Origin of the sequence: Thermomonospora catenispora, assembly GCF_006363815.1 — a bacterium.
Lineage (GTDB): Bacteria > Actinomycetota > Actinomycetes > Streptosporangiales > Streptosporangiaceae > Thermomonospora > Thermomonospora catenispora.
Map to the genome: position 1 here is coordinate 1 of NZ_RRYT01000012.1, position 55962 is coordinate 55962.

A 55962-nucleotide genomic window follows, 5' to 3' on the forward strand; every position below is an offset into this window, starting at 1 on the left:
GCCTCCTCGTCGAACGCGATCATCTTTGCAGCCATAGGCTCCAGTCCTCCCGGAACGAGGTGGCTATCACGGATCGAGCCGACGCCCGCGACGGACGACCTACCCGACGACAACCCTTCCGCCGCCGGAGTGAGGCCTCATCGCCCCGACCCCAGAGTGTGGGATTGTCACTCTCCACAGGAGAGTGCCAACCGTTTTTTAGCACTCTACCCTGTCGAGTGCAAGCGCCCCACCCGTTGCTCGCCAAGGGCTTCCCCCACCTGCCAATACACGCTCTCACCTGCGAGAACGCCATCATCGGCGCGGTTTGCGGACACCGCCGCGCGGCGCTGTCCGCTGCCGTCGGTCACCGGCCGTGACCACGGAGGGGAAGGACCGACGAGGGCCCGTGGAGCGGTGTGCCGAACCGTCGTGGGCGCACGCTCATGCATCCGCGCCCACGCCGTCCACGCCGTCCCGTGGCCGGCCAGCGCCGGCCGGCCCCCTCCGTCGCCCCGCCGCGGAGCCCGCACCCGCCGGCGGCCTCTGCGGTCCCGGCCCGGCGGCTCGCAGTCCCGGGCGTCAGCGCCGCATCCGGCCGGCCTTGCCGACCCTCTTCCGTCCAGTGGGCCGGGCGGCGGCGGTGATCTGGTCCGTCAGGCGGCCTCTCCGGCCGGCGAACGCCCGCGGCCGCGGTCGGCGGACGGGCATGACCGCCGATGCGAGACCGGCCGGGTGAAACGGCATGTCTTCATCGATCCGGACGGCATGGCCGGGGCCGAGGGGTGGCTGTACGTGGTGGTGGAGGCTCCGACCGGGGTCGTCTATCACCAGCAGTACGGCGGTAGCGCATGTCGGCAGGGCAGGGTCGAGGGGGTTTTTCGTCCCGGTGTTCGGCGGAGGCGTTCTCGGCTGGTTGCGGGAGGTGTTCACAGGCCGGCACAAGGGCGCCGGCGCCCGCGGCCACAGGTGGTCCGACGCCGAGTCGGAAGAGCTGCGGGAGGCGCTCGCCGACGTCACGTACCGGCACCGTGACGGCTTCGACGAGACCCGCATCCGTTGCGGCTGGACGAGACCCGGGTGCGGGACATCGACGAGGCGTGGACACCGGTGAGCACTCCGGACGGGCCCGGCGTGCTGTGGTGGCCAACTCGGACTGAAACGCCACCGGGCGCCCCTGCGGGCAGGGGCGCCCGGTGCGCTGCGAAGGCCCGGGGGCGGTCCCCCGGACGGGCCGGTCAGCCGCCCGCGACGGCCGGGATGATGGAGATCTGGGTGCCGGCGGGCGTGGGGGTGTCCAGGCCGTCGGCGAACCGGACGTCCTCCTCGCCGACGTAGACGTTGACGAAGCGGCGGATCTTGCCCGAGTCGTCGAGGATGCGGGCGGCGATGCCGTTGTAGTTGGCGTCGAGGTCGGTGATGACCTCGCGGAGGGTGGCGCCCTCGGCCTTGACCTCCGACTCGCCGCCGGTGTATGTGCGCAGGATCGTCGGGATCCGTACCGAAACCGTGCTCAATGTGCTCCCCACCTTCAGTGTCGGGTCGGACTCAGGCCAGGCCGGAGGCGCGGAAGTCCTCCAGCGTGGGGTCGATCTCGGCGGAGGGGGTGGCGACCGGGGCGACCGCGTCGAGGGTCTTCAGGCCGTCACCGGAGTTGATGATGACGGTCTCCGCCTCCGGGTCCAGTGCGCCGGAGGAGACCAGCTTGCGCAGGCAGCCCACGGTGACGCCGCCGGCGGTCTCGGCGAAGATCCCCTCGGTGCCGGCGAGCAGCCGGATGCCCTCGACCACCTCGGCGTCGGTGACGTCCTCCACCGCGCCGCCGGTGCGGCGGACCACGTCGAGCACGTACGGCCCGTCGGCGGGGTTGCCGATCGCCAGGGACTTGGCGATGGTGTCGGGCTTGACCGGGCGGACCACGTCGTGTCCGTTCTTGAAGGCGGCGGCGACCGGGGAGCAGCCGGTGGCCTGGGCGCCGAACACCTTGTAAGGCTTGTCCTCGACCAGCCCGAGCTTGATCAGCTCCTGGAAGGCCTTGTCGATCTTGGTGAGCTGGGAGCCGGAGGCCACCGGGACGACGATCTGGTCGGGCAGCCGCCAGCCGAGCTGCTCGGCGATCTCGTATCCGAGGGTCTTGGAGCCCTCGGCGTAGTAGGGCCGGACGTTGACGTTCACGAACGCCCAGTCCTCCTGCTCGCCGGCGATCTCCGAGGCGAGCCGGTTGACGTCGTCGTAGTTGCCGCGGACGGTGACGAACGTGCCGCCGTACACCGCGGTGGTGATGATCTTCTGCTGCTCCAGGTCGGCGGGCACGAACACCGCGCTGCGGATCCCGGCGCGGGCCGCGGCGGCGGCCACCGCGTTGGCCAGGTTCCCGGTGGACGGGCAGGCCAGCACCTTGAAGCCCAGTTCGCGGGCGGCGGCCAGGGCGACCGCCACCACCCGGTCCTTGAAGGAGTGGGTGGGATTGCCGCTGTCGTCCTTGACCCACAGCCGCTGCATGCCCAGCGCTTCGGCGAGGTGGTCGGCGCGGACCAGCCGGGTGAAGCCGGGTTCGGTGTTGGGGGTGTCCTGGACGTTCGACGGGACGGGCAGCAACCCGCGGTAACGCCAGATGTTGCGCGGCCCGGCCTCGATCGAGGCGCGGGTCACCCCCGTGAAGTCGTAGGCGATTTCGAGGGGGCCGAAGCACTGCTCACAGGCGTACCGGGGGCCCAATTCATAAGATTCGCCGCATTCGCGACAGGACAGGGACGTGGCAGGTCCAAGATCGGCAGCATCAAGTGCCATGCAGCGAGGCCTTTCTCCTCATCTGTCCCGCGCCACCCTGGTCACGGGCCGGAGTTGGCACCCTGTCCCAGCCGGCCTCGCGGGTTGCGAGCGTCAGCACCGGGACGGGTTGCCGGGGTTTCACAGGGCCGGTCCCTCCACCCCTCTGGATGAGCGTTATGAAGTTGTGCATGCCGCCCGCCGGACGGGCGCACGCCGTACCGGCCAGGGTATCAACGCGTTATCGGATCACCCCAAGCAGCGGACTTGTGGGGGACTTTACCCGATTTGACCGCATCGCAGATGTGCCGTCTCGCGTTCTGAGACGCGGTAAGCATGATCAAACCCGCCGGGCATCGATCCGGGGGCGGACGGACGCGCCCGCGGCCGGCGACGCCGCCTCCGGCCGCCGGTCGTCTCCGCCCGATCCCGCCCCGGCGCCGTCCGGTCCCGGCGCCGTCCCGCCGTGGCCGACATCGGTCCCGGCCGGGGGTTGACACCGCGGCGCACCGGCGCTCCGCGGCGCCGCCGCCACCGGCGCGCACCCCGTCTGTGCACGGCCGATGCGCCTCTCCCCCTCCCTCGCCCGCGGCCCGGCGGTAAGGCGGGACCCGTCGCACCGCCCGGTGACCGCCCCGTGTCACACTGCCGAGCATGAGTGACTCCGCGCATGGGGCCGCCGACCGTCAGGTGCTCGTCGCCTCGAACCGAGGCCCGGTGTCGTTCGCACAAGCCGAGGACGGCACGCTGACGATGCGCCGCGGAGGCGGCGGGCTGGTCTCCGGCCTCGCCGGAGTCGCCGCGGGGAACGGCGCGGGCAGGCCGATCTGGGTGTGCGCGGCGCTGTCGGACACCGACCGCCTGGCCGCGCGGCAGGCCCCCGACGGGCGGCTGGACAAGGCCGGATACGACACCGGAGGGGCCCGCGTGCGGATGCTGGACATCCCGGCCTCGACGTTCCGGCGGGCCTACAACGGGGTGGCCAACTCCACGCTGTGGTTCGTGCACCATCTGCTGTACGACACCCCGAACGCGCCGCACTTCGACGCCCGGTCGCGCCGGGACTGGCAGTCGTACGAGGCCTACAACGCCGCGTTCGCCGATGCGCTGGCCAGGGACGCCGAGCCGGGGGCGCGGGCGGCGATCCAGGACTACCACCTGTCGCTGGCGCCGCGGATGCTGCGCGAGCGCCGCCCCGACATCACGATCGCGCATTTCTCGCACACCCCCTGGGCCCCGCCGGAGTACTACCGGCTGCTGCCCGACGACCTGGGCGTGCAGGTGCTGGAGGGCATCCTGGGCGCCGACCACGCCGGGTTCCTGACCCGGCGCTGGGCGGAGGCGTTCCTGGACTGCTGCGAGGCGCTGTTGCAGGCCAAGGTGGACCGGGCCGCCGGCACCGTCCGCCACAAGGGCCGCACCACCCGGATCGGCGTGCACGGGCTCGGCGTGGACGCCGAGGAGCTGACCGCCCGCGCCGCGCAGCCCGACGTGGCCGAACGCGCCCGGGCGCTGCGCGAGCAGGTGGGCGACCGGCAGCTCATCGTGCGGATCGACCGCACCGAGCCGTCCAAGAACATCGTGCGGGGCCTGGCCGCCTACCGGGAGATGCTGGCCAACCATCCCGAATGGCACGGCCGGGTGGTGCATCTGGCGTTCGCCTACCCCTCCCGGCAGGACCTGCCCGAGTACCGGGCCTACACCCGGGCGGTGGAGGAGACGGCGGCGCAGATCCGCCGGGAGTTCGGCACGCCCGACTGGAACCCGCTGATCCTGCAGGTCAAGGACGACTATGCGCGCACCCTGGCCGCCTACGGGATGGCCGACGTGCTGCTGGTCAACCCGATCCGCGACGGGATGAACCTGGTCGCCAAGGAGGGCCCGGTGCTGTCGCGGCGGGGATGCGCGCTGGTGCTGTCCCGGGAGGCCGGCGCCGCCGCCGACCTGGGCGAGCACGCGCTACTGGTCAACCCCTACGACGTGTCGCAGACCGCGGAGACGCTGCACCGGGCGCTGCTGATGCCGCCCGACGAGCGGGCCGAGCGCTGCCGCCGGCTGGCCGCCGCGGCGACGGCGCTGCCGCCGCGGCAGTGGTTCGCCGACCAGCTCGCCGCCCTGGAGCGCGCGGAGTGAGGCCGGGCGGCCCGCGGCCTCGGTCTGAGGCCGTCCTCAGGCCGAGGCCGCGACGTCGTACTCGGGCTGGCCGAGCAGGCAGGCCACCGGGCCGGGCTCGCGGTACCGGATGATCCGGTCGCGGATGAGGCGTTTGCAGCGGATGTTCCGGCGGCGCAGGGCGACCCGGGCGTAGCGGGCCAGGTGCCCCGGCGACGGGCGGCCGCCCTCGCCGCTCAGCTCATAGCCGTAGGCCCGCAGCCGCGACCCCAGCACCGTCTCGGCGAGCGCGATCTCCCACGGCTCCAGCCGGTGCTCCCAGGACCGCACCCTCTCGGTGGTGACGGCGTCCTGGGTGCGCTCGTGCCACGTCTTCTTGGGCGGAACGGTCAGTCGGGCGATCTCCTGCGGCTCGGTCATCTGCGGGTCGAACTCCTCGCCGAGGAACCGGCACAACTCGGCCAGCTCGGCGGCGGGGTCGGCGACGAGCCGTTCGTACTGCAGCTCGTAGTAGGAGTCGGGGCCGAGCGTGCGGGCGTGTTTGCGGCCGTAGTCGATCGCCTCGCGCCATGCGCTGATCGCGTGGTAGACGCTGCCCGTGTACCACGGCATCTCCTTCAGGGAGGCCACGCAGTCCCGGCCGTCGCGGATCAGGTGCACGAACTGGGCGTCCGGCCACAGCCGGCGCAGCACGTCGACGTGCTTGAAGTAGCTCGGCCGCTTGTCGCCCCAGCGGGGCTTGCCGTACTTGCGGGCGTAGGCGCGGAACACGATGCCCAGCGCCGAGCCCATGGTCGGCGGGCCGGCCACGATCTCCTCCACGACCTCGCGGGGGTCCAGCCCCAGGTCGCCGAACTTGGTCTCCTTGCGGCCCGTGATCCATTCCGCCAGCGCCCGGCGGTTGGCCGGGTCCCGCAGATCCCCGAACGAGCGCCGGGAGTTGTAGGCCTGGAGCAGGAACCGCGTCTCGGTGGGAATGGCGATCCGCTGATGGGAGTGCAGCATCAGCTGCAACAGCGTCGTGCCCGAGCGGGGGCAGCCGATGATGAAGATGGGCCGGTCGGGTTGAGATGCCATGGGGCTCATGCTGGAGGACGGCCCGGAAGCGGCGCCGCCGTCCCACCGGCCCGATGGCCCGGGCATTAACGACTCTTGACGAACCGCGGGTCGGCCCTTGCCGGCTCCATGACCCGCGCGGGCCGGACGCCGGCCGGATGCGCCGGCCGGTCAGCCGTAGGACTCCCCCAGCGTCTGGCGGACCTGCTTGCGGGCCTCGTGGATGCGGGACTTGACGGTGCCCAGCGGCAGCCCCAGATGCTCGGCGATCTCGGAGTACTCCAGCTGGGAGATGTCCCGCAGCACCAGCGCCTGGATCAGGTCGGGCTTGCGGGCCTCCAGGTCCTCCATGGCGTCCAGGATGTCCACCCGGGATCCGGCGATCACGCTGGTGCGGCGCGGGTCGGGCCGCTGCTGCGGCAGCTCCCCGGCCTGCTCCAGGCTGCGGCGCTTGAGCGAGCGGTAGGTGGAACGGGCCGAGTTGGCCACCACCACGTGCAGCCAGGTGCTGAACCGCGAACGCCCCTCGAACCGGTGGATGTTGCGCGCCACCTGCAGCAGCGCGTCCTGGCAGGCCTCCTCGGCGTCCTGGCGGCACGGCAGGAAGCGGGCGGTGTGCCGCAGCACGTCCGGTTCGATGCGGCGCAGCAGCTCGTTGAGCGCCTCCTGATCGCCCTGGGCCGCCTTGACGGCCAGTTCCTCGGTCCGTTCGTCAAACGCCATGGCCGCCTTCGCCTCCATACCGGTCGGGGCGTCCGACCCCCGGTGTCGTCCGGCTCGCCATCACGCCCTCCGGTCGGGTTTCCCCGCAGCCCCTATTTCTTGGGCATGATACGTGGGTGTCCATACCGTCTTCAGTCGGCCGTTACCGAATCGAACGCGTCCTGGGCTCCGGGGCGTTCGCCTCGGTGTGGCTGGGGTACGACGATGCGTTGGATGCCCCAGTCGCGATCAAGGTGCTGTCCGGAAGCCTGCTGGATGACCTCGACGTTCGCAACCGGTTCCTGGAAGAGGCACGGATCTTGCGGCGGGCGGACTCCGAGCGGCTGGTGCGGGTGCACGACATCGGGGAGCTGCCGGACGGACGGCCTTATTTCGTCATGTCGTACGCCGACCGGGGCACGCTGGCCGACCGGATGCGCGAGCGGCCGCTGGAGGTGCCGACCGCGTTGGCGCTGGCCGAGGAGATCGCCCGGGGCGTGCAGGTCATCAACCAGCTCGGGGTGATCCACCGCGACCTCAAGCCCTCCAACGTGCTGTTCCAGTCCGCTCCCGACGGCGGAGAACGGCTGCTGATCGCGGATCTGGGGCTGGCCAAGGCCATCGCGCACGCCTCCGGGGCGTTCACCCTGCCGGTGGGGACGCCCGGATACATGTCGCCGGAGCAGGCGCGGTTCGGCGGCGGTCTGGACGTGCGGGCGGACGTGTACGGGCTGGGCGCGCTGACCTATCACATGGTGACGGGCAAGGCGCCGGGTCCGCCTCCGGTGAAGAAGAAGCCCAGCGAACTGCGCGCGGAACTCACCCCGGAGTTCGATCAGGTGATCCTGCGCGCCATGGAAGTCGATCGGGAACGTCGGTATCCGACGGCGGAGGCGTTCGCGGAGGCGCTGGCGTCGCTGCGGGCCGCCGTCGCCTCCGGCTCCCCGGAGCCGGGTGCGGGATCCGGTCCGGAGCCCGGCGCGGGGCACGATGCGGGATCCGGCGCCCCGAGCGCGCCGGCGCGACACGGCGGACCGCCGGCGAACGCCCCGTCCACCGGCGGTCCCGAGCCCGGCGGGCCGGTCGAACCCGCGCCGCCCACCACGCCGGACGTCCACCCCGCCAGGCGGCGGGCCGATCAGGCGCAGGCCCCGCAGGGAGCGCAGGCCCCGCAGGGCGCACAAGGTCCGCTGCCCCCGCAGGAGGTGTCGCCGGGGCCGCGGGAGGAGCCGCGCGGAGAGCCCGACGAGCTGCGCACCACGCAGATGCCGCTGCCCACGGGGCAGGGGCCGCCTCCCGCGGCGAGCGAGGAGATGGGCGGCCGGATGAGCGAGCAGACGGTGATCGACCCCCCGACGGCGCCCCCGCACGCGGCGGGGCCGAAGGAGCCGGACGGAGAGCGCACGATCGCGTTCGCCCCGAACCGGCTCGCCGCTCCCGGGCAGCAGCCCCCCGGCCCGCAGGGCGCCCCCCAGGGCCCGGCGGGCCCCGGAACGCCCTTCCCCGGGCCTCCGCCCGGCGCCCCCCACGTCCCCGGCGCCCCCGGCGGTCCGGGATCGCAGCCGCCGAGCGGGCCGGGCGCCAAGCGCGGGCGCTGGGTCGCTCCGGCGATCGGCGCCGGGCTCCTGGTGGTCGCGCTGATCGTCGGACTGGCGCTGGGGAGGCTCGGCGGCGGCGGCAAGCCGGACAAGACCGCCACACCCACCCTGCCGGCCGACTTCACCGCGGTCAGCGACCCCTCCGGCAAGATCACGGTGTCGGTGCCCAAGGCGTGGGCGAGGCTGCCGGAGCCGACGACCTGGCAGCCCTCCACGGTCGGGCTGGCCGATGCGCAGGCCCGGCCGGTGCTGCGGGCGACACCGGGCACGTTCCAGCAGTTCCTGGACATCACCGGCACGACCCCGGGCGTGTTCATCGGGGTGACCACCGACATCGCCCCGGGCAAGCTGCCGCCGCCCACGGCCTCCCGGCACGACCAGTGCACCAAGGGGCAGCCGGAGAACTACACCACCCCGGACAAGAGCCTGTCGGGCACCATCACCCGCTACACCGCCTGCCGCACCGGCACCCCGTCGATCACCGAGGTGGGGCTGGTCGACCGGAACCGCGGGTTCGGGGTGTGGATCCGGGTGAAGGAGGTCGACGACCGCAAGGTCACCGACGACATCCTGCGCACCCTCAAGATCACCGGTCCGTGATCAGCGGGGGAACGGCACCTCGGTGACGGGGGCGGCGGTCAGGTAGCCCCGTCTCCACACATACAGCCGCAGGTCGCCGGGCCGCGGGTCCTGCTCCACCGGCACGTCCACCGTCACCCGGACCGTGTACCAGGAGCGGGGGGCCATGGACCGGTCGTCCGCGCCGCCCGGCGAGCCCCCGGCGAGCCGGGCCGTCACCTGCGGCCGGGACGGGGGCGCGCACATGTCCTCGGGCACCCCCTCGTGCCACATGCACCGGCCGCGGTCCCCCTCCGGCAGCAGATCGCGCTTGATGAACACGTCGGCGATGTGGAGGTCCAGCGGCGCCGGCCGATCGGTCGGGTTGCCGAGCGCGTACTCGGCGTAGAGGGGGGCGTCGTCGGCCGGGGAGGCCGCATGCACGGTGGTGCCGGTGCCCCAGCCGATCGCCGACAGCCGATAGCGGCGGCCCTCCGGGGCGGTGACCGTGACCGTCGGGCCGGCCCGCATCCCCCGTTCCGCGGGGCCGCCCGCCGTCAGGTCGGCCGGGTGCACGGAGTCGGCCTTCTGCCAGGCGACCACCAGCGCGGCGGTCGCGACGGCCCCGGCCGCCAGCCCGGCGAGCAGGCTGTGGCCGCGGGCCGCGCGGCGCCGACGGGCGGCGTCGCGGGTCCGGCGGCGGGCGGCGTCGCGGCCGCGGAGGCGAACCTCGACCCCGCCGGAGCGCCGTCGGCCCGTCCCCGCGGGGCTCTCCGGCGGGCGGGTCGCGTACCGGGGTTCGACGACCGGCAGCGGGTCGGGGACGGTCCGGCGGGGGGAGGGCGCGGGCGGCGGTGCGGCGTCCCGCCTCAGCCACCGCGCCACGTCGGCGGCGGACGGCCGCAGCCGGGGGTCCTTGACCAGGCAGCGCAGCACGATCTCCGGCAGCCGCCCGGGCATCGGCCCCGGATCGGGCCGGTGCCGCAGGATCCGGGTGAGGGTGGCCGGGTCCTCGTCCGGGCCGAACGGGGGCCGCCCGCAGAAGGCGTAGATCATCACGGCCGCCCAGGCGAACACGTCCGCCGCGCCGGTCGGCTCTCCGCCGTAGAGGTGTTCGGGGGCCTTGTAGGCGGGGCGTCGGTCGCCCGGCTCGGGCCCGGCCAGCGCGGTCACGGCGGCGTCGGTGATGCAGGGGCCGTGCGGGCCGAGCAGGATCGTCTCCGGCCGCAGGCCGCCGTGGACCAGGCCGGCCCGGTGCACGGCGGCCAGCCCTTCGATCACACCGACCGCCAGGCGGTGCAGCGTCTGAGGTGTGCAGGGGCCGTGCCGGCGCACGGCCTCCGCCAGCGACGGGGCCCGCAGGTGCTCGCTCACCAGGTATGCGCCGCCGGCCTCGACGCCGCCTCCCAGCACCCGCGGCACGGCGGGCGAGTCGATCGCGCGGGCCTTGGCGAGCACCTCGTCGACGGGCGCGCGCGTCCCGGAGACGATCCGGTGGATCACCACCGTCCGGCCGGAGGGGTCCCGGCCCAGGTAGACGATCCGGCGTTCCCCGGTCGCCAGGCGACCGATCAGACGGCACTCCCCCAGCGTCCGGGGGTCTTCCGCCCGCAGCGGCGCAGCCTCAGCCGGCATCGTTCGCTCCTGCTCCGGTCCGCTCGACGTCACGCCTCGCTCGTCACGTCTTGCCTCATTAGTAACATCGCGGGCCCGTCATACGTCCAGCCCGAAAACCGGCGCGTCGGCGACACCCATATCGCCCCCCCCACACCGTCCGATGGTCGTCCCGTCCGCCGCCCCGATCCGGCGGAGGCCCGGCGGCGGGCCCGCGCGGCCCTCGGGCGGGCGCGCCCGGGGCGCCGGATCGGCGGATCCCGACCGGGGCCGGCCGTGGAGCGGGGACGGGGCGGGGAGGGATCAGGAGAGGGAGTCCGCCAGCTCCTCCAGGAGGGCGACCACCCCGGCGGGGCCGTCGACCACCACGTCGGCCCGCTCGGCCAGGGCGGGGACCTCGTCGGAGCCGCTGCAGATCTTCACCGTGGGGGTCCCCTCGGCGCGCAGGGCGTCGAGGGCGGCGTAGGCGGCCAGATCGCCCAGATCGTCCCCCGCGTACAGCACCGCCGAAGGGGTGCGTCCGGCCAGGAAGTCGCGCAGGGCCACGCCCTTGTCGACCCCGGGCGGGCGGAGCTCCAGAACGTAGCGGCCCGGTTCGACGTGCAGGCCGGTGCGTTCGGCGAGCGCCTCGACCAGGCTGCGCAGCCGATCCAGGGCGACCTGGGGCTCGGCGCAGCGGCGGGTGTGGACGGCCAGGGCGTGGTGCTTGTCCTCGATGTGCACGCCTTCGGGCGCACCCGCCGCCTGGAGCAGGGCGGGGAGCTTGGCGCGCGCCTCCGCCACTCCGGGGGGCGGGTCGGGGACGGTCAGCTTCCCGTCCGCCCAGCGCTCCAGGCCGTACTGGCCCAGCACCTCCAGGCCTGGCACGTCCGCGAACCCGCCGTACTCGACGGCGGTGGCGGCGGGCCGGCCGGTGACGATCACGACCGCGTCGACCAGCGGGGCGAGCCGGGCCAGCGCGGGCGCCGCGCCGGGATGGGCGCGGGCCTGGGCCGGGTCCTCGACGATGGGCGCGAGCGTCCCGTCGAAGTCCAGCGCGACGACGGCGTCGCCGGGGGCCTCGCGGAACGCGGCCAGGGCCTCGTTGCCCGCGGCGGTCCGGGAGTTCACCGATGGTGCGGTCATGCCCCCAGTGTCGGACACCTCAGGGGCGGATGCCGAACCGACGCGCGGCGCGCTGGCGCTGCCGCTGGGCCCGCATCCGGCGCAGCCGCTTGACCAGCATCGGATCGTGGCGCAGCGCCTCGGGCCGGTCGATCAGGTCGGTGAGCAGCTGGTAGTACCGCGTCGCCGAGATGCCGAACTCCTCGCGGATGGCCCGTTCCTTGGCGCCGGCGTGCTTCCACCACTGGCGTTCGAAGGCCAGGATGCGCCGGTCGCGTTCCGACAGCGACTCGTCGGGGAAGGGGTCGCCGCCCGCGGGGCCGGGCCCGTGGGGGTCGTCGGGGTCGTCGGGTCGCAGGGCTGAACCGTCGTCCATGGCGCCCTCCCGAGGGGACGCGTCCGCGCTCGGCCCGCGCGGATCGTTCCCCTCTGTGATCTTTGATGCCGGTCGTCCGGGTTTCGGCGGTGCCATGCTAACGGGCCCGGCCGACATCTTCCCGCCGTTCCGCCGCATCACCGAGCACCGTACGCTGTCGGCACGTGGCGGCTTATCAGTGTCTGACGTTCCTCACCGACTACGGGCTGGAGGACGGGTTCGTCGCGGCGTGTCACGGCGTGGCGGCCCGGATCAGCCCGAACACGCGCATCATCGACATCACCCACCTGGTGCCGCCGGGCGACGTGCGGCGGGGCGCGGCGATGCTGGCCCAGACGGTCCCCTACCTCCCGCCCGGGGTGCACGTGGCGGTGGTGGACCCGGGGGTCGGCACCCGGCGGCGCGGCGTCGCCGTGGCGGCCGGGGAGCGGGTGTTCGTGGGCCCCGACAACGGGCTGCTGTCCTGGGCGGTGCGCGAGGCCGCCGAGGACGGCCGGGTGCGCGCCTATGAGCTGACCAACGAGGAGCTGTGGCTGCGGCCGGTGTCGGCCACCTTCCACGGGCGCGACATCTTCACCCCCGTGGCGGCGCACCTGCTGAACGGGATGGACATCGCGCAGACGGGCTCCCCGCTGCGGCCGGAGGACCTGGTGTCCCTGCCGACGCCGATGCGGCGGATCCGGGGCGATGCGATCGAGGGAGAGGTGCTGACGGTGGACCGGTTCGGCAACGTCCAGCTGTCGATCCCGGCCGCCGATCTGGAGGGGCTGGGGATGCGCCCGGGCGAGCCGGTGCGGCTGTCGCTGGGCAAGCGGACGATGTCGGTGCGGCTGGAGCGCACCTTCGGGGAGGTCCCGCCGGGCGAGCTGGTCGCCTACGCCGACTCGGCCGGATATGTGGCCCTGGCGGTCAACTCCGGGAACGCGGCGCAGCGGCTGAACCTGCCGCCGGGCGCCCATGTGCGGCTCGCCCCCGCCCGCTGAGGGCGGCCGGGCCGGTGACCGCGGCCGGCCGGCCCGGCCCGCGCAGGTCGGCGCGTCCGCGGACCGTACGGATCACGCGGGACGCGCGGATCACAGGTCCGCGCGCAGGGCCGACATGCGCCGGTGGTACTCGTCCTCGTCGATCTCGCCGCGGGCGAACCGCTCCGCCAGGATCGTGCGCGCGCCCGCCTGCGGATCCCGCCCGCCGACGTCCGGACGCGCCGCGGCCCGCCGCCACAGCAGATAACCCACCGCGGCCGGCACGGCCAGCCACAGCAGCCCGAACACGAGCGGGAAGACCGGCCAGAACGCCGGCGGATCCCCCTGCCCCCACGGCCCGTGGGCCAGCATCGTCATCACCATGGTCATCGACCTCCTCGCCGTGCGATGCGCATACGGCGATGCTCGGCGAAAGGCACCGGCCGCGGCATCGTCCGGGCGGAGGCTTCGCGACTACGCCCGGTGCGGTAGCGGGCCGGCCGGGACTACCACCACGGCCGTTGCTCCTCGCCCTCGTTCCGCCCGCCGTGCCAGTCGGGGTCCTGAGCGGTCCCCGGGTCGATCGCCGGGAACGCCCGGGTGGCCAGGTCGTCCTCCTCGTCGCGCAGGGCCGGGGCGGCCCCCTCCTCTTCGGAGCGGGTGACGGGCCAGGCCAGGTCCTGGTCGCTCACCGCGCGGAACGGGGCGGTGGGCGAGGAGGCGTCCACGGGCGGCCCGGTCTCCGGCCTCGGGACGGCGGGCTGCTCGAACCCGGGCTCGGGGAACGGCGGCTCGGGGGCGCGCTCCTCGGGGGGCACGGCGGTCTCGCGGCCGAGGTCCAGCGGGGCGTCGTCGTCGTGGGGCACCGCCCGTTCCCGGCCGAACGGGTTGCCGAACAGCGGGTCGTCGCCGAAGCCGGACGCGGGATCGTCGGTCTGCGGGCGGGCGTGGGCGCCGACGGGGGCCCCGCTCCGCGGCTCCCCCGTCGGGTCGTAGGGGCGCAGGTTCTCCGGCTCCAGCCGAGGGTGCCCGTTGCCGTTGCCGTTGGGCGTCGCCGGGGGCGCCTCCTTCGCCGGCGGCAGATGCAGATCGGACTGCGGCATCCACGCGCCGGACTCGGAGATCGGCAGGGCGGGGACGGGCGGCGGCTCGGCGGACCCGGAGTGGCCGGTCTCGGAGCGGTCGGTCCCGTGACGGCCCGGCTCGGAGCGCTCCGGCCGCTCGTGGCGACCCGACGACCCGTGGTGCTCCGGCTCGCGGCCGTCGGTCCAGTGGTGGTCGGAGCCGTGGTGATCAGACCCGTAGCGGTCGGACCCGTAGTGGTCGGACTCGTAGCGGTCGAATTCGTGGTGGTCGGACTCGGAGCGGTCGAACCCGTGGTGATCGAACCCGTGGTGGTCGGATCCGTGGTCGTCGGCCCCGTAGCGATCCGGCTCGGCGTGGTCGGGCTCGGCATGGTCGGGCTCGGGACGCTCCGGCCAGTCCAGCGGGGCGACCTTGCGGTCGTAGGGCTCGGCGGAGCGGACGTGGGCCGCGGCGGCCACCGGCTCGGGCGGCGCGGCGACGAAGTCGTCCTCCTCGTCCCGGGAGCGGCGGCGCTGCCGCCAGCCGAGCGCCAGCCCGGTGACCACCATCGCGCTGCCGCCGGCGACCACCGCCCACAGCAGGGTGTCGGACTCTTCGGCGGGCGGCTCGTCCGTGGCGACCGGGGTCGGGGTGGGCTCGGCGGCGGGCGAGCCGTAGGCGGCCTTGTTGATCCGGGCGGCGGCCTGCATGGCGCGCACCGCGTCCAGGGACTGGGAGCACACCTGGGCGCCCGTCCCGGTCTGGCCGTTCTGGTCGGTCTGGTCGGACTGGTCCGGCTGCTGCCCGTTCTGGCCGCTGCGCTGGACGGTGCCGCGGGTCAGCGCCTGACGCACCTGGTCGGGGGTGAGCCTGGGGTACCGGGAGCGGATCAGCGCGGCGACCCCGGCGACGATGGCCGAGGACGGGCTGGTGCCGGTGCCGAGCACATAGGCGTCCCCGGGGGCGGGGCTGATGATGTCGACGCCGGGCGCGCACACCGACACGTACGAGTTGCGGTTGGTGTCCTTCCAGGGAAGCATCCGCTTGTCGACCGCGCCGACGGCGATGACCCCGGGATAGGCGGCGGGGAAGTTCTTGCGGTTGGGGCCGGAGCCGTCGTTGCCCGCCGAGGCGACCAGCACCACGCCCTTGGAGAGGGCGTACTGGATGGCCTCCTCCTCGACGGCGTTGCCGTTGTAGAAGGCGCGCCCGCCGCCCAGCGACATGTTGATGATGTCGGCGCCGTTGTCGACCGCGTACCGGATGCCCTTGGCGACGGCGTCCCGGCTCTGCCCCGCCAGGTTCCCGGTCTGCCGCAGCGGGTCGTCGTTCTCCCAGGTCACCCGGATGGACAGGATCTTGGCGCGGGGGGCGATGCCCATCACCCCCGCGGACTGTCCGGGGCCGCTGCCGTGCCCGGCGATGATCCCGGCCATCGCGGTGCCGTGCCCGCCCCAGTACCTGCCGCCGGGTCGACGGTTGCCGCCGGTGTAGTCGGGGCCGTCGATCACCTGGCCGGTCAGGTCCCGGTGGGTGCCGTCGACACCGGTGTCCAGCACCGCCACGGTGATGTCCTTGCCCTTGCTCCACCGCCAGGCCCGCGGCACCCGCATCGCGTCCAGGTACCACTGGCGGGAGCGCACCGTGTCGGTGGGGGCGGCGGCGTGCAGGGCGCCGGCCGCGGGAGGCCACGACCCGCTGCGTTCCCCGGACGGTCCGCCGTGGCGCAGCACGACCACGGGGACGATCGCGGCCGCCGCCAGCGTGGCGAACGTCAGCCCGGCGGTGATGCGGACCGCCAGCCGGGAGGCGCCGGAAGGGCCGGGGTCGTCGATGGGGTCTGGTCGGCGTCGGCCGGCGGGGGACACGGCACCAACCTCCTCGCGGCATCGGCCGTCGGATGCGGGGACGGCTTCGTTCGGGCGTGGTCCGCACCGGGCCGAGGACGGGCCCGGCGGGACCGTCCGGTCCGAGGCGTCCTCCCTGTACGCGGCCAACATTGTGCCACGCCCGCCCTCCCCGACTCGGGCGGTCGGCGCATCAAGGCCCGCCAAGGGACACTGAGGCATCCCTTTCCCTTGCCGGCGACCCTGGGTCACGGCCGGTGACGCACCGTCGACGGCGGGCCGGCGGGCGGGTCAGTAGCAGGGCCCGTAAGGCCGGTCGCAGTAGACGATCAGCCCGTCCAGGCGCTCTTGGACCTCCTCCACGAACGCCTCCGGCCCGGTGACCAGCCAGGTCTTCCCGTACAGCACGGCGAACGGGCTGGTGTCGCCGGTCGACGCCTGCGCCGCCCCGGTCTTCCAGCTCGGCAGCAGCGACTCGACGGTCGTGCCGAGCCGGGGGTCGACCACCTCGGCCGCCACGTACCGGTCGCTGAACCGGCACTCCACCCGGCTGCGATCCCCCCGGCATCCGGTGGCCCCGCTGTCCACCAGGATCGCGGCGATCCGCCGGGCCTCCCCGGTCGCCCCCGGCACCACGGAGCCGGCGCGATCAGCGGCCCCGGAATCCCCGTCGAACAACGCGAAGACCGCACCGGCGACGGCGAGCGTTCCGCCGACCGCCCCGGTCAGGGCCAGCAACGACTTGGCTTTCACCCGCCCAGGATGCCCTACTCGCCGGTAACAAAAGTCCGGCGGTCACGTGAGAGTCGCCACGTAAGCGGCCACTGCCGCATAACTCCGCAGCGGCCGTCCCGCGGCGGGGGTATGGTGGCTTCGACACCAGCCAGCCCCTGTAGCTCAGCTGGCCAGAGCAGCCGCCTTGTAAGCGGCAGGTCGCCGGTTCGAACCCGGCCGGGGGCTCTCATCTCTTTCTCCGCGAGAACGCCGGAACGAACGCGCCCGGCGCCGCCGCGCGCCGACCGGCCGCACCGCTGATCACCCGCGATCCAGCCGCCTCCCGCAGGCCTGGGCGTGCGCACCGGCCGACTAATCGTTTCCGCGGCGGGGCGGTGGTGCGCCAGAGTCGGCGCGGTGAACGCATCACGACGTGACCTGCTGCGTTGGCAGTTCGAGCTGACCTGGGCGCTGTTGGACTACCACCTGGAACGACTGACCCTCGAGGACTTCCTGTGGGAGCCGGCCTCCCACTGCTGGACGGTGCGGCAGAACGCCGACGGAACATGGACGGCGGACTGGGCCGACGGCGAGCCCGCCCCCGTCCCGGTCCCCACGATCGGCTGGCTGAGCCGGCACATCGGCTGGTGGTGGAGCGTGACCCTCGACCACCTTCAAGGACGCACGCCCCGCGAGCGGACCGACGTCGTCCGGCCGGGCGAGGGCGAGGCGGCCGTCGACTGGCTGCGCGGCCTGCGCGAGGAGTGGCCGACGGTCCTGGAGCGGCTCACCGACGCCGACCTGGACGCCCCCGCCCCCTTCCCTGGCGGGACGATCCCGAGCACACCGTCGCCCACACGATCGGATGGGTGAACGCCGAACTGATGAAGAACGCCGCCGAGATCGGCCAGCTCCGGCTGGTGCGCGCCGCCTCCGGGCGGTGAACCGCTCCCGGCACGGGCGTTGATCGGCCGCCGGCGGCCGTACGGTCCGGCCGATCCTCGTCGCTCCCTTTTCGCCGGCGGCCGGCCCGCCGGCCGAGTGATGATCGCAAGGTGCCTCATCCCGACGATCCCCGACTCCGGGCGCTGCGGGCGGTCACCGTGCCCCAGCCGTGGGCGGGCCATATCGTCGAGGGCCGCACCACCGTTCTGGGGCGCCACCACCCGACCCGCCATCGCGGCACCCTGCTCATCCACGCCGGACGAGGCCCGGAGCTCACCGGCGTCCCGCTGCCGCGACCCGCCATACGGCGCTTCGGCGGGTTCGTCGCCGTCGCCGAGCTGATCGGCTGCCACCCCGCCGACGGGCCGTGCGCTCCCGTCCCTCCCGCCAGCCGCTGGCACTGGGAACTCGCCCGGATCCGGCCCCTGTCCAGGTCCGTCTCCGCCCGCGGCCGCCCCGGCCTGTGGCGTCCCACCAATGAACAGATCCGGCTCATCGAGCGGCAGGAGCCCCTGTGGTGGCCCTGCCTCTGAGCGCCTCCGGACCGGGCCGCATCGGCCGGGTCGATGGAGAGCATGGAGGCCGCCGGTGCGGCGGCGGAGGCGGCGGAACCGTCACGAGCGCGCCCCCCTGCGCGTCGCCCGCAGGACAGTCCGGAAAGGCCCGCCGACGGGCCGGCGATGCATCGAAAGGGACCCCATGACCGACCCCATGCCCGACATCGTCGAACGCAGGCAATTGATCGAGGTGTTCGGCGCCGGACATCTGCTCACCGTCCCGCCCGATCGGCTCCCCGCGTCGCTCACGCACGAGCCCACCCGCCGGTTCCTCACCGAGGCGGGGTTCCCCGACGAAGAGGCCCACGGATTCCTGTGGGTGGACGAGCACCTCACCACCGGAATGCGGCCTTTTCCGGAGGCCGACTTCTTCGACGACGTGGAGTGTCCGCCCGAATGCCGGGACCACCTGCTGCTGGGGGAGCAGGAGGCGGCGGTGGTGGGCGCGGTCGGCATCGACGGGACGTCCGGCACGGTGCACCTGGTCTCCGAACTGGACGTGACCGCCCCCGTGGTGCTGAACTCCAGCATCGCGCACCTGGCCTATTTCCTTTACATCTTCGCCCGCTACCAGCCCGTGTACAGCGCGGACAATTATCCGGAGAACGCACCGGAGGAGTACTGGGGCCGTCTTCTGGTCGATGTGGCGGACTTCATGCGCAAGAAGCTCATGAAGGCCGATCCCGTCGCCTTCGAGCACCCGGAGAACATCTGGGATTCCTGCCTGGAGGAGGTCGCCACCGGAGCCTGGTCCTGAACGCGGCGCACGGCCCTCTCCGCCCTCGCACCATCGCCGTGCGCGGCCACCCGGCCCGCATCCGCCGGGAGCCGCCCGCCGCATCGCTCGCCGGCCGTCGCCGCGCCGGAGCCGCCCTGCGGGCGCTGCTGGAGCTGGGCGCCAAGGACGTGGCGGTGCTGCGGGACGGCCGTGAGGAGCGCATCCCCGTCGAGCGGCTCACCGTCGGCGACCGGTGCGGTCCTGCTCACCCGGACGGGCGCCCCGGGCGGCACCGCGACTCCGCCGAGGAGCGACGCGCGACAGCGCCCGGGGCGATGGGGCGCGGCGGCTCCCGAGCGCCGGAGCGGACCGGAGCCGGCGCCGGCCGCTGCGCGATGCGGCGGGCCGAGCGGCCCGGATCGACGTGACGACCGCGACACCCGTCCGGCCGAGAGGACGGCGGGCAAGGCGCATGCGGTCGACCGGCACGCAGAAAACGCTGCTGACCTGCATATATGGCGGAGCGACGGGCTCAGCGCGCAGCAGCGTACCGGACAGTACGCACCACAAAACAATAAAAGTTGCCAATAATACCAAAGATCGCCAAGCGATAATATTTCCCCATCTGCCCTTATGATTCGGCTCGCCGACCGGATGGGCGGCCGTTCAGCGTCGGGCCAGCGAAGAGGGTGGTGCCATTGGCGGAGTTCACAAGCTCCGAGTTCGACCGCATGCTGTCGGAGGCCAGAGCGGCGCTGGACGCGATGCGCTCCCGAGGATCGGCTCCGCCTGACGAGGAGGAGGTCAAGGGCGTCGGAGAGGCCGCGGACGGCCGGGTGACGGCGACCGTGAACGGCAGCGGCCTGCTGGAGAGCGTCGAGCTGAACCCGCGGGTGCTGCGCCTGCCCGCCGAGGAGATCGGCGAGCACATCGTGACGGCGGTGAACGCGGCCCTGCAGGACTTCCGCACCAAGGCGAGCCGGGCGACGGACGCCGCGCCCGTGGACCTGAACGCGCTGGCCGCGAGCATGCAGGAGCTGCAGGACCAGAGCGTGCGGCAGATGACGCAGATCGGCCAGGCGTTCAACGAGCTGCTGACCAGGCTGGACGGGCTGCGGCGATGAGCGACTACCGGATTCAGGCGCAGAGCATGCGCACCGCGGCCGGCGAGCTGGAACGCGCGGCGGAACGGCTGGCGGAACAGTGGAAGGCGATGCTGGCCACCGTCCGGGGGATGGGCGAGCCCTGGGGCTCCGACGACATCGGGGTGCTCATCGGGACGAGCTACCAGGCCGTCGAGGCGCAGGCCGACGAGAGCCTGACCGGCGTCTCCAGGGAGCTGGGATCCATGGCCGAGGGCCTGCGGCAGGCGGCCGACAACCACCAGAAGGCCGAAGAGAAGAGCACCGAAACCGTTTCCAAGGTCTATCAGAACGGATGACGCACAGTGGGACTGCAACTCCCCGGTGAGCTGGTCTCCCTGCTGAGCATGCTGGGGTACACCTGGCCGGAGGCCGACGAGGGCAAGCTGTTCCAGCTCGGCTCCCAGTGGATGGGCTTCAGCGGCACCCTGAACGAGATCGCCGCCGCCGCCGAGGAGGCCGCCCGGAAGGTCCCGTCCGTCAACACCGGCGCCGACATCGCGGCGTTCCAGTCCGCCTGGTCGGCCGAGGACGCCCCGCTCCCCGTGCTGCGCAAGGCGAGCATCGGTGCGCTGGCCGTCGGCGGCTGCTTCCTGTTCTGCGCGGGCGTCGTGCTGGCGCTCAAGATCGGCGTGATCGTCCAGCTGGTGATCCTGGCCATCCAGATCGCCCAGGCCATCGCCACCGCCCCGGCCACCTTCGGCGCGTCCCTGCTGGAGATCCCCGTCTTCAAGATGATCACCGGCATGATCATCGACTTCCTCATCGACCAGGCCATAGGAGCGCTCCTTGGCTAACGGCAAAAAGGGCGTCGGCGGAAAGCTCGCCTCTAAAGGCGCAGGGATCTTCGGCAAGGCGGCGTCAGAGCTGTTCGAGCTGCCGGTTCCGAAAGGAAAGCGCGCACACTTCCTTCGTCCCGTCCCGCCCACCCACGAGCGCGCCAAGAAATACCGGCTTCCCCCCAAGAAGAAGGGCGAGACGCGCCCCATCGCCACATACCAGAAGGCCGGCAAGGAGCAGCAGGACCTGCGGGACGCCGTCAACCAGGCCCGGATCGAGAACAAGGACACCGGCGGCAACTACGCCGCGTACCGGTACATCGACAAGGACGGGAACGAGGGCATCCTCGTCGCCCGCAGCGGCCAGGAGAACGAGGACACCGGCGGCTACAAGCAGTACGTTTACCACTCCGAGCAGCAGGGCGGCTCCTTCCTGCTGGACCAGATGAAAGAGGGCAACGTCGTCAGGGTCACCGAGGTCTACACCGAAAGATCCCCCTGCAACGTCCGCTCTCAGCAATGCGGCGCCTGGCTGTATGAATATTTCCAGAAGCATGACTCCAATTTCAAAGTCACCTATGATGAGCTGTACGACACCGCGGAGAACAAGGCAAAGGCCAACGCGGCGATCAAGGCCAAAGCGATCGACCTCCTGAAGAAGGGGAGCATTTGATGCCGATGAGGGGGCGGGATGACCATCCGACTGACCCGTGAGCGGCTCGCCGAGGCGTACGGGGCGGAGAATCTGCTGACCGTCCCCGCCGAGCGGCTGCCGGACTCGCTCGTCCACGGGCCGACCCGCGAGTTCCTCACCTCGGTGGGCTTCCCCAACTCCAGGGTGGAACCCCTGGTCGAGGTGGACGAGGCATTCGCGGCCGGGCTGCCCCCCATGGCCGAGCACAGGTACTTCGGCGAAGGCGAGTACGGGGGGTGGGAGCTCCCCGTCCAGTGCGGCGACTTCCTGCTGCTGGGCGACTGGAACTCCGCGGTGCTCGGAGTGGTCGGGCTGGAGCCGCGCAACGGCACCGTCCACGTGGTCTCCGAGATGCAGGACGAAGGCGAGGCCGCACTGCTGAATTCCAGTGTCGACCGCCTGGCCTATTTCCTCCTTGTCCTCCATCTCGCTCACCGTCCGGACTTCGACCCCGCTCGTTTCATCCCTCCCCCCGAGGCCGCCCGGGCGGCACGCGAAGAACTGCTCAGCGAACGCATCCGCCACGTGTTCCTGCATGCGGATCCCGCCGCTCTGCAAGGCGAGGAGAGCATCTGGGAGGGCGTCCTGATGGACATGGACATGCTCTGATCGGCGAACTCTCCCCGGAATGCGGCCCGGACGACGGAAAAAGAACACCGCGATCGCGTGGAGCGTCACCGAAAGGCCCGCCGGAAAGCGGATGCGACGTCCATCGCCCGGGACCGGATTTCCCCCGACGATGACCGGCCACGGCACGGTGGCGGACCGGCGGAAACCCATGCCGGCCCGAACGCCGGGGATCCGATCGGAGTCCGCCGCCCGCCGGAGCAGGCCCCCGCCGGCGCCCGATCCCGATCCGCCCGTGCCGACGATTCGCCGCAGGACGACGGTCCGGACCGGATGGGCGCACAAGGGCGTAATAGAGTCGGCGGTGCCGGCGACCGGCGGCCCGGTTCGGGGCCGAATGCACGGTGACGGCGAGAACATCGACGATGAGGCGACCATGACGACAGCGCTCGCTCAACGGATACAGGCGCATTTCGGCGAGCAGGGGATGCGCAGGTTCACGGCCGAGGAGACGGCCGGGGTGCGGGTCCCGGACGCCGCCGTGGCGCGGGTCATCGAGCTCGGCATGCCCGTGCGGGTCGGGCCGTACTTCACCGCCGCCGAGCCCGGCGAACCCGCCGCGCTGGGGGCGTACGCCTCCTCGATCGGGTTCGACGCGGCCGAGACCGAGCCCGGTGAGCAGGCCGCCGGATGGCTGCGGCTGGGCACCGACGAGGGGGCGGAGATCTGCGTGGACGGCGCCGGCGCGGTCCAGGCGGTGTTCGTTCAGGCGGACGCTCCCTCGATGCACGTCAACAGCGGCGTGGAGGCGTTCGCGGCGAGCCTGCTGACGCTGGACGAGTACCTGCCGGCGCTGGCCTCCCCGGGACGGCGCGGTCCCGCCGAGGTGTTCCGGGAGATGCGCGGCCGGCTGCTGGAGATCGACGCGGCGGCGCACGAGGACGACGAGGCCTGGTGGCCCCGGGTGCTGGAGCAGATCCGGCACGCGCTGAGCTTCCCGTTCTCGGCGGCGTTCGAGGTGGTCGAGCCGGGCGGCCGCAGATACATCGAGACCGAACGGGCGCAGGTGGGCCTCCCCCACCCCGAGCAGGTGCTGTGGGCGAAGCTGGAGGCGCGGGGCGTGCGGCCGGAGCAGATCAGCCGGATCTACACCGAGCTGGAGCCGTGCTTCCTGCCCGGCAACTACTGCGCGATGTGGCTGACCATGTTCCCCAACGCCGAGATCTCCTACGGCCACCCCTACGGGGCCACGATGCGCGAGCGCGAGGAGGGCTTCCTGCAGCTCATGCGCGAGGCCGCCGGGCAGGGCTGAGACATGACGATCCCTCCCGACCCCCCTGAGACCTCCCCCGCCGTCGGCGCCGGCCGGGAAGCGGCCGCCGCCGCCGTCACCGCATGGCTGTCGGACCCCTCACGCCCCCGGCTGTGCCTGGTGACCGGGGCCCCGGCGACGGGCAAGAGCTCGCTGGTCGCCCGGGTGGCGCTGACCTCGCTGCGCGCCGGCCGGGCGCATGCGATCTTCAGTGCGCGCGGCATGACCCTGCACGCGGCGACCTGGGCCGTCGCCGAACAGCTCGCGCTGCCCGGAGGCGGCCCGGACAGCCTGGTGGAACGGGTCGCCGCCGACACCCGCCCGATCACGCTGATCGTCGGCGAGCTGGACGAGTGCGGCGTGCGGATGGACGGCGCGGACGCCGGCGAGATCATCGGGCGGCTGCTGTCGCCGCTGCTGGAGCTGCCGCACGTCCGGGTGCTGGTCGAGGGCCGGCCCCAGGCGGTGGCGCCGCTGAGGCGGCACCCGGCCGAGACGTTCGATCTGGACGAGCCCTCCTTGACCGACCGGCAGGGCTTCACCGCCTGGCTGAGGCGGGTCGCCGCCCGGCAGGGGGTGCACGACCCGGCCGTGGTGGAGGCCGCCGCGACGCTGTACCCCAACGCGGGCCTGGCCGAGCTGGCGCTGCGCGCCAGCCCCGGCGAGGACGTGCCGCTGCGCTGGCTGCGCTCCGTTCCGCAGCAGGCGTGGCCCGCGCTGGAGGCCCTGGCGGGCGCGTACGCGCCGATCAGCCCGCAGGTGTGGTGGGCGTGGACCGCGGCGCTCGCCGGGGACGCCGCCCGCGGTCAGGAGGCGCTGTCCCTCGCCCGGCCGCTGGTCGCCCGGGTCGGCGACCGGTACACGCTGGACTGCCGCATCCTGCGGGAACGGATCCGCGGCATGCGGGACGCCGCCACGGCCGCTCAGGTCGCCGTGCTGCTCGGGCACGCGCTGTTCACCACGCTGCCGGCCGCCGGGGGCGCCGTGGACTGGGCGAACGCCGACCCGTACGCGGCCGCGCAGATCCTCCGGCACGCCGTCGCCACCGGCGTCGCCGAACGGCTGCTGGAGGATCTCGGCTGTGTGGTCCACGCCGATCCCGTCGCCGTCACGGCGACGCTGGAGGAGCTGGGAGACCGCGCCCCCGCGGAGCTCGTCCGCGCCTGGGAGTTCGCCGGGCCGGCCCTGCTGGAGACCCGGGAGCCCGCCGAACGGGCGGCGATGCTGCATCTGGCGGCGCGATGCACCGGCGGGACCGGCACGGCCGGTCGACTCGCCGGGCACGCCGCCGCGGCCCCCTGGACGACCCGGTGGGCCGACGCCCGCCCCGGGGACTCCGGCGCCGGAAGGTGGGCGGGGCCGGTGGAGGCGCTGGCGTTCGCCCCCGCCGGCGACGGCGGCCGCCTGCTGGCGGCGGGCGCCGGGACGCTGCGGCTGCTGTCCCCCGTCGACGGGAGGCCGGTGGGACGGTCACCGCAGCGCATCCCGGACGCCCGGGCGGTGCTCGCCTTCACCGACGGCTCGGTGTTGTGCCTGGACGGGGGCGGCGGGCTGGTGAACGTCCGGGGAGTCCGGGAACCGTCCGGCGCCGAACCGCTCGCCGAGCGGGTCCGCGCGACGGTGGCCGGGCACCGGACCGCACCGCTGTCGGCGCTGGCCGCCGACGAGAGCGGGCGCGGGCACATCATGGCCGGCGACCGCTCGGGGGCCGTGCATCTTTGGCGTCCGGGCGACGACGACCCCGGGCCGGTCTCCTGGCCCCTCCACGTCGGTCCCGTCACCGCGGTGACCTGCCTCAGGACGCGGTCGGGCGGGCATCTGGCGGTCAGCGGAGGCGCCGACGGGGCGGTCCGGCTGTGGAGCCCGGGCGAGGAGGGGGTCGACGGCGATGCGCTGTTGCAGCGCGACTGCCCGGTCACGGCCGTCGCCGGTGCGTCCCGGGCGGACGGGGCGCTGATCGCGGCCGGGTGGGCGGACGGTTTCCTGTGGCTGTGGCACTCCTCCGCCGACCGGGAGCTGGTCGTCCGTCTCGGCTTCCCGGTGAACGCCCTGGTCCTGACCGGTGACGGCGTCCTGTTCGTCGGCGGCCCGCACGGAGTGTGCGCTCTGGACGCCCGCCTCGACCGGGCGTCCCGGCCCGCCGCCTGAGCGTTCCCCGACGGCGGTCGAGAGGAGTTCTCCGGCCGTCGCGTACGCGCCCCGCCGCCTGAGCGCGGGCCCGCTTCCGGCGCGGCCGGCGCCGAAACGGCGTCATGCACGACGGCCCTGCCGAAGGCTCCCCCGCAACAAGCCTTCGACAGGGCCGGGTCGGAACCGTTGCGCACGCGCCAAGCTTCGGTCCGTCATCGACGGCACTCGACGCTAAGGGGAGGCGCGCGGAGCCGGCAATGCGCACGCTGCTCAATCGCGGGCCCGTCACTGGTCACGGTGCACAGTCGGCGACGCGGAGGGCGTGCACCACGTCGTGGGTGCCGAAGCCTGCGGTGAGCAGATCGCGGTTGAGGAGCCGTTCGGCGGTGCGCAGGCGGGACCGGACCGTGGTGCGGCTGATGCCGAGGGCGCGGGCCGTCCGCTGGGCGTCGGCGTCGGCCTCCACCCAGGCCCGCAGGGTCGCCAGGACGGGACGGTGCTCCTCATCCTGAAGAGACCGCAGGAAGGCGCGGGCCCAGGTGACGGCCGCGTCGGTGGACAGCAGCCCCTCCAGGGTGGGCGCCGGCGGGTCGCCGGCCGGGGCGTCCTCGGCGGAGTCCGGGAGGCTGCTGATCGCCATGGCCAGGGCGATGTCGGCGCGGTGGCGCACCCTCCGCAGGTCCACGCCGAGGGCCTCCTCCACCCGGCGCAGATGGGCGGTGACGGTGTTGCGGCTGATGCCCAGCAGCCGCGCCACCCCGGAACGGGGGAAGGACAGGGCGAGACGGGTCACCTCGAAGGTGAGGCGGGGCATCGGGGACAGCGGCCGGAGGAGGGTGCGGGCCCACCGCAGGGCCGGCCGCCGGGGCAGCAGCCCGGCCAGCGGCGCGTCCCCCTGGTAGGCGGCGATCCGGTCGCGCTTCTGCTGCGCGATGGCCAGGGCGTGGTAGGCCTGCTCATAGGCCTCCGCGGTGGCCTCCGGGGGGTGCGGGGCGCTGATGCCCAGCGCATAGTGCGGGTTGTCGCGCACCAGGGACCGCAGCAGCCCGGCCAGGCCGCAAGGCTCCGCGGCCTGCGCCTCGTCCGCCGGGACGAGACAGATGAGGTGCTCGTCGTAGACGGGGCACAGCACCATCAGCCCCCGCCCGTGATAGCCCGACCCGTCCTGGTGGGCCTCGGCCAGCAGGGAGCGGTCCCGAGGTTCGCAGCGCAGCAGATGGACGCACAGGTGCTCGGCCTCCAGCAGCGGAGGGACGGAGCCGACCGTCGCCCGCCGGGCCGTGGCCAGGTCGCCCGCCATCAACGTCATGAAGACCGCCAGGCGGTACCGTTCGGCCATCCGCCGGTAGCGGTCGGTGAGGTCGTCCACCCGTTTCAGCCGGTGGAGCACCTCCAGCACAGTGCCGGTGTGCGAGACGAGTTCGCCCGCCTCCCGGGTGAGCGGGGAGGGGGCGGCCACCATCAGCACCGGGCGCGGCACGTGCCTGCCCAGCGCCTCGCACCGCACCTGCCACGCGCCCACCTGCCTGGTGGCCGCGCGCAGCCGGCCGGACGTCAGCTGCGCCAGCACGGGCCGGAGGGCGGTGACCGTGTCGGGCGGGAATCCCGGGGTGGCCGCCTGCGTCCTCGCGTGTCCGTCCACCACGGCGATGTCCGCGTCGATCTGTCGTCGCAGCCAGCCGATGAGCCCCCGGGCGTCCGGTTCGGCGTCCCGGAGCGCGTGCGTTCTCAGCCGGCGCAGCAGCTCATCGAGCTGATCGGAACCGTCAGGGGAATGAGGCGCGTGCATGGGCACTGTCGTACCACTCAGGACGTTCACCGACATCGGCGGCATGCGCCGGTCGGGCGGGAGCGGCCCGGCGGACGCGGCCGCCGCCGCGATCACCGAGGACGCCGGCATCCCGGTCCGCTGCGAGCAGCTCATCGGGGAGGAGGCCGCCGCGCGGCTTCACCCGTTCGCGCCGACCGCGCCCGGGCTCGCCGCCCGCAGCGCTCTTCCCGTGCTGCGGGCGGAGCCGGGGGCGTCGTGCCGCGGAGCCGGCCGGACGACGCCGGTCAGAAGATGGAGTAGGCGCCGTCCACCACGATGGTGTCGCCGGTGTGGAAGCCGCCCACGCCGCCGGCGAGGTAGACGGCGAGGCGGGCGAAGTCGTCGGGACGGCCCCAGCGGCGCTGCGGCATCCGCTTCATGACGTTGCGCTCGAACTTGGGGTTGTGCAGGACCGGCTCGGTCATGGGGGTCTCGGTCCAGCCCGCGATGATCGCGTGCGCGTTGATGCCGTAGCGGGCCAGCTCCACCGCGCACCCTCTGATCATCGCGGCCAGGCCGGCCTTGCCGGCGGCATAGGCCTGGTTGGCCGGGGCGCCGTGGAGGGCGGAGACGCTGGAGGTGCCCACCAGCACGCCCCCGCCGCCGCGCTCGACCATGTGGGCCGCGGCGGCGCGCAGGGTGAGGAAGGCGCCGTCCAGGTTGATCCGCAGGACCCTGCGGAACTCCTCCAGGCTCGTCTCGATGAACGGGGTGCCCGCGCCGCTCACCCCGGCGTTGGCGAAGCAGGAGTCGACCCGGCCGAAGCGTTCCAGCGTCTCGGCGAAGGCCGCGGTGACGGCGTCCTCGTCGCCGACGTCGCAGCGGATCGCCGCCACCCGGGTGCCGTGCTCGGACAGCTCCCGGACCGCGGCCTCGTTGCGTTCGGGGTTGGTGCCCCAGATGCAGACGTCGGCGCCGCACCGGGCCAGGCCGTGGGCCATTCCCAGCCCGATGCCGGAGTTGCCTCCGGTGATCAGAGCGGTGTGTCCGGACAGGTCGAACAGGGACGTGCTCATCGCTCTCCTCACAGCCGGTCGCGGGCGGTCGCGGCAGGACCTGGGCATTCTGGGGCGCCCTGGGGGATGCGCCTGGTTCCGGTGACCGTAACCGATCGCATATCGGGGTCGGGAGGGCGGTTCCGGGTCGGGCTTCAGGAGGGCGAACGGCACCGGTCCGGCTGCTCCGCCCGCGTGTGAGGAGGCGTATCGGCGGGCGTCCCCCGAAGGAGACGGCGGCGAGCGTCGGTGACGTGCCGACTCGAGCCCTCGGTCGACTGGTGGGGATCGAGGGAGACCGGTGAACGGCCGTTGTCCCCTCTCCGCCGAACGATTCGCGCGAGACGACCGCTACAGCCGCCGCGCCCTCAGGAGAGCCACGGTGCCTCCGGATGACCGGTCATTCCCACGGACTGGGCCAGGACTCATCCCGCCAGCTCGTGAACACTGACCTCGGAGAGGGAATACTTGAGATGCTGAACGGACTGGGGTGACCATCCCTGATGATGGCGAGAAGAAACTCCACCATCCCACCCTCGAATGACCACCACGTTTCTTCAAGAGAAGGAACATGGCGCCGCCAAATCAAAATAGTCCACTCATCTGGATCCTCACTCACACAGCGCCAATAAGCATCATCACCTTCTGAACTGTAGCCCCAACGAAGTATGCCACCAGGATCCGGGCAATAAGGATAACCCTCCGGATGCCGCAAATCCGGCCCAAAAGGAGCGCCATTCAAAATGGCTCCATAAATCGAACCTTCAACTGGAGGGGTGATAATACCGATGCAGTCGTCCATAACACCACCACCATAAGTTTCCACAAAACTTCTGTAGTCAACCGGGAACGCCACTCCATACTCCTCTTCGATCCGACCCCAATCAATTTGGTCACCACCACTGGCAGGCGGTGCCAACACGGCGGTTAACTGCTCAACGGCCCAATGCATTCAGTTGCCTCCTTGCCAGATCTGTGCTTGCTCGCGCATGAACACACCGGAACTCTCAAGTCGACCCGGCATCGATGACACCCGAAGGATGAACACCTCCACGGCGCCTGGACAGTCCTTCTCACCCCGGGAGCCGATCACCGGAATCACGGAAAGTCATTGCCCAGGGATCCCTCACAGAGCCGCCCGACTACCGGAACAAGATGGGGCGGCAGCATACAAGGCGGCATTGACATCCCTCCGGACGCACTCCCGCTCCTCGCCGCCATACAGCCCCCGCTGAGACCCTCTCAGCGCAGGCCGCCGTCATGCCTCGGCGGGACCCGCACATGTCTTCGGGTCGTCACAGCGTGGGACGACGCCGAAGCGCCGGGCATTCTTCGGCGCTTCGACCCCTTCCCCTCGACGATCGGTGACCAAGGGAGATCCGCCGGGAGGAGCGGGCAATGGCCCCTCCGCCGCAGCAGTCCTGCAGAAAGCCCGGCAGACGTCCCGGGACGTCCTTTCGTGCGGCCACCACGAGCCCGCCTCCTCCGTCCGGCGCGGCCACTGCGGCGACCGCGGCATGCCCGCAGACCGGCGTCTCGCCCCCGCGAGCGGAGCGGCGCGGCGCAGAGGCCCGACCCGCGCGCGTCCCCGTCGTCCATTCCCGGACCACCGGGGGGCGGGGTCGACGGGAGTCGATCGTGCAGTGCGCCGCGGAGGCCGGCCCGGCGGCGCCCCGCCCACATGGGGGAGGCCACGTTGACAGGGCCGAGAACGGTGAGACATTTTTGAGTAAATGTCTACTTACACCGCGGTGGACGCCTCCCCGCCCACCGCAGCACCGGAAAGGCCCGCAAGGTGCCCTCGACCGATGTGCCCCCGCTCGGCCCGGACTCCCTGACCTGGCGTTTCTTCGGGGACACCCGGCTGCTGCTGGTCGGGCCCCGGGCCGCCGTGCTGCAGAACATGCTGCCCGCCCTCGGCCAGGGCGTGCTGGAGCACTCGGTGTTCTTCTCCGAGACCTTCGCCCGGCTCAAGCGCTCGGCCGGCCCCATCCTCAACACCGTCTACGGCGGCGAGGACGCCCCCGCCATCGGGCGGCGGGTCCGCGACTACCACCACCACGTCAAGGGCGAGCTGCCCGACGGGACCCGCTACCACGCCCTGGACCCGGAGACCTATTACTGGGCGCACGCCACGTTCGTCGACCACATGATCTACGGGGTCGAGACGTTCATCCGCCCCCTCGGCGAGGGGGAGAAGCGGCGGATCTACGAGGAGTCCAAGACCTGGTACCGCATGTACGGGGTCAGCGACCGGGTCATGCCCGAGGACTGGGAGGGCTTCCAGGCGTACTGGAAGCACATGCTCGAAGAGGTCCTCGTCCCCCACAAGACCGCCCGCTACGGCGTCGGCTACGCCACCAAGGGCCTGCCCGCCCCGCGCCGCGTCCCCGAGCGGCTGTGGCGGGCCGTCAGCCCTCCGCTGAATCGGGCCGCCTCCTTCCTGACCATCGGCGGGCTGCCGCCGCGGGCCCGTGAGCTGCTCGAGCTGCCCTGGAGCGCCGACGACGAGCGCCGCTACCGGCGATTCGCCGCCAGGGTGCGGCGCGCGGGCCGCCACTGGACGCTGCTGCCGGAGGCGGTGCGTTACTTCCCGCAGGCCCGCACGGCCTTCGTCCGCGCCCGCGCCGCCGGCCGCTGAGCCCCCGGAGCCCCCGAAAGGACGCGCATCCATGTCCCGCATCCGCCAGGTCGTCGAAGGACTGTCCGCCGCGCGGCGGGCCGGGCTGATCGGGCTGCCGCCGCGGGCGGTGGCGCCGTCGGTGCGCGCGCTGCGCGCCTACGGGCCGCTGGGCGCGGCCTCGGTCATGAACGCGCTGCGCTTCGGCTCCCGCACCGCGCTGGTGGACGAGCACGGCCCGCTCGGCTTCGCCGACCTGGAACGCCGCTCCAACGCGCTGGCCAACGCATGGCGGGCGCGCGGGCTCGGTGCCGGCGACCGGGTCGGCATCATGTGCCGCAACCACCGCGGGCTGCTGGACGCCATGACCGCCGCCGCCAAGATCGGCGCCGGGGTGCTGCTCCTCAACACCGACTTCGGCGGCCCGCAGCTGGCGCAGACCGTGGAACGCGAGGGCGTCACCGCCCTCGTCCACGACGAGGAGTTCGCCGCGGTGGCGGCTGGCGCCCCCGCCCCGCAGGGGCGTTTCACCGCCTGGACCGACGAGCCCGGAGGCGGCGACCTGGAACGGCTCATCGCCGACGGCGACCCGGCCCCGCCGCCCGCCCCCGGCCGGCACGGCTCCCTGGTCATCCTCACCAGCGGCACCTCCGGCGCCCCCAAGGGCGCGCCCCGCTCCTCCGGGCTCGCCGCGGCGCTGCTGCCGGTCGGGGTGGTGCACCGCATCCCCTTCCGTCCCGGGGAGCGCGTCCTCATCGCTCCGCCGATGTTCCACGGCTGGGGCCTGACCGCCATGCTGGTCACCTTGGGCACCGGCTCCACCCTGCTGCTGCGCCGCCGGTTCGACGCCGACGCCGCGCTGGACCTGCTGGAGCGGCACCAGGCCGGGGTGCTGGTGGCGGTGCCGGTGATGCTGTCGCGGCTGCTGGCCGCCGACGCCCGCCGCGAGCGCCGCCCCGAGCTGCGGTCGCGGGTCATCGCCACCGGCGGCGCCGCCCTGTCCCCCGCGCTCGCCGAACGGGTCATGGGCCGCTTCGGCCCGGTGCTGCATGACTTCTACGGCTCCACCGAGGCCTCCGGCATCAGCATCGCCACCCCGGAGGATCTGCGCGCCGCCCCCGGCTGCGTGGGCCGTCCCACCCTCGGCACCACCGTGAAGATCCTGGACGAGTCCGGCCGGGAGGTGCCGCCGGGCGTCACCGGTCGGATCCACATCGACAGCCCGTTGCGGTCCGCCGGTCACACCGGGGACGAGGGCGAGCCGGCCGCCGGGGGGCTGATGGCCGTGGGCGATCTGGGCCATGTGGACTCCGCCGGGCGGTTGTTCGTCGACGAGCTGCCCCGCACCTCCACCGGCAAGGTCGTCAAGCGCATGCTGCCCCGGTGAGGCCCGCGGGGGGCGGCACGGCGACGGGCCGCCCCGTCCCCCTGACGCGCCTCGGCCCCGGTCCGCCGCGGATCGACGTGCGGCGGGCCGGGGCCGGGGACGCGCGGCCGGGACGGCCGCGCGTCCGATGCGTTCATCCCGGGATCGGCGAACGCCCCGTCTCGGGACGGGCGCGGAGGCTCACTCCTCGGGCTTGGCGTCCGGGTGGGCGGCGATGAACTTCTCGTAGACCTCGTCGGAGATCTTGCCCTGGTCTCCGACCTCCAGGCCCTGGGCCCTGGCCCACTCGCGGACCTCGGTGTTGGAGTAGCCCCGGATCCGGGGAGCGGCGTCGGCGCTCTTGCGGGCGCGGGAGCGGCCCGCACGCTTCACGGTGGTCGCCTTCTCCAGGTAGGGGGCGAGCGTCTCCAGCGTCTCCAGGAGCTTTTGGTAGTTGGCGTCCCCCAGGTCGATGGTGAACCGGGTGCCGGCTACCTCGAAGTCCCGCTTGGCGACGTCCTCCCCGTCGTACCCGTCGATGTCATCGACCATGACGACCTTGGTGGCCATGCACTCCCTCTCTCGAGTTGTTCGGCGACCCAGCATCATAGGAGTCGGCCAGGTCATTGCGGGCGCGGTTGGCCTCCTCCCCCGCCGGAAGGCGGGCTCTGCCCGGAGATCTCCGATGGCCGGCCTCCGGCGTGCGCGCCCTCCCGCGCCCGCCGGACGGGACGTTCCGGCCGGCGTCTTGCGTCCGTGGCCGGCCCCGCCCGTTAATGGCCCCATGGGATCGGGCGAGGGACGCTCCATGAGCATCGGGGAGCTGGCCGGGCGGTTCGGGCTGCGCCCCCATGTGCTGCGGCACTGGGAGGCGATGGGCCTGCTGTCTCCCGCCCGGGGGGTCGGCGGCCGGCGGCGCTACACCGAGGACCACGTCACCCGGGTGGCCATGATCGTCCGGGGCAAGGCGGCCGGGTTCAGCCTGGAGCGGCTGCGGGAGATGTTCCAGACCCCCGACCCGCGGCGGCGGCGCGACCTGCTGCGCGCGCACTACGCCGCCCTGGAGCGCCGGATCGAGGAGATCAAGGACTCCCAGCGGCTGATCGAGCACGCCTTGGAGTGCCGGTCGGAGGACTTCACCCGCTGCCCCGAGTTCCGCCGGCTGGTCGAGGGGCTGGCGGCGGGCCGGGGCGCGACGGCCGTCTCGGGGCACTGAAGGGGGGCGCTGAGGCGGGGCCGGATCCGGCGCCCGTCCCGCCGGCGCGTCGATGCGCCGGCCTCACCGACGGTGGGCCGGGCGGGGTCAGACCATCCCGGTCATGCCGAAGAGGGTGCCGGCGCCGTAGGTGGCGGCCAGGGCCAGGGCGCCGCCGATCGTCACCCGCAGGGCGGCGCGGAGCCGGGAGCCGCCGCCGATCCAGGCGGCCACCGTACCGGTGAGCGCCAGGCCCAGCAGCGTGGCCGTGAACGCGACCGGGACCCGCAGGTCCACCGGGGGCAGCAGGATCGCCAGCAGCGGCAGCAGCGCGCCGATCGCGAACGCGAGGAACGAGGCGATCGCCGCGTGCCAGGGGTTGGTGACGTCGTCGGGGTCGATGTTGTGCCGCTCGCGGAGGTGGGCCTCCAGAGCGTCGCGGCGGGACAGCTCCACCGCGGCCCGCCGTGCGGTGTCGGGGGAGAGCCCGCGTTCGGTGTAGGCGTGGACCAGCGCGTGCAGCTCGCCCTCGGGGTCGGCGTCCAGCGCCCGTCGTTCCTGCTCGATCAGGTGTTTTTCGCTGTCGCGCTGGCTGTGCACCGACACGTACTCGCCCAGCGCCATCGAGATGGCGCCGCCGGTCGCGGCGGCGAGGCCCGCCAGCATGACCGGCTGGGCGGCGGCGGTCGCCCCGGCGACGCCCACGACGACGGCCGCGGTCGACACGATCCCGTCGTTGGCCCCCAGGACGCCGGCGCGCAGCGCGTTGAGCTTTCGTTCCAGACGGCTGGTCCGGGGCGGCTGTCGGGTGTCCGGCCGCTGTCGCACGGTCGTCCTCGGCGCGGCGTCCGGGCGATATCGGATCGCGACGGACTCCATCATCTCGTCCCACCTTCCCCTTCGTTTTCGTCCGGCGCGCAGGCCGTGCTCAGGACAACCGCGAATCGGTTCCCGCTATTCCAGAGGAAGATGCGACCCAGGTCACTTTCCAACGATTTAGCCAAGGCTCACCTTAGTTGAATTAGGAGAGGCTTACCTAAGCCTTTGAAAGGGGGCGCCTCCTCTCTGCTCCGGTCATTTTCCCGCTCTTTTTCAAAAGGAACAAGTCCCGGTGCTCACGCCGCGTCCGGCCCTCCCGCATCCGGCACGCGGGGCGGCCAGGAGGCCGCATCGACCAGCGTCATCCGGCGTTCGGGGTCGGCAGGATCGGCCGCCACCGCCGTTCCGCCGCCGAGACGGCGATGGAGCGCCCCGGCGGCGGCCCCGGCCCCTCCCGGGGGCGCCGATCGCGGGTCGTCGGCGCCCCGGGCGCGGCCCCGCGTCTCGAGCAGCGTCCCGGCCCGCCCCGGACGGACCGTCACGCCGCCCTCCGCCGCGCCGCCCCGCTCCTCCGCCCCGCTCCTCCGCCCCGCCTTTTCCCGCCGCAGGCGGATCCCCCTCCCGAACGCGACAGGCCTTTCACGACGGCCGCCCCTCATCACCCGCGTGGCCGTACTTTTCTCCGCACGACCGCCGCATCGTCGCCGCTCGGTCACCGGATGAAAAACGTCGCGCAGCGGCGAAGCGCCCCGATGTCCATGGCCGTTCTCGACGAGGGCGTCATCCGCCGCCTGATCGGCGGGCGCGCCGTCAGAGCGGCTCATGCATCTGATCGCGTTCTGCGAGCGCCCCAACGTCGTCGTGCAGGCGGTTCCGGCCGATATCGGGGCGTGCGCCGGCATCGGCGGGCCCTTCGCCCGGCCGCGCTCGACGGTGATGAGATGGCGCATCTCGGCACCGCGCTCAGCGGTCACATCGTGGAGGGCCCGGAGGAAGCGGCGGTCATCAAACGCCGCCGGGAGTCATTGCGAGCCGAAGCGCTGTCGTGCCCGGCGTCGCTCCGGCCGATGAGGGAAGGGGCGGACCAATGCACGCCCTGAAGCGGCCGAAGGGCTCCAAGAGCGACATCAGCGGCGGTGAGCGCGTCGAAGTCGCCGCCCTCCCGCACGGCATCGGCGTTCGCGACGGCAAGAACACCGAGGTCGGGCGCCTCACCGTCACCCGCGACGCGTTCGGCGCGCTCGTCCACCGCATCGAGCGCGACCACCGCGCCTGACCCGTCCCGACGCGCGGCAGGCCCCTCACACCTCGTGGGGGCCCGCCCCTGCGGATCTCCGCGTCCCCCGCACCGTTCCGCGGCGGCGGAACGCGCCCGGGACCGGCGCGACCGCACCGGGCGGGCGCGCGCCGCCCGGAGGGGCCGCACGGACCCGGTCTCCCGAACCCGTGCGGCCCTCAGCGCGTCAGGCGTCGGCGGGCGCCTCGGCGTAGGAGTCGAACCGCATCGTGTACCAGGCGCGGCCGGAGGTCAGGCTGCGCAGATCGCCCACGTAGCCGAACATCTCCGCCAGCGGCACCAGGGCGTCGACGACCTTGGCGCCGGATCGCTCCCCTATCCCGCGGACCCGTCCGCGGCGGGCGGCGATGTCGCCGATGACCTCGCCCATGTCCTCCTCGGGGGTGACGACCTCGACGGCCATCACCGGTTCGAGCAGCACCGGGTCGGCCCGGCGGACCGCCTCGTAGAACGCCTGCACGGCGGCGCTTTTGAAGGCGAGCTCGGAGGAGTCCACCGAGTGATGGTCCCCGTCCAGCAGGATCACCCGGACGCCGATCATCTCGTGGCCCGCGAGCACGCCCGACTGCATGGCCTCCTGGCAGCCGGCGTCGACGGACGGGATGTACTCCTTGGGGATGCGCCCTCCGGTGACCCTGTTGACGAACTCGTACGCCACGCCCTCCTCTGTGATCGGCTCGATCGCGAGCTGGACCTTGGCGTACTGGCCGCGTCCGCCGGTCTGCCGCCGCAGGGTGCACTCGACCTTCTCCACCGCACGGCGGATCGTCTCCCGGTAGGCGACCCGGGGACGGCCGACCGAGACCTCCACCTTGTACTGCTGTGTCATCTGCTCGACCAGCACCTCCAGGTGCAGCTCGCCCATCCCGCCGATGAGCGTCTGGCCGGTCTGCGGGTCGTTGCGCACCCGGAACGAGGGGTCCTCCTCGGCCAGCCGGGCGACGGCGGCGCCCAGCCGGTCCTGGTCGCCGCGGCTCTTGGGCTCGATGGCGACCTCGATCACCGGAGCGGGGAACTCCATCGACTCCAGCACCACCGGGGCCTTCTCGTCGCACAGCGTCTCGCCGGTCGCGGTCTGCTTCAGGCCCTGCACGGCGACGATGTCGCCGGCGCCGGCCGAGGCGACCTCCTCACGGCGATCGGCGTGCATCCGGTAGATCGCGCCGAGCCGTTCCCGGCGTCCCTTGACCGGGTTGAACACCGTGGCGCCGGGTTCCAGCCGTCCCGAGTAGACCCGCACGAACGTGAGCCGGCCCAGGTGCGGGACGGTCGTCGCCTTGAACGCCAACGCCGCCAGCGGCGCGGAGTCGGACGGCTCCCGCGTCACGGTCCGGCCGTCGTCGGCGAGCCCCTCGACCGCCCCCACGTCCAGCGGGGACGGCAGGTAGCGCACGATCCCGTCCAGCAGCGGCTGGATGCCCTTGTTCCGCAGCGCGGTGCCGCACAGCACCGGGGTGATCGTGGGACCGTCGGACCGGCCGGAGGCGATCGTGAGCCTGCGGATCGCGGCGTGCAGCCGCTCCTGTGAGGGCTCGACGCCCGCCGCCACCAGCTCGAAGATCTCCTCATCGTGCTCGGCGACCGTCTCCACCAGCCGGGCGCGCCGCCGTTCGACGGTCTCGGCGTGCTCGGCCGGGACGTCGACGACCTGGAACTCCTCGCCGTTCCTCGTGCCGTCCCAGATCAGCGCGCGGCGGGAGAGGAGGTCCAGCACGCCGGTGAAGCCGTCCTCGGCGCCCAGCGGAAGCTGCACCGTCAGCGGCACCGCGCCGAGCCGTTCGGCGATCATGTCCACGCAGCGGTCGAAATCCGCCCCGGCCCGGTCCATCTTGTTGACGAAGCAGATCCGCGACACGCCGTAGCGGTCGGCCTGCCGCCACACCGTCTCCGACTGCGGTTCCACGCCGGCGACGCCGTCGAACACCGCGACCGCCCCGTCGAGCACCCGTAGGCAGCGTTCCACCTCGACGGTGAAATCGACGTGCCCGGGGGTGTCGATGATGGTGATGACGTGATCGGTTCCAGAAACGGACCAATGGCAACTCGTCGCGGCGGACGTGATGGTGATGCCGCGTTTTCTCTCCTGCGGCAGGTAGTCCATCGTGGCGGCGCCGTCGTGCACTTCGCCCATCCGGTGCGAGATTCCGGTGTAGTACAGGATCCGCTCGGTCACCGTGGTCTTTCCGGCGTCGATGTGCGCCATGATCCCGATGTTGCGAACGGTGGTCAGGCCCAGCGCGGTGGTGACCATCTTCCACTTCCCTTCTTCGTTCGCGATCGGGGACGACCCGCCGGAAGTGACCGGGGGCCGTCTTCACGGCGGCTCGGCCACGATCATTCCATTGCGGTCACCGTGACGGTAAGGGAATGCACCGCGAAGAGGCGACATATTTTTCACGCGGCCGGCATTTCCGCATGTTCCTTGACCGGCACCCCGAACGATGTCGACGCGCCGGGTTGGAGTACGTTCGGACCGAACGGACGGCATCTGCGAAAGATGGAGCGATGAGCGAATCGCCGGAAGCCTTCTACCTGCCCCTCGGCGACGACCGGTACGAGCCGACCCTCGCCACCCAGAGCCCCTGGGACCCCGACACCCAGCACGGCGGCCCGCCCACGGCCCTGCTGGCCCACGTGATCGACCGGACCGTCGAGCCCGGGATGCGGCTGGGCCGGATCTCCGCGGACTTCCTCGGCCTCATCCCCCGCCGCGAGGCGCGGATCGAGGTCTCCCCCCTCCGTCCCGGCCGTGCGATCCGCCTCACCGAGGCGCGGATGATCGTCGACGACCGTCCCGTAGTGATCGCCCGCACCTGGCACATCGCCACCGGCTCCGCCCCGCCGGCCACCGGGGAGCAGGTCGCCCCGCCGCCGCTGCCCCCCGCCGCGCCCGACCTCCCCCAGGCCACCGGCTGGGGCTACGGCGAGGCCGTCGAGTGGCGCCACACCCACCACTCGCCCGGGCACGCCTCCGTGTGGGCCCGCCCCCGCGTGCCCCTCATCGCCGGGGAGAAGCTCACCGGGCAGGACGCGGCCCTCATCCTCGCCGACTCCGCCAACGGCCTGTCCCTCGTCCTGCCGCTGACCGAGTGGCTGTCCATCCCCCCGACCATGACCGCCACCCTCGCCCGCGCCCCCGAAGACGCCTGGGTCCACATGGACGCCCGCACCACCCTCTCCGACGACGGTCTGGGCGTGGCGCGCGCCACCCTGTGCGACGCCGCCGGATATCTGGGCGAGGTCACTCAGCCTCTGCTGGTCCGCAGACGCTGATCTTCTGGAGGAAATCCCGGACGGCGGGCACGTCGCGGTAGGGCGCCAGACGGGCGGCGACCGCACGAGCCCGCCGGGCGGTGCGGTCGCCGGCGACCTCAGTCGCCTCGTCTCCTCCGCGCAATCACAAGAGTCGGTGCTGGGATGCGTTGTCGACGAGATACCGGATACGGTCGGCGGCGTCGATGACGGTGGACGATGCGCCGGAAGACCGGTCGATCCTCGTGACGGTCTCTCGCAGCAGGGCGGTGGTACGGCAGGGGCCGAGGGTGGCCGCAAGGTCGACGGCCTCGCCGAGGATTTCCTCCGCCCGTGACCAGTCACGCACGTGGACCAGTGCATCCAGCAGCTCAGCCAGGTCGAACCTGGCATAGGCGGGTCCTTCGCGTACCCGTGCGACGACCTCCTCTCGGAGAGGCACCACCTGCCGCCACCGGCCCAGTTGGGCCAGAGCCGCGCTTCGCTGCCGGTCGATCTCCATGTCGTCGATCCACCAGGTCCAGTGTGGATCGCGAGCACTGATCCCGGCCGAGACCATGACTTGGGCCTTGTCGAGTGCGGCCATCGCGCGGTGCTCCTCGCCCATCTGCGCAAGCGCCCGGCCGCGCCGGATCTCGAAGAGTGCCGCCACGCGAGGGGCCAGGCGACCGTCATCGGCGAGCTCGTCAGCGATCCTCAGCGCCTCGGCGGGCCGATGTGCGCGCAGCGACAGCATGCTCAGGTGACCTAGCTCGAACAGCTCCATGGCACGGTCACCGGCCTGGCGGGACAGCAGGAGCGCTTCATTGATGAGCTGCCGTGAGGTCGTCTGCCGGTCGGCGTCGTAGGCGATCCACGCTGCGATCTCACCGGTCTCCCCGGCGACCGCAACCAGATCGCGCTCCACCTTGGGGTCACAGGTCCCGGCACCGACCTTGTGGTGCACCTCCCGAAAGACACGAACGGCGTGCTGGAGAAGGCTGCCGCCTCCATGCAGCGTGTCGAGCTGGATCAACGCCTGGTTGGTCTGCCTGATCGCCTCGACGTAGCGAGCGTCGACCGGCCGTCTGGCCCTGTCGGACAGGCCGGCCGCATCGAGCAGATCCTGCGGCACCGCTGGAACACCGGAGGCAGCCGTTCGAATGTCCTGTTGGGGGCCGAACAGCTCGTCCACATCCATGTCGAAAGCGGCGGCATAGGCGAAGCGGTAGCGCTCGCTGACGTTGACCCTGCCCGCTTCCCACCGCTTGACATAGGAGAGCACCGTGTCGAAGTCAGGCCGCTGCCGGTCGGGAATGGCCTCGCGCAGACGGCGGGCCATCTCCGGCTTGGTCCACCGGCGACGCTCCCGCTCGGCCCGCAACCGATCCCCCAGCGTCCGGTGACGAGCCCGAGTCATGGCGCACCTCCGGGCGGTCTGCTCCGATGTGCTCCTACGTGCTCCCCATCATGCCCCTGGAGGTGCACCGCACGGCATTGATTCACTGAAAGTGCCGGATCGGTGACAACAAGCTCCGTTGCGTTGGACCCGGCGAGTGACCTTTGCGAATCGAAGCGGCCCCGGACGGTGGTGACGCACCGTGCCCCGGGGCCTGACCACGACCGGAGCGTGGCTGATGGCGAACCTATCGAACTCCGCACAGATCCCGGAGGCAGTGCGAGAACCGCTTCGAGCGCTGCAGGCCCGGTTCCCGGGGGTGACGATCTGGTACGGCAACCGGACGGGGCGCTGGTGGGCCATGCCGGGCGGGGCGCATGCCGTCGAGCTGCTCGAGAGCGCCTCGGTGGACGGGCTCATCCGCAAGCTCGCCGCCTGGTGCCCGCAGACGACCTCCCGGCCGGTACCGCCGCGTCCTCGACAAGCCGTGCTGGACCCGGCGAGGGTCGACGCGGCTGCGCAGCGAACGCCCTCACAGACCGCGGTGTCCCGCATCGCCGCGTCCCCTCCCCAGCGTCCTGGCCCAAGGAGCGGTCCTCTGAACTCCCGACATGCGACCGCTCGCACCAGCCAGCAGGAGAGTCCTCGTTCCACACTGTCCAGTCCCCGGCAGGCGGCGGTCCGGAACGGACACGGCATGCGGCGGTGGGCCGGGGGCCTGTTCTCGCTGGGGACGGCGTGATCGCACAGCGCATTCCCGCCGCCGAAGTGGGGGCCGTCCGGTGGGACGTGCCGGTCGAGGAGCGGTCGCTCCGACGGGTGCGCCGGTGGGCCGCAGAACATCTGCGGCGGTGGGACATGGCCGATCTGGTGAACGACGCCGAGGTCGTGCTGACCGAACTTCTCACCAATGCCGTCCAGGCCGGATCGACCAGGATCACCGTGGCGATCGAGCCGTGCGGTGGGCCGGACGCCGTTGAGGTCGCCGTCTGGGACGACGCGCCCGGCACCCCCCGTCTGCTGGAACCCGATTTCGAACACGAACGGGGACGGGGCCTGTTCATGGTGGACGCCCTGTCCCTCGAGTGGGGCCATCACGAGATCGCCATCAGCCCGAACAGCACCGGCAAAGTCGTGTGGGCCGTGGTCGGCCGCCGGACCCCGGCCGAGTACATCGAAGGGAGCGCACACCATGGGCAAGCATGAAGGCGGGCCGAAGAAGGACAAGCCCTTCGAGCCGAAGCCTCCGACCAGGGAACGGGGGGACGCCCAGCCTCAGGGCGGCGGGAAGCGGGAGAAATGACCGACTTCACCGAACGGATCGAACGGCTGGCCGACCTGCTCGAGGCCACCGGCCAGCTCAGCGACCCGGCGTGGCGGCAGGCCCTGCACGCGGTGCCGCGGCATCTGTTCGTCCCGCCGGTCGCATGGGCGCAGGGTCCGGACGGGTCCGGCCGTCGCATCGACATCGCCACCGATCCGGACGGCTGGTGGGACGCCGCCTACGCCGATCAGCCGATCGTCACCCAGGCCGATGACGGGGCCACCGACCCGGGCACGGGTCAGGGCAGCGCGTCCTCGTCGCTGTCGGCGCCCGGCATCGTCACCGCGTTCCTGGAGCTGCTGAACCCGTTCGAGGGCGACCGCATTCTGGAGATCGGCACCGGGACGGGATGGACCGCCGCGCTGCTGGCCTCCCGTCCCAGGGTGCAGGTCACCACGATCGAGGTGGACGCCCAGGTCGCCGAGCAGGCGATGGCGAACCTGAAAGCCGTCGGATGCGACGTCCGGGTGCTGGTGGGCGATGGCGCTGAGGGGCATCCGGACGGTGCTCCCTTCGACTGCGTCCACGTCACCTGCGGCGTGGTGACCGTCCCGTACGCCTGGGTACGGCAGACCCGACCGGGAGGCGTCATCGCCTTCCCGTGGATGCCCTGGTTCGAAGGCGGTCATCAGACGCGATTGACGGTGGGACGCGACGGCACCGCGATCGGCCGTTTCCACGGCGGATGCGCCTACATGAGGCTGCGCTCGCAGCGGCCGCATGACGAGGACGGTCCGCAGGGCGAGATCCGGGAGAGCACCGCACAGGTCGACCCCCGCCGGATCTTCCATGCCTCCACCGGGTTGGACGTCGTCGTCGCGGGGTTGTTCCCGGAGCTGGGGGCGACCCGGGTCACGACGGCCGAAGGCGCCTTCAAGGCATGGCTGTGGACGGCCGACTGCGGAGCGCGGATCATCCGTGATCCCGACGGCGGCACGACCGTCCTGCAGTACGGTCCCCGCGACCTGTGGGATGAGGTGGAGGGCGTTTTCTTCCGCTGGCTGGGGTGGGGACTGCCCGGCCGTGATCGTTTCGGCATCACCGTCACCCCAGAAGGCCAGACGATCTGGCTGGACACCCCGGACAACGCCCTCACTCCCCTTGACGGAAGGGTCTGATAAAACCGCGACAGACAGCGAACGATCGGCACGTTCCGTTCCGCGGCGAACCCGCAAGGCCTTCACAAGACAGGCGTCAGGGTCGCGGGCGATTCCGGTGGGCGTCCGGTGTCCCGCCTGGGGCCGGTCGAATCCGGGGCGCCGCGCTGATCTTCTGCCGCTCGCGGCGCCCGTCGCGTTCTCGCCGCCCGCCGCTAGATCGGATCTGGCGGCGGGCCGTCGCGATCTCGCGCCTTCGGGATGAAAGGCCTGTGGAAAAACGGTTGCCCCTCAAGGGAGGAGGCGCAATGGTGAGCGCGGCGATGACCGCGGAGGGAACCCGGAGCATGAGCGAGGCGGGGGATTCCCTGGCGATCGAGACATCGGGACTGGTGAAGTCGTTCGGCGGAACGCGGGCGGTGGACGGCATCGACCTGACCGTGCCGGCCGGGACGGTGTACGGGGTGCTCGGGCCGAACGGGGCGGGCAAGACCACCACGGTCCGGATGCTGGCCACGCTGCTGCGGCCGGACGGCGGGCAGGCGCGGGTGTTCGGGCACGACGTGGTGCGCGAGGCCGATGCGGTGCGGTCGCGGGTCAGCCTGACCGGCCAGTACGCCTCGGTGGACGAGGACCTGACCGGCATGGAGAACCTGGTGCTGTTGAGCCGGCTGCTGGGGTATCGCAAACCGGCCGCCCGGGAACGGGCCGTCACGCTGCTGGAGGCGTTCGGGCTGACCGAGGCCGCGGACCGGCAGGTGAAGAACTACTCCGGCGGGATGCGGCGGCGGCTGGACATCGCCGCCAGCATCCTCAACACCCCCGACCTGCTGTTCTTGGACGAGCCCACGACGGGGCTGGACCCGCGCAGCCGCAACCAGGTGTGGGACATCGTCCGGGCGGTGGTGGCGCACGGCACGACCGTCCTGCTGACCACCCAGTACCTGGAGGAGGCCGACCGGCTGGCCGAGCGGATCGCGGTGATCGACCGCGGCAAGGTGATCGCCGAGGGCACCCCGGGCGAGCTGAAGTCCTCGGTCGGCGCGGGCTCGGTGCACGTCCGGCTGCGCGACCGGTGGCAGCGCGAGCAGGCGCGGCAGGTGCTGGCCCGGGTGCTGGGCACCGAGGTGCAGCTGGACGCCGACCCGGTGGCGCTGACCGCCCGGATCATGGACGGCGACAGCCGGGACCGGGCCTCCGCGCAGGCCTCGCGGGCGCTGGCCGAGCTCGATGAGGCCGGCATCACCGTGGACGACTTCTCCCTCGGCCAGCCCAGCCTGGACGAGGTGTTCCTGGCCCTCACCGGCCACCCGGCCGAGGAGCGCGACGAGAACGAGCAGGAGGTGGCCGAGTGACCGCGACGACCACCGCGCCCGACCGCGACCCGACCGCGGAGACGATCTCCGCGGTGCTGTCCCGGGAGGTCCGGCCGCCACGGCCCGGCGCGCTGTCGGCGTCGCTCGCCTTCGGCTGGCGGGCCATGCTGAAGATCAAGCACGTGCCCTCTCAGCTGTTCGACATCACGGCGTTCCCCATCATGATCACGCTGATGTTCACCTACCTGTTCGGCGGGGCGCTGGCCGGGTCCACCCGGGAGTACCTGCAGTTCCTGCTGCCGGGGATCATGGTGATGAGCGTCGTGATGACCTCGATGTACACCGGGATGTCGGTGAACATCGACATCTCCAAGGGGGTGTTCGACCGGTTCCGCACCCTGCCGATCTGGCGGCCCGCCCCGATGGTCGGCTACATCCTCGGCGACATGTTCCGCTACACGGCGGGCGCCCTGGTGATCCTGGCGGTCGGGCTGATCCTGGGCTTCCGGCCGGACGGCGGCGCGCTCGGGGTGCTGGCCGGGATCGCGCTGCTGGTGGCGTTCTCGTTCGCGCTGTCGTGGCTGTGGACGATGCTGGGGCTGCTGGTGCGCACCGAGAGGTCGGTGATGGGCATCAGCATGCTGGTGCTGTTCCCGGCGACCTTCCTGTCCAACATCCTGGTCGACCCGAAGACGATGCCCGGCTGGCTCCAGGTCTTCGTGGACCTCAACCTGATCGCGCATCTGGTGGCGGCGGTCCGCGGGCTGATGTCCGGCGATGCGGTCGTCGACGAGCTGCTGTGGACCGCGGTCTGCGGCGGCGTGCTCATCGCGGTCTTCGGCACGCTCACCATGCGCCTGTACAACCGGAAGTGACGCGCTCGGCGGCCTGAGGGCCGCGGAGCGGCGCGGGTGGATTCGGCGGCCCGGCGCGCGGGGACGCGCCCGGCTCCGCTCCTGCGGGGCCGGGCGCGTCCCTCGTCTTCTCTTCCGTTCCCGCCCCGCCCGCGGGTCCCGCCTCCGGCGACGCCCCTGCCCGGACCGCCGGAGACGCCGGCGACGGCCATGGGATGCCCGCGGGTCTCCGCGGCGCCCGCGGGTCTCCGCGAGTTCCACGGATCCCCGCGGGTTCCGCGGGTCAGTTGCGGACGGTGCTCATGTCGGGGTAGCGGTCGCCGGCCACCGCGTCGGCCGGCACGGCCGCCTCCAGGGCGGCCAGGTCCTCGGGGGTCAGCTCGACCTCGCGGGCGGCGGCGTTCTCCTCCAGCCGGCTGCGCCGCTTGGTGCCGGGGATCGGCACGATGTCATCGCCCTGCGCCAGCACCCATGCCAGCGCCAGCTGGGCCGCCGTCACCCCCTTGGCCTCGGCCAGCTGTCGGACCCGCCGGGCCAGCGCCAGGTTGCGGTCGAAGTTGCCCTCCTTGAACCGCGGGTTGATGGTGCGGACGTCGCCTTCGGCGAACTGCTCCCGGCTGGTGATGGCGCCGGTCAGCATGCCCCGCCCCAGCGGACTGTAGGCCACCAGGCCGATGCCCAGCTCCCGCAGCGTCGGCAGGATGTCCTCGTCCAGGTCCCGGCTGAACAGCGAGTACTCGTACTGGCCGGCGGTGATGGGGTGCACCGCGTGCGCCCGCCGCACCGTCTCCGGGGCCGCCTCGGAGATCCCCAGATGCCGCACCTTGCCCGCCTGCACCAGCTCGGCCATCGCGCCCCAGGTCTCCTCGACGGGCACCGACGTGTCCACCCGGTGCTGGTAGTACAGGTCGATGTAGTCCACGCCCAGCCGCTGCAGCGAGGCGTCGCAGCACTTGCGGACGTACTCGGGGCGGCCGTTGACGCCGACCGAGGTTCCGTCCGGCCGCCGTTCGATGCCGAACTTGGTGGCCAGCAGCACCTCCTCCCGCCGCCCCTTGATGGCCTTGCCCACCAGCTGCTCGTTGGTGAACGGCCCGTACATGTCGGAGGTGTCCAGGTGGGTGATGCCCAGGTCCAGGGCCCGGTGGATGGTCGCGATCGCCTCGCTCTCGTCGGTGGGGCCGTAGAAGTCGCTCATGCCCATGCATCCCAGGCCCAGCGCCGAGCTGACCAGCCCCTGGCCCAGCGTGCGCGTGTTCGCCGTCATCTGTTCCTCACATCGCTCGTACAGGGAGATCTTCCAGTCGATGAGGGCGAGGTCCGCGTCCAGCTGCCTGATCTGTTCCACCACCCGCGCCCGATGCTCCAGCAGCAGCTTCTTGCGTTCGGACACGGTGTGGGGGCCGATGTCCACCAGCCGGAAGTAGCGCCGCATGTCGGCGATCGCCATTCCGGTGGCGCGCAGCCGCGTGATCAGGTGGATGCGCTCCAGATCGCGGGTCCCGTACCGGCGGTGCCCGTTGATCGACCGGGCCGGGGATTTCAGCAGTCCGACCCGCTCGTAGTAGCGCAGCGTGTGCGCGGTCAGACCGGTCCGCGCGGCGACCTCGGCGATGGTCAGCCCCTCGTCCTCCATGCGTCCAGCCTTCCGCTTAGAGCGCGCTCAAAGTCAAGCCGCCTCAGGCCGATGTCCCCGCCGCGCCGGGGTCTTTCACAGGCGCCAGTCGACCCGTTCGTCGGGGCGGTAGGCGCAGGCGGTGCCGGTGGAGACGGACCGGCGGAGGTGGGCGGCCAGTTCGGGGTGATGCCGCTCGAGGCGGCGCAGGGCGTCGCGGATGCGAGCGGTGACGGTCTTGCGGGCGCGTTCGGCCTCGTCGCCCAGTCGGCGGGTGCGGCCGGCCAGCCCGGCGGCGGCGCGCAGCTCGGCGAGCAGCGACGCCCGTTCCCGGTCGTGGGCGGCGGCGCGCGCATCGTCGCCGACGGCGACGGCGCGGTCGATCTCCTCCTCCAGCTCGGCCAGCCGGCGCTTGTAGCGGACCCTGGCCTCCTCGTCGAGGACCTCGTCGCCGCCCAGGCTGCGGGCGGCGACGGCCTCGACGCCGCCCTCGGGGTTGGCCAGCCGCACCGCCGGGACGTCGACGCCGGGGCTGGACAGCAGCCGATGCAGGTCGCGCAGCCCCTTGGCGTCGGGCATGTGCACGGTCCGCCCGGCGAACGTCAACGACCAGACCCGCCCGTCGAACCGGAACTCCCCGCCGGCCTCCCCCGCCCGGCCGGCCCGGGAGCGGCGGACCCGCCGGGCGCGCGCCACGATGTGACTCCTCCGCTCCCTGAAGGGAGCGGCTTCTCGCTAAGCCGCTTCCGCAGCCTCGCGAAGGGCAAGCCCTGCCCTCAAGATGTTTACCGCCGCGTTCACGTCGGCGTGTGCGGAATGCCCGCATGCCGTGCACTGGAACGCGGCCTGGGTGAGGCGGTTCTCCGCAGCGCAGTGCCCGCAGCGCGAGCAGGTGCGGGAGGTGTTGCGGGGCTCGACTGCGATCAGCTCGCGACCGGCGCTTTCAGCCTTGTGCGCGAGCACACGCAGGAACACCCCCCAACCCGCGTCGAGAATCGATCGGTTGAGGCCGGACTTCGCGGCGACGTTCCGGCCGGGGTTGTCGATCGTGCCGCGCGCCGAGCGGGTCATGTGCGTGATCCGCAGGTCTTCGTGCACGATCACGTCGTAGGCGGCGACCAGCGCGTTGGCGGTCTTGTGGGCGTGGTCGCAGCGCTGGCGGCGGACCTTGGCGTGCAGCGCGGCGACACGGGCGGCCGCCTTGCGCCGCCGCGCCGAGCCGCGCTTCTTGCGGGCGAGGTCGCGCTGTGCGGCGGCCAGCCGGTCGGCGGTCGCGGTCAAGTGGCGCGGGTTGGCCACGTGTGCGCCGTCGCTCGTGGTGACAAACGAGGCGACGCCCAGGTCGATCCCGGCGACCGCGCCGGCGGCGGGCAGCGGCTTGGCGGGCACGTCGTCGCACGCCAGGATCACGTACCAGCGGCGGCCCTCGCGTTTGACGCTGATCGTCTTGACCCGGCCTTTCACGGGGCGGTGCTGGTGGACGCGGACGTGCCCGATGCCCTGAAGCCGCACGAACGTGGCCGTGGGGTGCTCGGGCTGGGAGTCCCACCGGCAGCCGTCGCCGTCCTTGGGCCAGGTGACGGTGTCGAACCAGCCCCGGCCTTTGAACCGGGGGAAGCCCGGCGTGCGCCCGGCCTTGACGCGGGCGAAGAACGCGGCGAACGCCTTGTCGAGGCGGCGCAGGGTGGCCTGCTGGGAGGAGAACGACCAGCGGCCTTGCCCGTCGGGGTCGTCGGCGCGGATGTGCTTCAGCTCGGCGGACTGGTCACCGTAGCGGATCGTTACCCCGGCCTTGCGGTAGGCGGTGCGGCGGTGCTCCAGCGCGGCGTTGTACAACTGCCGGTGGTCTTCCAGGCACGCCGTCAGCGCCGCCGCTTGCTTGCTGGTGGGGCGGAGCAGGAACTTGTACGACCTACGCACGGCCACCGCCCTTGGACGGCCGCTCGTACTGCGTCTCGATGTAGCGCTGCACCGTCTCGGCCGACACCGAGCCGACCGTGGCGACGAAGTAGGAGCGTGACCACAGCGTGGGCAGCCGGGAACGCAGGTGCGGGAACTCGGTGCGCAGGTGGTGGGAGGTGAAGCCCTTGAACTGGTTGGCCACGTACGACGGCGAGTGCTTCGGGTGTGCCTTGACGAACAGGTGCACGTGGTCGGGCATCACCTCAAGCGCCACGATCTCCCAGCCGTGCTCGTCGGCCTTGGCGCGGATCAGCTCCTCAAGGCGGTCCTTGACCCGGCCGTCGAGGACCGGGCGGCGGTACTTCGGGCACCACACCACGTGGTACCCGAGGTCATACGCCGCACCGGCAGAGGTCCGCACCCGACGAGTCACACGATCATTATACCAGCGTTGTGCATCTAACGCCTGTGGAAAGGCTGAGCTGGTACGCACTTCGTGCTTGGTCCTGCCCCGCTGGCGCGGGCCAGTCCCTGGCGGGACCCCGATTCACCCGTCGCCTGAAGGCGACAGTCCCCTCGGGAGGTTTTGATGGCGCAGCGCGGTGCCCGCATCGTCGCGGTACAGGGCGGTGAGGCTCTCGATCAGCCGGGCATGGACGCTGTTCGGCGGCGGGGGCTTGCCGAGAGGGTCCTCCTCCAGGCGACCCTGCAGCGCGAGCAGGGCCCAGTGCAGGTGGAACAGCACATCGTGCATGTGGGTGTTCCCCTCGCCGCCGAAGCGCGCCGCCTCCGTCAACAGGTCGGCGGCCTCGGCGAAGCGGCCGTGGAACGCGGCGATGATGCCGCGGTCGGCCAGCGCGGCGGCCTTCTCGTACGGAAGCCCGCCCTGCTCGGCCAGGGCGAGGGAGGTCTCGTGGGCGCCGAGGTAGCCCGGGTCGCCCAGCTCCAGCAGCGCCGTCCAACGCAGCGCCACCGCGAACCAGGCCGAGTCATGGCCGCTCGCCCCCGGTCGGCTCTGTCCGCGCCGGGCGACCCGCTCGATCTCGCCGATCAGCCGCATGCGCTCGGCGGCGGTGCCGGGACCCCAGATCAGGTCATGCATCGACCACAGGAAGAAGGTCAGCGCCTCATCGTCCTTCTCCCGTCTGGCCAGCACGCTCCCGTGCACGGCGATCTCCTCGGCCAGCCGGGCCGGCGGCGCCGGCCCGGCGTCCTCGCCGATCAGCGCACGGTACGCGTCGGCCAGCGCGCCGTCTCTGATCTCGGCGTGCTCCTCGGCGTCCGCGTAGTGGTACAGGGTGATCGCCACCCGGGCCGACAGCAGCGGGTCGGCGGCGGCGCGGGCGCGGTCGGCGGCGTGCCTCAGCGTCTCCCACGCCTCGTCCCGGCGGTCGAGGCGGTACAGGTCCCGGCCGAGCCCTTCGGCGATGAGCGCCTGGCGTCGCGGTCCCAGCGCGGCCGCCGCCTCCAGTGCGCGGCGACGGTGCCCGGCGGCCTCCTCGAGCGCCATCCGGGCTCCGGCGTCCCGGGCCGCGCCCTCCAGCAGGTCCACCACCGTGGCCGGGTCGAGCACCTCCCGGGCCAGATAGGCGTGCCGGGCCCGCTCGGCGGGCAGCAGCCGGTCGGCCAGCTCGGGGGAACGCGCCACCGCCTCGACCACGGCGGCGTGCCGGCGCGGAGGGTCGTCGAGGGAGTCGTAGAGGGTCTCGCGGACCAGATCGTGGGCGAACGCGAACCTGCCGTCGCCGCGCGCCACCGCCAGCCGGGCCGCCACCGCGCGCCCCACCAGCCGGTCCACCCGGTCGGCGGGCTCCCCGGCGACGGCCGCGAGCACCTGGCGGTGGAACTCCCGCCCCAGCACCGCCGCCACGGCCAGCAGCCGGACCACGGGCTCGGGCAGCAGCGACAGCCGGCGTTGCACCGCGTCCCGCACGCCCGGGGCGATGGCCTCCACCGGGCTGCCGCCGCCCCACAGCCGCGCCGACTGCTCCACGAAGAACGGGTTGCCGCCGGTGCGCCGATGCACCTGGGTCACCACGGCATCGTCCGGCCTGCGGCCGACGGTCCGGGTCATCAGCTCGCCCACCGCGTCCCGGTCCAACCCGGTCAGCGTGATCATGGTGGCGCGGGAGGCCAGCGCCGTCAGCAGCGGACGCAGCGGATGGTCGGTCGGCTCCACCTCGGCGTCCCGGTAGGTGCCCACCAGCAGCAGCCGTTCGAGCCAGGTGTGCCGGGCGGCGAACTCCAGCAGCCGCACCGATGCGGCGTCCGCCCAGTGCAGGTCGTCCAGCACCACCGTCACCGGGCGTCGTTGCGAGGCCGTCACCAGCGCTGAGGTCACCCCGTCGTACAGCGCGAACTCGGTCTCGTCCACGGCGGTCTCGTCCACGGCGGCCGTCTCGCCCAGCAGCACCGCCGTCGCCCCGCCGGACGCCCGCCGCACCTCGGCCCACTCCGCCTCGGTGCTCGCCCGGCGCAGTCCGCGCAGCACCTGCACCCAGGGCCAGTAGCCGGGGGCGCCGTCGGCCCCCCAGCACGACCCGCCCAGCACCAGCGCGCCGCGCCGCCGGGCCTCGGCCGCCGCGTCCCCGACCAGGGCGGTCTTGCCGATCCCGGCCTCCCCGGTGACCAGCACCAGCCCGCCGTGACCGCCGACGGCGCGGTCGATCTCGGCGCGCAGCAGCGCGGCGGCGTGCTCCCGCCCGATCAGCCGGGTCGTCACTCCGTCTCCGGAGGGTGCGCGCGATGGTCCACGATGCCGATGAGCCTGCGGTGGGGGAGGGTGTCGGATTAGAACATGCTATCGAATGGAGTGCCGCCGGTCCGTCGATCACGCCTCGGCCGGGTCGCCTTCGCACCGCTCGTCGAACCAGAGGCGGCCCGTCGCGGCGGTCCCATGCGGCCGGCCCCAACCCGCCCCGGTGACACCGGCCGGACCGTCGACGCCCCGGGAACGGGCGCCGCGGACGTGGGACGCGGGCGTGGGAGGAGTCGTGGATAGGTCGTCTGCTGCCGGGTAGAGCGCCCTCACCTGCTCGATGCAGGACAAGGAGGTGTCATGTCCCACATCACGCAAGGCGGGCGCACCCGTACCGGCCGCAGGGCGATGACCCCCGTCCAGCTCGCGTCCGCGATCGTCGGCGCGGTGTTCCTGCTGGTGGCGATCTTGGGGTTCATCCCCGGCATCACCACCAATTACGACCAGCTGGAGTTCGCCGGGCACGAGTCCGACGCCCGTCTGTTCGGGCTGTTCCAGGTCTCCATCCTGCACAACCTGGTGCACGGCCTGTTCGGCGTCCTCGGCCTGGCGTTGGCGCGCAGCGTCCCGACCGCCCGCGGCTTCCTGGTCGGCGGCGGTCTGATCTATCTGCTGCTGTGGCTGTACGGGCTGTTCATCGACCACGGCAGCGGCGCCAACTTCATCCCGGTCAACCACGCCGACAACTGGCTGCATCTGGGGCTCGGCGTCGGCATGGTCCTGCTCGGCCTGTTGCTGCCTCCGCGGCGCCAGCCCGCACCGGCCGGCCGGCACACCGCGCAGAGCCAGAACCGCCCCGACCGCTGACGGCCTCCTCGCGCCCGGGGCGCTCCGGTCCGCGGCCGGCGACCGGGCGCCCCTGCACCGAGGGGCGCCTCAGGGGGGCGTCGAGGACGCCTCCGCGGGCGCGCGCAGGGTGAACAACGACAGGCGCAGCCGGGGATACAGGTCCGCCGGCAGCGGGCCCTGGTCGCGCCAGCCCAGGGAGCGGTACAGGCGCGCGGCGGGTGATCGGGCATAGGTGATCAGCCAGGCGGCCGGGCGGTCGCGCACGACGGCCTGCACCAGCCGCCGGCCGATGCCCTGCCCCTGGGCGTCGGGGTGGACGAACAGTTCGGCGACGGCGAAGGCCCCGCCGATGAGCTCGGCGGCCCGGGCGGCTCCGAACGCCCGGGTCACGGCGTCATGGACGCGGTCGCCTTCGGAGAGAGCGGGCGTGGGCCAGCCGTAGCAGACGCCCAGCAGTCGTCGCCGGCCGTTCCCGGCGGCGGCGGTCAGGGCGGTGAAGCCGGGGCGGGCGGCGGCCTCGGCCAGTTTGCCGTCGTAGGAGGCCATCTGCTCCGGGGTCTCCGACCACGGCGGGCGGCGATAGCACGAGCGGTACAGGGCGGTGATCCGGTCGGCGATCGCCATGACGCGCCGTCCGTCCAGCCGGTCCACCTCGATCCGCACCTCTGCGCCTCCACCGGGAGCGTCCAGCATGCAATCGTATTGTTGATGCAGTTGCGAGTTATTTGCAATAGTGACCGCATGACGACGTACTCACTGCCGGACCTGCCCTACGACTACGCCGCCCTGGAGCCCGCGATCACCGGGGAGATCCTGGAGCTGCACCACTCCAAGCACCACGCCGCCTACGTCAAGGGCGCCAACGAGACCCTGGAGAAGCTGGAGGAGGCCCGCGCCAAGGAGCAGTACGAGGGCCTGGTCGGGCTGGAGAAGACGCTGGCGTTCAACCTCTCCGGCCACATCCTGCACTCGATCTTCTGGAAGAACCTCTCCCCCGACGGCGGAGACCGTCCCGACGGGGAGCTGGCCGCCGCCATCGACGAGCACTTCGGCTCCTTCGAAGCGTTCAAGAGGCAGCTCACCACCGCCACCACCACCGTGCAGGGCTCCGGCTGGGGCGTGCTGGCCTGGGAGCCGGTCGGCCGGAAGCTGATCGTGCAGCAGGTCTACGACCACCACGGCAACGTCGGCGTCGGCTCGGTTCCGCTGCTGGTCTTCGACGCCTGGGAGCACGCCTACTACCTGCAGTACCGCAACGTCCGCCCCGACTACGTCGCCAAGCTGTGGGACCTGGTCGACTGGGCCGACGTCGCGACCCGCTTCGCCGCCGCCGAGAGCGCCTGACCGCACGCGTCGGGCCCACGAGCCGCGGCGCCCACCAGGCCGGGATCATGCTCAGGACCCGTTCCTTCCACGGCCCGGTGGGCGCCGCCCGCATCCCCCTGCGGCCCGCCGCACGATCACGTCGGCGTGTTCGAAGCGGCCTCCGGGGCGGGTCCTTCGCCGGCGGCGAGGACCTCCAGGACCTGCCGGCCGTATCTGGCGAGCTTGCTCTCCCCCACCCCGGAGACGGCGCCGAGCTCCTGGAGGGTGGCGGGGAGGCGCAGGGCGATGTCGCGCAGCGTGGCGTCGTGGAAGACCACATAGGCGGGCACGCCCTGCTCCCTGGCGGTGGCGGCGCGCCAGGCGCGGAGGCGTTCGAAGACCGGCCGGGCGTGGTCGGGGAGCTCGGCGGGGGCGCGGCGTTCCTTGGCCGCCGTGGCCTTGGCGGTCTTGACGCGTTCGGGGTCGCGGCGCAGCCGGACCGTGCGGCCTTGGAACAGCACCTCGGCGCTGGCGGGGGTGAGGCCGAGGGTGCCGTAGTCGGACTCCACCGACAGCAGGCCCTGGGCGAGGAGCTGGCGGATGACGCCGCGCCACTCGCCCGCCTTGAGCTCGGTCCCCACCCCGAACGACTTGAGCGAGTCGTGCCGGTATTGGGCGACCTTGGGGGTGGTCCTGCCCAGCAGGATGTCGACGATGTGACCGGCGCCGAACCGCTGGCCGCGCTCTCTCCACAGCCTGTGGACGACCGAGAGCACCTTCTGCGCGGCGACGGTGCCGTCCACCGCCTGCGGGGGCGACAGGCAGGTGTCGCAGTTGCCGCAGGGGGCGGCCTGCTCGCCGAAGTAGTTCAGCAGCTGCACCCGGCGGCACTCGACCGTCTCGCACAGCGCCAGCATCGCGTCCAGGTGGATGCTCAGCCGGCGGCGGTGCGCCTCGTCGCCCTCGGAGGTGTCGATCAGCCTCCGCTGCTGGACGACGTCGGCCAGACCGTAGGCCATCCAGGCGGTGGACGGCAGCCCGTCCCGCCCGGCCCGGCCGGTCTCCTGGTAGTAGCCCTCCACCGACTTGGGCAGATCCAGATGGGCGACGAACCGCACGTCGGGCTTGTCGATGCCCATCCCGAACGCGATCGTCGCCACCATCACCAGCCCGTCCTCGCGCAGGAACCGGGCCTGGTGGGCGGCGCGGGCGCGGGCGTCGAGCCCGGCGTGGTAGGGCAGCGCCTCGATGCCGTTGTCCACCAGCCAGGCGGCGGTCTCCTCCACCGCCGCCCGGGTCAGCCGGTAGACGATGCCCGCCTCCCCCGGATGCTCGGTGCGCAGGAACTGCAGCAGCTGCCGTTTGGGGTTGTCCTTGGGGACGATCCGGTACTGGATGTTGGGGCGGTCGAACCCGGCGACGAAGCGGCGGGCGTCCTCCAGGTGCAGCCGCTGCGCGATCTCGGCGCAGGTGGCGGGGGTGGCGGTCGCGGTGAGCGCGATGCGCGGCACGTCCGGCCAGCGTTCGTGCAGGTCGGACAGCTCCAGGTAATCGGGCCGGAAGTCGTGGCCCCACTGGGCGACGCAGTGCGCCTCGTCGATGGCGAACAGCGAGATCCGCCCCTTGTCCAGCAGCCGCCGGGTCTGCTCCAGCCGGAGCCGCTCCGGGGCCAGATACAGCAGGTCCAGCTCGCCGGCCGTGAACTGGGCCTCCACGACGCGGCGCTCGCCCGGGTCCTGGGCGGAGTTGAGGAACCCGGCCCGCACCCCCGCCGCGCGCAGCGCCTCCACCTGGTCCTGCATGAGCGCGATCAACGGGGAGACGACCACGCCCACGCCGTCGCGGACCAGCGCCGGGATCTGGTAGCACAGCGATTTGCCGCCGCCGGTGGGCATCAGCACCAGCGCGTCCCCGCCGGCGATGACGTGCTCGATGATCTCCTGCTGGCCGGGGCGGAAGGAGTCGTAGCCGAAGACGCGGGCGAGCACCCGCGACGCTTCGCTCACCGCGGAGCCGGTATCAGGGGCGGTCACCCGCCCACTGTATGAGCCTCCGGGAGGTCCGCACGCCCCGAAGCCGCCGCTGGGGAAAACCGTTCAGGCGAGCCTGGCCAGCACGACGCCCGTGACGATCAGGCCGAGCGCGGCGATCCGGCCGGCGTTGACCGGGTCGTCGTCGAGCACGACGCCGAGGGTGACGGCGCCCACCGCGCCGATGCCGGTGAAGACCGCGTAGGCGGTGCCGACCGGCACCGTGTCCATCGCCTTGGACAGCAGCCAGACCGCCCCGGCCGCCAGCAGGAAACAGATCACCGTGGGCAGGGGCCGGGTGAAGTTCTCGGTCGGTTTGATGCTCTGCGACCAGGCCGCCTCCACCAGCCCCGCCAGCAGCAGCGCCGTCCAGCCGGTCATCGCGCCGCCTCCTGCCGGACGCGCCGCCTGGCGGCGGCGTGCGAGGCGGCGTGCCGGTCGCGCAGATGCGCCAGCTCAGGGTCGATCAGGGCGTTGACCAGCTCGGCGTGGATGAAGGTCACGTCCTCGACGGCGAAGTGGCCCCTGAGGAAGTCCCGCAGGAAGCGCTCTTGGTGGTCCACCGGTTCACGGGGCGTTCCGGGCCCGTAGGCGCCGCCGCGGGCGCTGGTCACCACGAAGCGGCGGCCGGCCAGCGACATGCGCGGGAAGGTCACCTGGTCCAGCCACGCCTTGAGCGAGGAGGGGATCGAGAAGTTGTACATCGGCGTGCCGATGAGCACGACGTCGGCGGCGACCAGTTCGTTCAGCAGCGGCTCGACGATCTTCCAGGCCGCCCGCTGGGCGGGCGTGCGGGCGGCCTCGTGGTAGCGGGAGACGTCGGTGATCCGGTGCCGCAGGATGTGGTCGCACAGTTGCGTCCACGCCTCGTCGATGTGCGGGACGGGGTCGGCCGCCAGGTCGCGGTAGGTGTAGGCGGCGCCCGGGCGGGCCGCTAGCC

Annotated in this window: 53 protein-coding genes, 1 tRNA gene and 1 riboswitch (1 of these 55 only partly in view); of the genes, 28 read left to right on the forward strand and 26 right to left on the reverse strand. The window is 72.7% G+C overall.

The features are described 5' to 3' along the window. Positions 1 to 747: 747 nt before the first annotated feature. Together EIO00_RS25915 and EIO00_RS25920 are read left to right on the forward strand one after the other, a co-directional pair. On the forward strand, positions 748 to 1014 hold the full coding sequence (locus EIO00_RS25915; protein ID WP_422100041.1) for a DUF6210 family protein: 267 nt from the start codon (positions 748 to 750) through the stop codon (positions 1012 to 1014). Between the two features lie 24 nt (positions 1015 to 1038). Further along, positions 1039 to 1317: a DUF6210 family protein gene (locus EIO00_RS25920; protein WP_422100039.1), complete on the forward strand. Its 279-nt coding sequence runs from the start codon at positions 1039 to 1041 to the stop codon at positions 1315 to 1317. Here EIO00_RS25920 and EIO00_RS11435 read toward each other — a convergent pair. Together EIO00_RS11435 and thrC are read right to left on the reverse strand one after the other, a co-directional pair. Further along, a complete protein-coding gene (locus tag EIO00_RS11435; protein WP_140177991.1) occupies positions 1218 to 1496 on the reverse strand; it encodes a MoaD/ThiS family protein in 279 nt (92 codons plus the stop codon). The two genes, EIO00_RS25920 and EIO00_RS11435, sit on opposite strands and share 100 nt — an antisense overlap. Positions 1497 to 1527: 31 nt before the next feature. Then, the gene (gene thrC / locus EIO00_RS11440; RefSeq protein ID WP_140177993.1) at positions 1528 to 2769 is read right to left on the reverse strand and encodes a threonine synthase; all 1242 of its coding nucleotides are present in this window, start codon (positions 2767 to 2769) and stop codon (positions 1528 to 1530) included. Positions 2770 to 2784: 15 nt separating this feature from the next. After that, positions 2785 to 2925: riboswitch (SAM riboswitch) on the reverse strand. A gap of 477 nt (positions 2926 to 3402) precedes the next feature. Here thrC and EIO00_RS11445 point away from each other — a divergent pair. After that, positions 3403 to 4881: an alpha,alpha-trehalose-phosphate synthase (UDP-forming) gene (locus tag EIO00_RS11445; RefSeq protein WP_140177994.1), complete on the forward strand. Its 1479-nt coding sequence runs from the start codon at positions 3403 to 3405 to the stop codon at positions 4879 to 4881. A 36-nt stretch (positions 4882 to 4917) separates the two neighbouring features. Here the strand turns inward: EIO00_RS11445 and EIO00_RS11450 are convergent, their stop codons facing one another. Together EIO00_RS11450 and EIO00_RS11455 are read right to left on the reverse strand one after the other, a co-directional pair. Next, positions 4918 to 5937: a sulfotransferase family protein gene (locus tag EIO00_RS11450; RefSeq protein ID WP_241661285.1), complete on the reverse strand. Its 1020-nt coding sequence runs from the start codon at positions 5935 to 5937 to the stop codon at positions 4918 to 4920. A gap of 150 nt (positions 5938 to 6087) precedes the next feature. Next, positions 6088 to 6639, reverse strand: a complete 552-nt coding sequence (locus EIO00_RS11455) for an RNA polymerase sigma factor (protein ID WP_140177998.1) — start codon at positions 6637 to 6639, stop codon at positions 6088 to 6090. Between the two features lie 116 nt (positions 6640 to 6755). Between EIO00_RS11455 and EIO00_RS25625 the strand changes: the two genes are divergently transcribed. Next, positions 6756 to 8816: a serine/threonine-protein kinase gene (locus EIO00_RS25625; protein WP_140178000.1), complete on the forward strand. Its 2061-nt coding sequence runs from the start codon at positions 6756 to 6758 to the stop codon at positions 8814 to 8816. Here the strand turns inward: EIO00_RS25625 and EIO00_RS11465 are convergent, their stop codons facing one another. The 3 genes from EIO00_RS11465 to EIO00_RS11475 all read right to left on the reverse strand — a co-directional run bounded on the left by EIO00_RS11465 (position 8817) and on the right by EIO00_RS11475 (position 11868). After that, positions 8817 to 10409, reverse strand: coding sequence for a serine/threonine-protein kinase (locus EIO00_RS11465; RefSeq protein ID WP_140178002.1), 1593 nt, complete (start codon positions 10407 to 10409; stop codon positions 8817 to 8819). A 282-nt stretch (positions 10410 to 10691) separates the two neighbouring features. Then, positions 10692 to 11513, reverse strand: coding sequence for a trehalose-phosphatase (gene otsB, locus EIO00_RS11470; protein WP_140178004.1), 822 nt, complete (start codon positions 11511 to 11513; stop codon positions 10692 to 10694). 19 nt (positions 11514 to 11532) lie between these two features. Continuing rightward, on the reverse strand, positions 11533 to 11868 hold the full coding sequence (locus EIO00_RS11475; protein WP_140178006.1) for a DUF3263 domain-containing protein: 336 nt from the start codon (positions 11866 to 11868) through the stop codon (positions 11533 to 11535). Between the two features lie 164 nt (positions 11869 to 12032). On the opposite strand from EIO00_RS11475, the gene EIO00_RS11480 reads away from it, so the two are divergent. Continuing rightward, entirely contained in the window at positions 12033 to 12851 is an 819-nt protein-coding gene (locus EIO00_RS11480) for an SAM hydrolase/SAM-dependent halogenase family protein (protein WP_140178008.1), read from the forward strand. A 90-nt stretch (positions 12852 to 12941) separates the two neighbouring features. Here EIO00_RS11480 and EIO00_RS11485 read toward each other — a convergent pair whose 3' ends face one another. The 3 genes from EIO00_RS11485 to EIO00_RS11495 form a co-directional block, all read right to left on the reverse strand. Next, complete coding sequence (locus tag EIO00_RS11485) at positions 12942 to 13220, reverse strand: SHOCT domain-containing protein (protein WP_206664114.1); 279 nt, start codon at positions 13218 to 13220, stop codon at positions 12942 to 12944. A gap of 116 nt (positions 13221 to 13336) precedes the next feature. Then, a complete protein-coding gene (locus EIO00_RS11490) occupies positions 13337 to 15763 on the reverse strand; it encodes a S8 family serine peptidase (protein ID WP_140178010.1) in 2427 nt (808 codons plus the stop codon). Positions 15764 to 16033: 270 nt separating this feature from the next. Next, the gene (locus EIO00_RS11495) at positions 16034 to 16495 is read right to left on the reverse strand and encodes a hypothetical protein (RefSeq protein ID WP_140178012.1); all 462 of its coding nucleotides are present in this window, start codon (positions 16493 to 16495) and stop codon (positions 16034 to 16036) included. 133 nt (positions 16496 to 16628) lie between these two features. Here EIO00_RS11495 and EIO00_RS11500 point away from each other — a divergent pair. The 12 genes from EIO00_RS11500 to EIO00_RS24180 all read left to right on the forward strand — a co-directional run bounded on the left by EIO00_RS11500 (position 16629) and on the right by EIO00_RS24180 (position 25318). Next, positions 16629 to 16702: transfer RNA gene (locus EIO00_RS11500), tRNA-Thr, on the forward strand. A gap of 171 nt (positions 16703 to 16873) precedes the next feature. Further along, positions 16874 to 17329, forward strand: coding sequence for a DinB family protein (locus EIO00_RS11505; RefSeq protein ID WP_422100040.1), 456 nt, complete (start codon positions 16874 to 16876; stop codon positions 17327 to 17329). A 182-nt stretch (positions 17330 to 17511) separates the two neighbouring features. Next, positions 17512 to 17934 carry an ASCH domain-containing protein gene (locus EIO00_RS11510; RefSeq protein ID WP_140178014.1) on the forward strand — a complete coding sequence of 141 codons (423 nt, stop codon included), beginning with the start codon at positions 17512 to 17514 and terminating at the stop codon, positions 17932 to 17934. Positions 17935 to 18100: 166 nt separating this feature from the next. Then, positions 18101 to 18715 carry an SUKH-4 family immunity protein gene (locus EIO00_RS11515; RefSeq protein WP_161602701.1) on the forward strand — a complete coding sequence of 205 codons (615 nt, stop codon included), beginning with the start codon at positions 18101 to 18103 and terminating at the stop codon, positions 18713 to 18715. A gap of 38 nt (positions 18716 to 18753) precedes the next feature. Then, positions 18754 to 19104, forward strand: a complete 351-nt coding sequence (locus tag EIO00_RS11520) for a hypothetical protein (protein ID WP_140178018.1) — start codon at positions 18754 to 18756, stop codon at positions 19102 to 19104. Between the two features lie 270 nt (positions 19105 to 19374). Further along, positions 19375 to 19800, forward strand: a complete 426-nt coding sequence (locus tag EIO00_RS11525) for a YbaB/EbfC family nucleoid-associated protein (RefSeq protein ID WP_140178019.1) — start codon at positions 19375 to 19377, stop codon at positions 19798 to 19800. Further along, on the forward strand, positions 19797 to 20117 hold the full coding sequence (locus tag EIO00_RS11530; protein WP_140178021.1) for a WXG100 family type VII secretion target: 321 nt from the start codon (positions 19797 to 19799) through the stop codon (positions 20115 to 20117). The genes EIO00_RS11525 and EIO00_RS11530 overlap by 4 nt, the downstream gene beginning before the upstream one ends. 6 nt (positions 20118 to 20123) lie before the next feature. Continuing rightward, entirely contained in the window at positions 20124 to 20615 is a 492-nt protein-coding gene (locus EIO00_RS11535) for a WXG100-like domain-containing protein (RefSeq protein ID WP_140178023.1), read from the forward strand. Continuing rightward, positions 20608 to 21270 (forward strand): nucleic acid/nucleotide deaminase domain-containing protein, encoded by a 663-nt coding sequence (locus EIO00_RS11540; protein ID WP_140178025.1) that lies wholly within the window; start codon positions 20608 to 20610, stop codon positions 21268 to 21270. The genes EIO00_RS11535 and EIO00_RS11540 overlap by 8 nt, the downstream gene beginning before the upstream one ends. An 18-nt stretch (positions 21271 to 21288) precedes the next feature. Further along, on the forward strand, positions 21289 to 21900 hold the full coding sequence (locus EIO00_RS11545; RefSeq protein ID WP_140178026.1) for an SUKH-4 family immunity protein: 612 nt from the start codon (positions 21289 to 21291) through the stop codon (positions 21898 to 21900). Positions 21901 to 22294: 394 nt separating this feature from the next. Next, a complete protein-coding gene (locus EIO00_RS11550) occupies positions 22295 to 23170 on the forward strand; it encodes an SUKH-4 family immunity protein (RefSeq protein ID WP_161602702.1) in 876 nt (291 codons plus the stop codon). Between the two features lie 3 nt (positions 23171 to 23173). Continuing rightward, a complete protein-coding gene (locus EIO00_RS24180; protein WP_161602703.1) occupies positions 23174 to 25318 on the forward strand; it encodes a WD40 repeat domain-containing protein in 2145 nt (714 codons plus the stop codon). Positions 25319 to 25592: 274 nt separating this feature from the next. On the opposite strand, the gene EIO00_RS11560 is transcribed toward EIO00_RS24180, so the two are convergent. From EIO00_RS11560 to EIO00_RS11570, 3 genes are all read right to left on the reverse strand, one after another. Beyond that, positions 25593 to 27089, reverse strand: a complete 1497-nt coding sequence (locus EIO00_RS11560) for a helix-turn-helix domain-containing protein (protein WP_140178030.1) — start codon at positions 27087 to 27089, stop codon at positions 25593 to 25595. Between the two features lie 266 nt (positions 27090 to 27355). Then, complete coding sequence (locus EIO00_RS11565) at positions 27356 to 28126, reverse strand: SDR family NAD(P)-dependent oxidoreductase (protein ID WP_140178032.1); 771 nt, start codon at positions 28124 to 28126, stop codon at positions 27356 to 27358. A gap of 379 nt (positions 28127 to 28505) precedes the next feature. Next, positions 28506 to 29057 carry an SMI1/KNR4 family protein gene (locus EIO00_RS11570; protein WP_140178033.1) on the reverse strand — a complete coding sequence of 184 codons (552 nt, stop codon included), beginning with the start codon at positions 29055 to 29057 and terminating at the stop codon, positions 28506 to 28508. Positions 29058 to 29900: 843 nt separating this feature from the next. Here EIO00_RS11570 and EIO00_RS11580 point away from each other — a divergent pair. Both EIO00_RS11580 and EIO00_RS11585 read left to right on the forward strand, forming a co-directional pair. Continuing rightward, complete coding sequence (locus EIO00_RS11580) at positions 29901 to 30746, forward strand: oxygenase MpaB family protein (RefSeq protein ID WP_140178038.1); 846 nt, start codon at positions 29901 to 29903, stop codon at positions 30744 to 30746. Between the two features lie 31 nt (positions 30747 to 30777). Continuing rightward, positions 30778 to 32112 (forward strand): AMP-binding protein, encoded by a 1335-nt coding sequence (locus EIO00_RS11585; protein WP_140178039.1) that lies wholly within the window; start codon positions 30778 to 30780, stop codon positions 32110 to 32112. 180 nt (positions 32113 to 32292) lie between these two features. Here the strand turns inward: EIO00_RS11585 and EIO00_RS11590 are convergent, their stop codons facing one another. Continuing rightward, entirely contained in the window at positions 32293 to 32661 is a 369-nt protein-coding gene (locus EIO00_RS11590) for a histone-like nucleoid-structuring protein Lsr2 (protein WP_140178041.1), read from the reverse strand. 238 nt (positions 32662 to 32899) lie between these two features. On the opposite strand from EIO00_RS11590, the gene EIO00_RS11595 reads away from it, so the two are divergent. Beyond that, entirely contained in the window at positions 32900 to 33307 is a 408-nt protein-coding gene (locus EIO00_RS11595; RefSeq protein ID WP_140178043.1) for a MerR family transcriptional regulator, read from the forward strand. An 87-nt stretch (positions 33308 to 33394) separates the two neighbouring features. On the opposite strand, the gene EIO00_RS11600 is transcribed toward EIO00_RS11595, so the two are convergent. Continuing rightward, positions 33395 to 34114 (reverse strand): VIT1/CCC1 transporter family protein, encoded by a 720-nt coding sequence (locus EIO00_RS11600; protein WP_241661286.1) that lies wholly within the window; start codon positions 34112 to 34114, stop codon positions 33395 to 33397. Positions 34115 to 35192: 1078 nt separating this feature from the next. Between EIO00_RS11600 and EIO00_RS11605 the strand changes: the two genes are divergently transcribed. Continuing rightward, positions 35193 to 35381, forward strand: a complete 189-nt coding sequence (locus EIO00_RS11605; protein ID WP_140178046.1) for a DUF397 domain-containing protein — start codon at positions 35193 to 35195, stop codon at positions 35379 to 35381. Positions 35382 to 35568: 187 nt separating this feature from the next. On the opposite strand, the gene fusA is transcribed toward EIO00_RS11605, so the two are convergent. Then, entirely contained in the window at positions 35569 to 37653 is a 2085-nt protein-coding gene (gene fusA / locus EIO00_RS11610; RefSeq protein ID WP_140178048.1) for an elongation factor G, read from the reverse strand. A 254-nt stretch (positions 37654 to 37907) separates the two neighbouring features. On the opposite strand from fusA, the gene EIO00_RS11615 reads away from it, so the two are divergent. Beyond that, positions 37908 to 38675: a thioesterase family protein gene (locus tag EIO00_RS11615; RefSeq protein WP_140178050.1), complete on the forward strand. Its 768-nt coding sequence runs from the start codon at positions 37908 to 37910 to the stop codon at positions 38673 to 38675. Positions 38676 to 38799: 124 nt separating this feature from the next. Here EIO00_RS11615 and EIO00_RS11620 read toward each other — a convergent pair whose 3' ends face one another. Next, entirely contained in the window at positions 38800 to 39975 is a 1176-nt protein-coding gene (locus EIO00_RS11620) for an NsdA family TPR-like regulatory protein (RefSeq protein WP_241661287.1), read from the reverse strand. A gap of 846 nt (positions 39976 to 40821) precedes the next feature. Here EIO00_RS11620 and EIO00_RS24185 point away from each other — a divergent pair. From EIO00_RS24185 to EIO00_RS11640, 4 genes are all read left to right on the forward strand, one after another. Then, the gene (locus EIO00_RS24185) at positions 40822 to 41238 is read left to right on the forward strand and encodes an ATP-binding protein (protein WP_277752874.1); all 417 of its coding nucleotides are present in this window, start codon (positions 40822 to 40824) and stop codon (positions 41236 to 41238) included. Positions 41239 to 41331: 93 nt separating this feature from the next. After that, positions 41332 to 42474, forward strand: coding sequence for a methyltransferase domain-containing protein (locus EIO00_RS11630; RefSeq protein WP_140178056.1), 1143 nt, complete (start codon positions 41332 to 41334; stop codon positions 42472 to 42474). 326 nt (positions 42475 to 42800) lie between these two features. Beyond that, a complete protein-coding gene (locus EIO00_RS11635; protein ID WP_140178058.1) occupies positions 42801 to 43808 on the forward strand; it encodes an ATP-binding cassette domain-containing protein in 1008 nt (335 codons plus the stop codon). Further along, positions 43805 to 44644 carry an ABC transporter permease gene (locus EIO00_RS11640; protein WP_140178060.1) on the forward strand — a complete coding sequence of 280 codons (840 nt, stop codon included), beginning with the start codon at positions 43805 to 43807 and terminating at the stop codon, positions 44642 to 44644. Before EIO00_RS11635 ends, EIO00_RS11640 begins: the two co-directional genes overlap by 4 nt. A 262-nt stretch (positions 44645 to 44906) precedes the next feature. Here EIO00_RS11640 and EIO00_RS11645 read toward each other — a convergent pair whose 3' ends face one another. The 5 genes from EIO00_RS11645 to EIO00_RS11665 all read right to left on the reverse strand — a co-directional run bounded on the left by EIO00_RS11645 (position 44907) and on the right by EIO00_RS11665 (position 50862). Beyond that, positions 44907 to 46259, reverse strand: a complete 1353-nt coding sequence (locus EIO00_RS11645; protein WP_140178062.1) for an aldo/keto reductase — start codon at positions 46257 to 46259, stop codon at positions 44907 to 44909. 75 nt (positions 46260 to 46334) lie between these two features. After that, positions 46335 to 46934, reverse strand: coding sequence for a hypothetical protein (locus tag EIO00_RS11650; RefSeq protein WP_206664115.1), 600 nt, complete (start codon positions 46932 to 46934; stop codon positions 46335 to 46337). 39 nt (positions 46935 to 46973) lie between these two features. Beyond that, positions 46974 to 48158 (reverse strand): RNA-guided endonuclease InsQ/TnpB family protein, encoded by a 1185-nt coding sequence (locus EIO00_RS11655; protein WP_241661288.1) that lies wholly within the window; start codon positions 48156 to 48158, stop codon positions 46974 to 46976. Then, a complete protein-coding gene (gene tnpA / locus EIO00_RS11660; protein WP_140178066.1) occupies positions 48151 to 48573 on the reverse strand; it encodes an IS200/IS605 family transposase in 423 nt (140 codons plus the stop codon). Before tnpA ends, EIO00_RS11655 begins: the two co-directional genes overlap by 8 nt. Positions 48574 to 48687: 114 nt before the next feature. Next, positions 48688 to 50862 carry an ATP-binding protein gene (locus tag EIO00_RS11665; RefSeq protein ID WP_140178067.1) on the reverse strand — a complete coding sequence of 725 codons (2175 nt, stop codon included), beginning with the start codon at positions 50860 to 50862 and terminating at the stop codon, positions 48688 to 48690. 336 nt (positions 50863 to 51198) lie between these two features. Between EIO00_RS11665 and EIO00_RS11670 the strand changes: the two genes are divergently transcribed. Beyond that, positions 51199 to 51705 carry a DUF4383 domain-containing protein gene (locus EIO00_RS11670; protein ID WP_140178069.1) on the forward strand — a complete coding sequence of 169 codons (507 nt, stop codon included), beginning with the start codon at positions 51199 to 51201 and terminating at the stop codon, positions 51703 to 51705. 69 nt (positions 51706 to 51774) lie between these two features. On the opposite strand, the gene EIO00_RS11675 is transcribed toward EIO00_RS11670, so the two are convergent. Then, on the reverse strand, positions 51775 to 52380 hold the full coding sequence (locus EIO00_RS11675; protein WP_083789760.1) for a GNAT family N-acetyltransferase: 606 nt from the start codon (positions 52378 to 52380) through the stop codon (positions 51775 to 51777). Between the two features lie 48 nt (positions 52381 to 52428). Between EIO00_RS11675 and EIO00_RS11680 the strand changes: the two genes are divergently transcribed. Then, a complete protein-coding gene (locus EIO00_RS11680) occupies positions 52429 to 53031 on the forward strand; it encodes a superoxide dismutase (protein WP_012851109.1) in 603 nt (200 codons plus the stop codon). A gap of 116 nt (positions 53032 to 53147) precedes the next feature. Here EIO00_RS11680 and recQ read toward each other — a convergent pair whose 3' ends face one another. The 3 genes from recQ to EIO00_RS11695 all read right to left on the reverse strand — a co-directional run. Next, entirely contained in the window at positions 53148 to 55025 is a 1878-nt protein-coding gene (gene recQ / locus EIO00_RS11685) for a DNA helicase RecQ (protein ID WP_140178071.1), read from the reverse strand. 63 nt (positions 55026 to 55088) lie between these two features. Beyond that, a complete protein-coding gene (locus EIO00_RS11690; RefSeq protein ID WP_140178073.1) occupies positions 55089 to 55403 on the reverse strand; it encodes a DMT family transporter in 315 nt (104 codons plus the stop codon). Continuing rightward, positions 55400 to 55962: the 3' portion of an FMN-dependent NADH-azoreductase gene (locus EIO00_RS11695; protein WP_140178075.1), read on the reverse strand. It continues 82 nt past the right edge of the window; the window shows 563 of its 645 coding nt (coding positions 83-645); its start codon lies off the right edge, out of view; the stop codon is at positions 55400 to 55402. Before EIO00_RS11695 ends, EIO00_RS11690 begins: the two co-directional genes overlap by 4 nt.

What these genes read in the sequence shown, in the direction of transcription:
- EIO00_RS11450 (WP_241661285.1), bottom strand. Translation starts at nt 5,937, where the DNA reads ATGGCATCTCAACCCGACCGGCCCATCTTCATCATCGGCTGCCCCCGC.
- EIO00_RS11565 (WP_140178032.1), bottom strand. Translation starts at nt 28,126, where the DNA reads ATGAGCACGTCCCTGTTCGACCTGTCCGGACACACCGCTCTGATCACC.
- EIO00_RS11595 (WP_140178043.1), top strand. Translation starts at nt 32,900, where the DNA reads ATGAGCATCGGGGAGCTGGCCGGGCGGTTCGGGCTGCGCCCCCATGTG.
- EIO00_RS11635 (WP_140178058.1), top strand. Translation starts at nt 42,801, where the DNA reads ATGAGCGAGGCGGGGGATTCCCTGGCGATCGAGACATCGGGACTGGTG.
- EIO00_RS11485 (WP_206664114.1), bottom strand. Translation starts at nt 13,220, where the DNA reads ATGACCATGGTGATGACGATGCTGGCCCACGGGCCGTGGGGGCAGGGG.
- thrC (WP_140177993.1), bottom strand. Translation starts at nt 2,769, where the DNA reads ATGGCACTTGATGCTGCCGATCTTGGACCTGCCACGTCCCTGTCCTGT.
- EIO00_RS11560 (WP_140178030.1), bottom strand. Translation starts at nt 27,089, where the DNA reads ATGCACGCGCCTCATTCCCCTGACGGTTCCGATCAGCTCGATGAGCTG.
- EIO00_RS11445 (WP_140177994.1), top strand. Translation starts at nt 3,403, where the DNA reads ATGAGTGACTCCGCGCATGGGGCCGCCGACCGTCAGGTGCTCGTCGCC.
- otsB (WP_140178004.1), bottom strand. Translation starts at nt 11,513, where the DNA reads ATGACCGCACCATCGGTGAACTCCCGGACCGCCGCGGGCAACGAGGCC.
- fusA (WP_140178048.1), bottom strand. Translation starts at nt 37,653, where the DNA reads ATGGTCACCACCGCGCTGGGCCTGACCACCGTTCGCAACATCGGGATC.
- EIO00_RS11590 (WP_140178041.1), bottom strand. Translation starts at nt 32,661, where the DNA reads ATGGCCACCAAGGTCGTCATGGTCGATGACATCGACGGGTACGACGGG.
- EIO00_RS11615 (WP_140178050.1), top strand. Translation starts at nt 37,908, where the DNA reads ATGAGCGAATCGCCGGAAGCCTTCTACCTGCCCCTCGGCGACGACCGG.
- EIO00_RS11680 (WP_012851109.1), top strand. Translation starts at nt 52,429, where the DNA reads ATGACGACGTACTCACTGCCGGACCTGCCCTACGACTACGCCGCCCTG.
- EIO00_RS25915 (WP_422100041.1), top strand. Translation starts at nt 748, where the DNA reads ATGGCCGGGGCCGAGGGGTGGCTGTACGTGGTGGTGGAGGCTCCGACC.
- EIO00_RS11530 (WP_140178021.1), top strand. Translation starts at nt 19,797, where the DNA reads ATGAGCGACTACCGGATTCAGGCGCAGAGCATGCGCACCGCGGCCGGC.
- EIO00_RS11605 (WP_140178046.1), top strand. Translation starts at nt 35,193, where the DNA reads ATGCACGCCCTGAAGCGGCCGAAGGGCTCCAAGAGCGACATCAGCGGC.
- EIO00_RS11545 (WP_140178026.1), top strand. Translation starts at nt 21,289, where the DNA reads ATGACCATCCGACTGACCCGTGAGCGGCTCGCCGAGGCGTACGGGGCG.
- EIO00_RS11515 (WP_161602701.1), top strand. Translation starts at nt 18,101, where the DNA reads ATGACCGACCCCATGCCCGACATCGTCGAACGCAGGCAATTGATCGAG.
- EIO00_RS24180 (WP_161602703.1), top strand. Translation starts at nt 23,174, where the DNA reads ATGACGATCCCTCCCGACCCCCCTGAGACCTCCCCCGCCGTCGGCGCC.
- EIO00_RS11465 (WP_140178002.1), bottom strand. Translation starts at nt 10,409, where the DNA reads ATGCCGGCTGAGGCTGCGCCGCTGCGGGCGGAAGACCCCCGGACGCTG.
- EIO00_RS11630 (WP_140178056.1), top strand. Translation starts at nt 41,332, where the DNA reads ATGACCGACTTCACCGAACGGATCGAACGGCTGGCCGACCTGCTCGAG.
- EIO00_RS11690 (WP_140178073.1), bottom strand. Translation starts at nt 55,403, where the DNA reads ATGACCGGCTGGACGGCGCTGCTGCTGGCGGGGCTGGTGGAGGCGGCC.
- EIO00_RS11585 (WP_140178039.1), top strand. Translation starts at nt 30,778, where the DNA reads ATGTCCCGCATCCGCCAGGTCGTCGAAGGACTGTCCGCCGCGCGGCGG.
- EIO00_RS11645 (WP_140178062.1), bottom strand. Translation starts at nt 46,259, where the DNA reads ATGGAGGACGAGGGGCTGACCATCGCCGAGGTCGCCGCGCGGACCGGT.
- EIO00_RS11455 (WP_140177998.1), bottom strand. Translation starts at nt 6,639, where the DNA reads ATGGCGTTTGACGAACGGACCGAGGAACTGGCCGTCAAGGCGGCCCAG.
- EIO00_RS11675 (WP_083789760.1), bottom strand. Translation starts at nt 52,380, where the DNA reads ATGCTGGACGCTCCCGGTGGAGGCGCAGAGGTGCGGATCGAGGTGGAC.
- EIO00_RS11620 (WP_241661287.1), bottom strand. Translation starts at nt 39,975, where the DNA reads ATGGCCCGCCGTCTGCGCGAGGCCATTCCCGACCGGCAGCGGCCTGAC.
- EIO00_RS11570 (WP_140178033.1), bottom strand. Translation starts at nt 29,057, where the DNA reads ATGCATTGGGCCGTTGAGCAGTTAACCGCCGTGTTGGCACCGCCTGCC.
- EIO00_RS11670 (WP_140178069.1), top strand. Translation starts at nt 51,199, where the DNA reads ATGTCCCACATCACGCAAGGCGGGCGCACCCGTACCGGCCGCAGGGCG.
- EIO00_RS11550 (WP_161602702.1), top strand. Translation starts at nt 22,295, where the DNA reads ATGACGACAGCGCTCGCTCAACGGATACAGGCGCATTTCGGCGAGCAG.
- EIO00_RS11475 (WP_140178006.1), bottom strand. Translation starts at nt 11,868, where the DNA reads ATGGACGACGGTTCAGCCCTGCGACCCGACGACCCCGACGACCCCCAC.